The organism is Roseateles sp. 22389 (genome assembly GCF_052044995.1).
Lineage (GTDB): Bacteria > Pseudomonadota > Gammaproteobacteria > Burkholderiales > Burkholderiaceae_C > Roseateles.
The window spans coordinates 6,056-63,726 of sequence record NZ_JBQEOF010000002.1 but is presented as its reverse complement, the minus strand read 5'-3'; the positions used below and the strand labels follow the sequence as shown (position 1 = coordinate 63,726).

Sequence of the window (57,671 nt, the reverse complement as noted above, 5' to 3'; positions counted from 1 at the left end):
TCGCGATGCGCCGCGCCAGCGCGAGGAAGGTCGCCATCGGGCCGTCCTGGTCGTGGGTCCGGTAGGCCAGCGTCAGCGGGGCCTCGAGCCGCGCCTGCTTCTCCATCGGCCGATACACGATGGAATGCGCATGCACGCCCCGCATCGAGGCCGGGACCACCGTGATCCCGGCGCCTGCGGCGACCAGGTTGAGGTTCATCATCATCCGGTCGACCTCGACGAAGCTGCGCGGCCGTACGCCGTCGCGCTCGCACAGCGCCAGCAGGTTGGCGTACAGGCCGGGCGCGCCGGGGCGCCGCACCAGGATCAGGTCCTCGTCCTCCAGCTCGGCCAGCGGCACCGGCGTCGTGGCCGCGCGCGGCACCGCCGCGAGCCGGTGGTCCAGCGGCACGGCCAGCAATGCGGGCTCCGTCAGCAGCGTCTCGAAGCTGACGCCCTCCGGTCGCGCCACCGGCACGCGCAGGAAGCCGCCATGCAGCCGCGTCTTCACGATCGCGTCGATCAGGCCGGCGGCATTGTTCTCGGTCATCGACAGCGCGATGCCGGGATGCTCGCCCCGGCAGGCGCGCAGCACCGCCGGCGTGTAGGCATGCGCCGCCGCGGAGCTGGTGAAGCCGATCGCCAGCAGCCCGTGCTGGCCGCTGGCCAGGCGCTCCATGCGGTCGCGCATGTCGTGGTAGTCGCGCAGCAGGCGCCGGGCTTCGTCGAGGAACTGCCGGCCGCCATCGGTCAGGCTTACGCCCTTGGGATGGCGATGGAGCAGGGCGATGCCCAGTTCCTGCTCCAGCGTCTTGATCTGCTGGCTCAGCGGCGGCTGCTGCATCCCGAGCAGCGCCGCGGCGCGTGTCATGTGGCCGGTCTCGGCGACCGTCACGAAATAGCGCAGGTGTCGCAGGTCCATGGCTGCGTGTCTCCGGGGCTGCGGGCGCTACGTAGGCCTCATATTCAAAACGTCTCGGATCTCGCGAATCAGTGTATTTGACGCTATGGAGCACCGTCACTAAGGTCCGCCCCGGATACCGACGCAGCGACAGCGAGACAGCGATCCAAGCACCGTCCGAGGACGGTCCGGCGGTCAGTACGACGAACGGTCCCGACGAGGACACGACAACAACGACACGAGACGGAGACAACGTTGAAGGCAACGACCACGCATTCGAGGGGAGCGCCCGCCCGGGCCCTCGCCACCACCACCATCGCCCAGGCCGCGGCGATCGGCCTGGGCCTGCTGGCCGCCGCCGGCGCGCAGGCGCAGGCCGCCTCCAGCGTGCAGTTGTTCGGCCTGATGGACATCGGCGTGCAGGCGCTGAAGGCCAGTGGGACCGACACGCGCCATCTGGTCAACAGCGACGGCAACACCTCCAGCCGCTTCGGCGTGCGCGGCACCGAGGACCTGGGCGGCGGGCTCAAGGTGGGCTTCTGGCTGGAGTCGGCGGTGTCCGTCGACGACGGCACCAGCGGCGCCACCAGCACCAACAACAAGGACTCGGTCAGCGGCGGCCTGACCTGGGGGCGACGCGCCACGGTGCAGGTCTCGGGCCCGTGGGGCGAGCTGCGGCTGGGCCGCGACTACGTGCCGTCGTTCGGCAACCTGACCACCTCCATGCATCCGTTCGGCACGAACGGGGTGGGCAGCTCGGGGATCCTGTTCTACCCGGTCCCCGCCAACGGCACGACGGCCCGCACCAATGTGCGCGCCTCCAATTCGATCGGCTACTTCACGCCCTCGGGCATCAACGGCTTCTACGGCCACGCGATGCTGGCGCTGGGCGAGCAGGGCGCCGGGCCCACGCGCAAGGACGGCCAGCTCACCGGCATCCGCATCGGCTGGCGCAACGAGACCTTCAACACCTCGGCGGCGATCTCCAAGACCCGCTACGCCACCGGGGACTACACGCAGAGCAACGTCGGCCTGTCCTACCAGTGGGGGCCGGCCAGGCTGATGGCGCTGTGGGGCCGCAACGAGGTCGGCATCTCCCGCACCACGGCGACGATGCTGGGCACGCAGTGGCAGCTGTGGCCGCAGGGCGAGCTCCGCTTCGCCTACACCTGGCTCAAGGCCAGGAACGTCGCGAGCGACGCCACGCACATCGCCGTCGGCTATGTGCACGACCTGTCCAAGCGCACCGCGCTGTACACCAACCTGGCGAAGGTCGACAACAAGGGCCGCGGCACGCGCTTCAACGTCGGCCTGGCCACGACGCAGCTTGGCGGCGACAGCGGCGGCTTCGAGGCCGGCGTCCGCCACAGCTTCTGACGCGCGCTTCAATCCCCAGCAACGAAGGAGCACGACCATGCCGTCCACCATGACGAAGTTTTCCTGCCGCCTGGCCGGCGCGGTCGCGCTCGCGGCCGCCGGCATCGCGACGCCCGACATGTATGCGCCGACCGCGACGAGCGACGGCTTGCTGCCGGAGCCCGGCGCCTTCGCGCTGGCCGCGCTGGGCGTGGCGCTGGTGGGGATGCTGCGGTGGCGCCGGCGCTGGTCGACCACGCCGATGATGACGGTGGTCGTGCTCGGCCTGGCGGCCGCGGCGCCGGTGGCCGTCGCGAAGGACGCCAAGGCGGCGCAGGATGCGCAGGACAGAGCCTTCGACATGGCGGCCGAGTCCGTGCCGGCGCCGGCGACCTGTCCGTCCGGAGTCGGCGAGGGCGCGCGCTGCCTGGCGGGCCAGGACAGCGCGGGCGCGTTCTACATGATCGTGATGCCCAAGGCCTGGAACGGCGACCTGGTGGTGCACGCGCACGGTGGACCTTTCCTCGGCGCGCCGACGGCCAAGCGGGTCGTCGAGGACATCGAGCGCTGGTCGATCATGCCGAGGCTGGGCTATGCGCTCGCCGCGTCGAGCTACCGGCAGGGCGGTGTCGCGGTGACGGCCGCGGCGCAGGACAACGAACGGCTGCGACGCCTGTTCATCGACAAGGTGGCCAAGCCGAAACATGTCTACCTGCACGGCCAGTCCTGGGGCGCCAGCGTCGCGGCCAAGGGCGCGGAGCGCTTCGTCGACGGCAAGCCCTATGACGCGGTGCTGCTGAGCTCGGGCGTGCTGGGTGGTGGCACTCGCAGCTACGACTTCCGGCTCGACCTGCGCGTTGTCTACCAATACCTCTGTCACAACCATCCGCTGCCGAGCGAGCCGCAGTACCCGCTGAATATCGGGCTGCCGCTTGCCTCGACGATGAAGCAGGCCGACCTCGCCAATCGCGTGAACGACTGCCTGGGCCTGAACAAGCCCGCGGCGGAGCGCTCGCCCGAGCAGGCCGCGAAGATCAAGACCCTCGTGGACGTGGTCCACATCCCGGAGCGCAGCATCCTGTCGCACTTGAACTGGGCCACCTGGCACTTCCAGGACATCACGTTCAAGCGCACCGGCGGTGCCAGTCCCTTCGGCAACGTGGGCGCGGTGTACGCCGGATCGAGCGACGACGCGGCGCTCAACGCGGGCGTGCAGCGCTACGCGGCGGATCCGAAGGCGGTGGCGATGCTGGCGGCGGACGCGGACCTCGACGGGAAGATCCCGGTGCCGGTGCTGACGGTGCATGCCATCCACGACCCCACGGCGATGGTCGAGCTGCAAGAGAGTTTCGGCCGCACGATGGCGGCGGCGGGGCGCGGCGATGCGCTGGTGCAGACCTTCACCGGCGACAAGGACCACAGCTACCTGAGCGATCCGACCTACGCGGCGCTGATGGAGGCGCTGTCGAACTGGGCGACGCAAGGCCGCAAGCCGACGCCCGCATCGATCGCCGCCGGTTGCGAGAAGGCACGCGTGACGCTGGGATCGACCTGCCGCTTCGAGCCGGACTACCAGGTCCGGCCGCTGGAGACGCGGGTGGCGCCGCGCGAACGGCCCTGATACCCGGACGACAGCGACGACACCGACGACACCGGCCGCAAGCCGGTGTCCCCACTTTGGGAGAAGCCGGATCCGGCATTCGGGCGAAGAATCGGCGGGTTGATTCGACAGGAGCCGCCATGTTCACCGACCTGATCCGCACCGGCCGCGAGGACGCGCCGCAGGGCAATCGCCGCGACTTCATGGAGGCCGCCGCCGCGCTGGGCCTGAGCGTGATGGCCGGGCCGGTGCTCGCGCAATCCGGCTCGGGCGGGGCGCCGGAGCTGATCCTGCGCAACGGCCGCATCACGACGATGGACCCGGCGCGGCCCGAGGCGAGCGCGATCGCGCTGCGCGACGGCGTGGTGATGGCGGTGGGCGGCGACGCGGAGATCGCCAAGCTCGCCGGCCCCAGGACCCGGGTGGTCGACGTGGAGAAGCGCCGCGTGATCCCGGGGCTGACCGACTCGCACATGCACATCATCCGCGGCGGCCTCAACTTCAACATGGAGCTGCGCTGGGACGGCGTGCGCTCGCTGGGCGCGGCGCTGCAGATGCTCAAGGACCAGGCGGCGCGCACGCCCGCGCCGCAGTGGGTGCGGGTGGTCGGCGGCTGGAACGAATTCCAGTTCGACGAGAAGCGCATGCCGACGCTGGCGGAGCTCAATGCCGCGGCGCCGGACACGCCGGTGTTCGTGCTCAACCTCTACAACATGGCCTTCCTGAACCGCGCGGCGCTGCGCGCGGTCGGCTACACCAAGGACACGCCGCAGCCCGCGGGCGCGATCATCGAGCGCGACGCGCGCGGCGATCCCACCGGACTGCTGCTGGCCGAGCCCAACGCCTTCATCCTCTACAACACGCTGAACCTCGGGCCCAAGCTCGATCCGGAGCAGCAGCTCAACTCGACGCTGCACTTCATGCGCGAGGAGAACCGGCTGGGCGTGACCTCGGTGGGCGACGCCGGCGGCGGCTTCCAGAACTATCCCGATGACTACGGGATCATCGACCGGCTCGCCAAGGAGGGCCGGCTGACGGTGCGCATCGCCTACAACCTGTTCCCGCAGAAGGCGAAGCAGGAGCTGGCCGACTTCCAGCGCTGGGCGAAGACCGGCCGGCCCGGCGACGGCAGCGACTTCTACAAGCTCAACGGCGCGGGCGAGATGCTCGCCTTCAGCGCGGCGGACTTCGAGGACTTCCTCGTGCCGCGGCCCGAGATGCCGGCGGCGATGGAGAGCGACCTCGAGGGCGTGGTGCGTTTCCTCGCGGGCAACGGCTGGCCCTGGCGCATGCATGCGACCTACGACGAGACGGTGTCGCGCGCGCTGGATGTCTTCGAGAAGGTCCATCGCGATCATCCGATCGACCAGCTCGGCTGGTTCTTCGACCACTGCGAGACGGTGACGCCGCGCAACCTGGAGCGGATCCGCAAGCTGGGCGGCGGCATCGCGGTGCAGAACCGGATGTCGATGCAGGGCGAGTACTTCATCCGCCGCTACGGGCTGAAGGCGACGGCGGAGACGCCGCCGGTCAAGCGCATGCTGGAGATGGGTCTGCCGGTGTCGCTGGGCACCGACGCGACGCGGGTGAACAGCTACAACCCGTGGCAGGCGCTGTACTGGCTGGTGTCGGGTCGCACCATCGGCGGCACGGTGCTCTATCCGGAGGAACGGCGGCTGGAGCGCATCGCCGCGCTGCGGCTGATGACGGCGGACGGGGCGTGGTTCTCGCGCGAGACGGGGAAGAAGGGCGTGCTGAAGGCGGGCGCCTTCGGCGACCTGGCGGTGCTGGACCGCGATTTCCTCACCGTGCCGGAGGACCAGATCCAGGACATCACCTCGGTGCTGACGGTGGTGGCGGGCAAGCCGGTGCATGGCAGCGGCGCTTACGCGTCGCTGGCTCCGCCCTTGCCGCCGGCGATGCCGGACTGGTCGCCGGTGCGCCGCTACGGCGGCTACCAGGCGCGCAAGTCGTCGACGTCCGCGATGAGCGATGCCGAGCGCCGCTACCAGTACGCCGCGATGTGCGGCTGCGCCAGCCAGTGCGGCGTCCATGGCCACGACCACACGGCGGTCGCGAGCGCGGCCAGCGATGCCGCGGCGGCGCAGGCGTTCTGGGGCGCGCTGGGCTGCAGCTGCTACGTGTGACGGAGCGGCAGCAAGGGAGCGAGGGCGGTGAGAGCGCGCTGAAGCGACGATGACGCGGCGCCGGGGCGCTGGAGCGCCGCTCAGAGCGGCAACCCGAACAACCTGGCCGCGTTTCCCCAGGCGACGCGCCGTGCGACGTCGGCGGGCAGATCGCCGAGCCAGGCGCGGTAGCCCTGCATGGTGGCGTCGTAGTGCTGCCAGCGCTGGTTGACCCAGGTGTCGGAGCCGACCAGGAAGCGATCGGGATGGCGCTCGATCAGCGCGCGCCAGTCGGGGCAGAGCTTGCCGTCGTCGCAGGTGAGGCCGGGGCGGTAGGACAGCTCGCCCATCAGCCGCGGGTACTTCGCGAGCAGGGCCTGGACGCGCTCGATCGGGGTGCCGTTGATGCCGGTGTGAGCCCAGATCAGGCGGAGCTCGCGTCCCTGGCTAGGCGTGGCGGCCATCAGCAGCTCGATCGCCTCGTCGTCCACATGGGCGAGCACCACGAGCGACTTCTCTTCGGCCAGCGCCATCAGCTGGCGCGCGACGGTACCGCGCGCGTTGGCGCTGTCGTAGAGGTGGAACTCGCCGAGGCCGCGATACGGCCCGGCCGCGGTGCCGCGCGCGAGTTCCTCCTGGACCATGCGGTAGATGCTGGGATCGCGGAACCAGTTGTCGTAGTCAGCGCGCGTGCGATAGAGCCGGATGAAGGGCACGACGGTCACGCCGGCGGCGCGGGTCTCCGGCAGCGCGGCGAGGGCGCGCGTGCCGTCGTTCGGACGCGAGTTGGAGAGGATGGCCTTCACGCCGTTGCGCTGCATCCGCGCGAGCACGTCGGCCGGCGGATGCGGACCGTCGCGACCGTTCCAGGCTTCCTCGTTGTAGTGGAGGTGCGCGTCGAAGAGCGGGCCGGTGTAGTCGGCCGCGAGGGCGCCGCCGGACCACGCCGGCGACAGCGCCAGCACGACGAGCAAGGGCAGCAGGGCAGGCGGCACACGGCGCATGGGCAGGCTCCAGGGCGATGAGGTCGCGGTGGATTCTGCGCCTGCGAGGCGCCTATCGACGATCGGGGAAGGTCCCGGGCAGCGGCGTCAGCGAAGAGGCCCCAGGTCCGATGGGCGCGAGCAGGAGGCAGCGATCCGGTGACGGATCGCAGAAGCTGACATCGATGAGGTCGGTGGGTGGACGCCGTGGGCGCAGGATCAACTGCGGCACGCGCGGCCAGCGTGCCAGGAGCACGCGCTCGATGACGGCGCGAGGCAGGGTGGGCAGCCGGACGAACAGCCACTCGACGTCCTTGAAGCGGGTCATCTCCAGGCCTTCCCAGTCGATGAACGCGGGCGGATCCTGAAGGATCAGCGTGGCTTGCGGGTGAAGGCCGGTCGACCGCGCCGTGAGCGCGAGGTGGGCGCAGGCCGCCTCGCAGAGGCCATGCACCTCCACGCGCCTGAACACGAATGCCGCATGCAGGGCGAGCCGGGTCCTGATGGGCCGGCCGCCGCGCAGGTCCTTCAGATGGATCGCGTCGATGCCGGGGCGGCGCCGCAAGGCGTCGTCGATCCGCTCGACGGCCGCGTCATCGAGCACGCCGTCACGTATCCAGAGCTCGGAGCCATCCCGCTCAATGCTGATCGCCAGCGCATCCGACGCGGCACCGATCGCCGCGGCGAATCCCAGCCGTCTTATGAGGTTCATCCACATGGGCGCGTCGGTCACGCCCGCGGCCGCATCGGTTCGATGACGTCCCGGAGTGCCTCTGCGGACGCGCGCCGGGTGCAATTCTGACCACCCGGCATGCCGCCAGGGCCGCTCGACGCGGGAGCCCGCCTTGCCCGCCCAGGGCCACACCCGTCCCAGCCGCTTGCCGGAGAGCCCCATGCACCATTTCTCGCCTCGCAGCCTTCGCACCACCGATCTCATCCGCGAATCGCTGATCGCCGGACTTGCTTCCGGCTTGCTCTCCGCCGCGGCGGTGGCCTGGGGCAGCCGCGCCGGCGGCCATCGCGCGGTGGCAGGCCTCAACGCGCCCAGCCATTGGCTCTGGGGCGACGAGGCGCTCGAGTCCGAGGCCTGCAACCTCCGCCATACCGGCGTCGGCGTCGCGACGCACGTCGCCTCGGCCCTGTTCTGGGGCGGGATCTACGCCCTGATGCGCGGCTGGCATCGGCGACCGACGCCGCTCAATGCGGCGACCGACGCGGTCATCCTGACCGGCGCCGCCGTGGTCACCGACTACCTGCTCGTGCCCCGGCGCCTGACGCCGGGCTTCGAGGCTCGGCTCACGCCGCGCCGGCTGGGCATCGTCTACCTGGCGCTTGCCGGTGGACTGGTGCTCGGCGCGCTGTGCAGTGAGCGGGACTGAACCCGTCCGCTGGCGATGTCGGGCGCGGCGTGCCGCGCCCGACCGCGGTCACTCGATCGACAGCAACGTCACCGACCGCGCCGGCAGGCTGAGCGACGCGCCCAGCGTTGCCTTCTGCCCGGTCATGACGTCGGTGGCGGTCTCGCCGCCGCGCAGCATCTCGGTGAAGCGCGTCAGGTCCAGCTCCCGCGCCTCGCGCGCCTTGTTCAGCACCAGCATCAGCCGCTTGCCGCCCAGGCCCTTCGCCGCGTCGTAGCGGAACAGCACATAGGCCTCGTTCAGCGGCGCGTACTGCATCAGCGCGCCCTCGTGGACCAGCCGCTCCGATTTGCGCCAGTTCAGCAGCCGCTTCAGCCAGGCCTGCGCGCCGGCCTGGCGCTCGCTCAGGCCCGCGCCGGTGAAGGCGTTGACCGCGTCGCCGGCCCAGCCGCCGGGGAAGTCCGCGCGGGCCGCGCCGTCGTCGCGGTGGCGCGGGCTGGTCATCAGGATCTCGGTGCCGTAATAGAACTGCGGAATGCGGCGCACCACGCTCAGGAAGGCCCAGGCCATCTTCGTCAGGTCCAGGTCCTCGTGCAGCATGCTGTACAGGCGCGGCGTGTCGTGGTTGCCCTCGAAGAGCACCAGGTTGGCCGGGTCCGGATAGACGAAATCGTGCGCCAGGCCCTCGTACAGCCGCGTGAAGCCGCCATCGTGCGAGTCGGCCTGGTTCAGGCCGGCCAGGATGGCCTCCTGCATCGGGAAGTCCATCAGGCTCGGCAGCGACGACACGTAGCCATCGTGGTTGCGCTTACCGGCTTGCCAGTACGACACCACCGCGGGATGCGGGCTCCATTCCTCGCCGACGATGTTGAGCTTCGGATACTCGTCCTTGAGGCGGCGCGACCAGGCGGCCAGGAAGTCCTTGTCCGAATAGCTGTAGGTGTCGGTGCGCACGCCCGCCAGCCCCGCGCTCTCGATCCACCACAGGCTCATCTGCGTGAGGTAGGTCGCCACCAGCGGCTGGCGCTGGTTGAGGTCGGGCATGTCCGGCGTGAACCAGCCGTCGCTGAAGCGCTTGCGGTCGCTCGGCGCCGCGTAGGGATCCTGCAGCGACATGCGCGCGTGATGCGTCTCGGTGTAGCGGGGCCAGACGTTGACCCAGTCCGCCGTCGGCAGGTCGGCCATCCACCAGTGGTGCACGCCGATGTGGTTCAGCACGATGTCCTGGATCAGCCCCAGGCCGTGGCGCTTCGCTTCCGTCGCCAGGCGCATGAAGTCGGCATTGGTGCCGAAGCGCGGATCCACCTTGTAGAAGTCGGTCGCCGCATAACCGTGGTAGCTCCACTTCGGGCTGTTGTTCTCGGACAGCGGCGTCGGCCACAGCATCGTGAAGCCCATGCCCGCGATGTAGTCGAGGTGCGCGGTCAGCCCGGCGAGGTCCCCGCCGTGGCGGCCGCCCGGATCGTCGCGCCGCAGGCCTTCGGCCATGCCGGGCACCTCGTCGTTGCGCGGGTCGCCGTTGGCGAAGCGGTCCGGCACCACCAGGTAGATCGCATCCTTCGGGCCGAAGCTCTCGCGCTGCGCCGAACCGGCCGCGCGGGCGCGCAGCGGGTAGCGGTGCTCCAGGACGGTCCGACCCTCATGCTGGAGCTGCAGCGTCAGCGTGCCCGGCTGCGCGCTGGGCGCGATGCGCAGGTCGACGAACAGGTAGTTGGGGCTGTCGCCCCGCCGCGTGCCGACCAGCGTCACGCCGGGCGCCGGCACGAGCGCGACCTGCAGCGCACCGATGCCGGCGCCGTGCAGCATCACCTGCAGCTCGGGGGACTTCATGCCGACCCACCAGTCCGGCGGCTCGACGTGGTCGAGCGTGACGGTGGCGGGGAGGGAGACGGAAGCGGCCGTCGCGGCGGCGGCGGGAGTGTGCGTCATGGCAAGCAGGCTCAAGGCGAGGGGGAGGAGGAAAGGGGCGAGGAAGGCGGCAAGGGGTGAGGCGAGCGGCGCCGCGGGACGGGTCGGAGCGATCATCGTGCCCGTCCTTCAGCGCAGGCGAAAGACCTGCACCGACAGCGGTGCGGCGGTCAGCGTCAGGCGGCCGGTGGCGTCGACGCGTGGCGCTGGCATTGGCGCAAGCTCCGGCGTGGAGGCGGTCGGATGGAGCCGGCGCAGCGGGCGTTTGGCGCTCAGGCCGGCGAGCGTGACCTGGGCCGCCTCCTGGCCGTAGTTGATGACGACGAGCACGCGCTCGCCCCGGTACGCGCGCTGGAAGCTCAGCACGCGGCCCTGCGCCAGCGGCGCTTCGTAGCTGCCGCGCGCCAGCGCCGGCTGCGTGTTGCGCAGCGCCAGCATCGCCTTGTAGAAATTCAGCAGCGAGCCCGGATCGGCCGCCTGCGCCTGCGCGTTGTGCGTGGCGATGTTGGGCGCCGCCGGCCGGAAGGGCGTGCCGGAGGTGAAGCCGCGCACGTCGCCGGTCCAGCTCATGGGCGCGCGCAGCGGCGCGTCGCCCGGCAGGCCCGCGACACCGGCCTGGCCGATCTCCTCGCCGTAGTAGAGGAAGGGCGTGCCGGGCAGCAGCAGGTAGGTGGCGGCAGCGAGCTTGTAGCGCGCCTCGTCGCCCTGGAACTGGTCCCAGGGGCGACGGCCCGCGAAGATGTCGTGGTTGCTCAGCATCGTCGCCATCGACAGCGGCGACTCGGTGAAGAAACGCGCGACCCGGGCGACCGCCTCGTCGGCGCCATCGCCGCCCTTGGCCGCGTCGATCACCGCGCGCTCCAGCCCGAAGGCGAAGGCGCTGCCGCAGATCTCGGGCCGGGTGTAGACCTTGGGCTCGGCCGTCGCCTCGCAGACGACGAAGCGATGCGGATAGCGCTTGATCAGCCGCGCGAAGTCGCCGGTGAGCGCGCGGCTCTCCGGCTGGTCGTTCCAGTCCCTGGCGCTGTTCTCGATCAGGTGCGGCACCGCGTCGAGGCGGTAGCCGTCCAGGCCGCGGTTGAGCCAGAAGCGCAGGCTGTCCGCGTGGTACTTCACCACCGCCGGATTGCGCATGTTGAAGTCGGGCATGTCGGGACCGAAGGTCGCGAAGTAGCGCGGCGAGCCGGCCGGCGCCAGGGGCGTCGAGGTCGGCTTGGGGGGCGCGCTGGCGCCTTCGGGCAGCTCGGGCACCTGCTCGCCGGGCAGGTACCACGGCGTGTGGCCCCAGATGTCCCAGTCCGCCAGCTCCGCCAGCGGCTGGGGGCTCCACACGAACCAGTCGCGCCACGGACTGGCCGGATCGGCGGCCGCGGCCTGGAACAGCGGATGCTCCCGCGCGCCGTGGTTGATCACGTAGTCCATGACCACGCCGATGCCGCGCCGGTGGGCCTCGCGGATCAGCTCGTCGAAGTCGGCCAGCGTGCCGTACTGCGGCTCGATCGCGCGGTAGTCCGTGGTGGCGTAGCCGTGGTCGTGGTCGGCGCTGGCGGTGATCGGCATCAGCCAGAGGCCCTTGACGCCCAGGTCCTTCAGGTAGTCCAGCCGCTGCGTCACGCCGCGCAGGTCACCGATGCCGTCGCCGTCGCTGTCCTGGAAGCCACGCACGAAGATCTCGATGAACGGCCCGTGCTGCCAGCCCTGCGGCAGCGCGCTGCGGCCCGGCCGCTCCGGCACCGGCGACAGGTCCACCGGCGCGGCGGGCGCGGCGCCGGCGCCGGTCGCCGTGAGCAAGGCCAGCGTCGCCACGGCGGCGGCGAAGGCGAGGGGGCGAGGCGTCATCTCGCGGTCTCCTGATCTTTGGGCTTGTAGCAAAAGTACAAATCTCGGTGAGGCGGTTGTGAGTTCTTTGAATACCGCCGCGGCGCAGCATAGAAGGATTGAGTAGTGATGGGAAGTCCTGATCCTCCTGATATGTAGTTTTGCTACCATCCAAAACCGAACCCGCTGCCAGCCCTCGGGATGGCCTCGGATCAAAAAACAACAGTTCGATGGAGATCCGATGGGCGTTCGTCCGACCCCGTGCCTTCCGTGGTGCCGTCCCTGTTCCCGTCCTCGGTCCGGTTTCCGCTCCGGTCTCCGGTCGCGTATGGCGGCCGTGATCCTGAGCGGCCTGGCGACGCTGCCCGCTTGGGCGTCTCCGATGGGATCGCCCGACGCGGCGTCGGGCCCGGCGCTCGCCGCCTGCGATGCCGGACCGGTGACCACGCTGCGCGCGCAAGCGCCCGCGCTCAAGGTGACGACGGACGCCCCGCAGCCGGTCTGGCTCGATGACCGCCGGATGCGTTGGCCGGCGCTGACGCTGGGCGCGGGGCAGGTCGTGCGCTTCCATCACTCGGCCGAAGGCGCGCTCGATGTGGTCGACGGGCGCCTCACTGGCAGCGATCTCAGCGGCGCCCTCGAACCGGCGAAGGACGCGCCGGACGCCGAGATCACCGCGCAGAGCGCCTACCTGGGCGCGGGCCTGGACTTCACCATCGATCCCGCCATCGACCGGCGCGCGCTGCATCGCGGCCAGACGCTGATCACCGTGGAGGACGACCAGGGCCGCGTGCTGCGCTGGAGCCCGGCGCAGACGGCCCGGGCGCTCGACGTGCTCCATGCCGCCGCGGAGGACGAGCGCGCGCTCGGTGTCTCGCTGACGCCGGCCGGCGCCAGCTTCAAGCTGTGGGCGCCGACCGCCGATCGCGTCGAGCTCTGCCTCCACGACGGCCCCGACAGCGCCGCCCGCGCTCGCCTGCCGATGGCGCGCGACGAGCTCACCGGCATCTGGTCCGCTGCCCGGACCGGCGTGCGCAGCGGCGCGTACTACCGCTACCTCGTCGAGGTCTTCGTGCCCGGCGTCGGCCGGGTCCGCAACCTGGTGACCGATCCCTATGCGGTCAGCCTCTCGGCCGACTCGGCGCGGGCCTATGTCGCCGACCTGTCCGAGCCCCGGCTGCAGCCGCGCGGCTGGGCGGCCAGCCGCATCCCCGACCGGGTGAAAGCGACGACCGACATGGTCGTCTACGAGCTGCATGTGCGCGACTTCTCGCGCGACGACCCGACCGTCCCCGCGGCGCAGCGCGGCAAGTACCTCGCGTTCACGCGGAGCGACTCGGCCGGCATGCGCCATCTGCGCGCGCTGAGCCGCGCCGGCCTGACCGACGTGCACCTGCTGCCGGTCTTCGACCTGGCCACCGTGCCCGAGCGTGGCTGCGCGGTCCCGCGCGTGCCGGCGGCCGCACCCGACAGCGATGCGCAGCAGGCCGCCGTCATGGCGGTCGCCGACACCGACTGCTTCAACTGGGGCTACGACCCCTACCACTACAGCGCGCCGGAAGGCAGCTTCGCCAGCGACGCGAACGACGGCGCGGTCCGCGTGCGCGAGCTGCGCGCGATGGTGATGGGCCTGCATGCGGCCGGCCTGCGCGTGGGCATGGACGTCGTCTACAACCACACGACGGCCGCGGGGCAGCAGCCGCATTCGGTGCTGGACCGCATCGTCCCCGGCTACTACCAGCGGCTGGATGCGCGGGGGCGCGTCGAGCGCTCGACCTGCTGCGACAACACCGCCACCGAGCACCGGATGATGGGCAAGCTGCTCATCGACTCGGTGCTGCTGTGGGCGCGCGAGTACAAGATCGCGTCCTTCCGCTTCGACCTGATGGGCCACCAGCCGCGCGCCGTGATGGAGCGCCTGCAGGCGCGGCTCAAGCGCGAGCTCGGCCGGGAGGTGCAGCTGATCGGCGAGGGCTGGAACTTCGGCGAGGTCGCCAACGGCGCGCGCTTCGTGCAGGCTTCGCAGTTGTCGCTGAACGGCACCGGCATCGGCACCTTCAGCGACCGCGGCCGCGACGCAGTGCGCGGCGGTGCGGCCGGCGACGACGCGGCGACCTCGATGCGCCGGCCGGGGTTCCTCGTGCCCGCGCCCGCCGACGACGCCGCGCGCCGCGAGGAACTGCTGCGCCAGGGCGACCTGCTGAAGCTGGCGATGGCGGGCACACTGCGCGGCTTCCCGCTAGCGACCGCCGACGGCCGGCTCGTCACCGGCGAGCGCCTGCCCTACGGCGACCAGCCGGCCGGTTATGCGTCGGTGCCGGCCGAGGTCGTCAACTACGTCGAGAACCACGACAACCAGACGCTGTTCGACGCCCTGGTGCTGAAGCTGCCGCGCGCCACCAGCGCCGAGGACCGCGCCCGCACCCAGGCCGTCGCCCTGGGCATCAACGCGCTGAGCCAGGGGGTGGCGTATTTCCATGCCGGCGGGGAGTTGCTGCGGTCCAAGTCGATGGACCGCAACAGCTACGACTCGGGGGACTGGTTCAACCGGCTCGACTGGACCGGCCGGGACAACGGCTTCGGCGCCGGCCTGCCGCCCGCGCGGGACAACGGCGCGGACTTCGCGCTGCTGCGTCCGCTGCTGGCCGATCCCGCGATCAAGCCGGGGCCGGCGGTGATCGACTGGACGCGCCGCGTGTTCCTCGACCAGTTGCGCCTGCGCGCCAGCACCCCGCTGTTCCGGCTGAACGAGCCGAGTGAGATCGCGCGGCGGCTGGTCTTCCACAACACCGGGCCGGCGCAGCAGCCGGGCGTGATCGTCGGGCGGCTGGACGGCGCCGGCCGCGCGGACGCGGTCTTCGACCGGGTGCTGTACGTGGTCAATGCCACCGCGGCGCCGGCCGCGCTGACGATCGCTGCCGAGGCGGGGTTCCCATGGCGGCTGCATCCGGTGCAGCGCGCCGCCGGCGCCGCCGACCTGCGGATCCGCCGCGAGGCCTCGGCCGATGCGCGCGGCGCCTTCCGCGTGCCGGCGCGCAGCGTGACGGTCTTCGTGGTCGAGCGCCGCTGAGGGCCTCGTTCACGCCGCATATCCCCGTCTTCGTCGCACGGAGGTGCGCGCGCGGCGCGGCAGGACTAGCATGGTCGCCAGCGGCCCTGTCAGAGGCCGCGTCGGAGACGGTCATGGGAACGATCCACGCGATCCACGAAGTCCACCCCGAAGCATCCGGGATCTCCCGGGGAGCGGCGCATCCAGCGCATCCGGCGCGCGCGCCGGGGTGGCGGGCGACGCTGCTGGGCGCGCCGCGTCGCGCCGGCCCGGCGCTGATGGCGGCCCTGGCCCTGGGCTTGGTCCTGACCGGCTGCGCGTCGGTGGACGACGGATCGACGGCCGCCCGCGTCGACACCGCGCCGCTGATCCATGACGAGCTGTTCCCGCCCTCGCGCGACGTGATCGATCCGGCGCAGGTGATGACGATGTCGCCCAAGATGCGCGAGTTCCTGCGTGCCCGGCTGCCCAACGCCGGCAGCGGCACGCTGATGACGGAGACCCGCGACATGCGCCACATGTTGCTGGATGCGCTCTACACCCGCGGCGAGCTGCAACTCGAATACGACGCCGAGACGACGCGCACCGCCGCCGAGGCCTTCGACGCCAAGGCCGGCAACTGCCTGTCGCTGGCGATGATGACGGCGGTCTTCGCCCGCGAGGCCGGCATGCCCATCATGTTCCGGCAGATCTACGACGAGGAGCAGTGGAGCCGCGTCGGCGACCTGCAGGTCGTCTCGGGCCACGTCAACATCGCGCTGGGCCGGCGCAAGTCGGACTTCCGCGTGATCGGCAACGACGAGCCCTCGCTGGTGGTGGACTTCCTGCCCGGCGCGCAGATCGCGCGCCAGCGCGCCATGCCGCTGGAGGAGCGCACCATCGTCGCGATGTACTTCAACAACCGCGCCGCGGAGCTGATGGCGCAGGCCCAGCTCGACCGCGCCTACTGGTACGCGCGGGCCGCCTGGCTGCACGAGCCGCGGCTGCTGGCGGCGCTGAACACGCTGGGCGTGATCTACCGCCGCCATGGCGACACGGCGCTGGCCGAGCGCGCCTTCCGCGCGGTGCTGGCGCGCGAGCCGGCCAACGTGCAGGCGATGGCCAACCTGGCGCAGGCGCTGCGCCTGCAAGGCCGGCTGGCCGAGGCGGAGCAGCTCGAGACCCGCCTCGCGCAGATCCAGCCCTATCCGCCGTTCAAGTTCTTCGACCTCGGCGTCGCCGCGATGAAGGCCGGCGAGTACGCCCAGGCCCGCGACCTCTTCGCCAAGGAGATCGCGCGCTCCGCCTACTACCACGAGTTCCATTTCTGGATGGCGCTGGCCAATGTCGGCCTGGGCAAGTGGGACGTGGTGCGCGAGGAGCTCGCCAAGGCCGAGGAGTACAGCGTCACCCAGCCGCAGCGCCGCCTGTACGCGGCCAAGCTCGAGAGCCTGAAGGCGCGGATGGAGCGGACGTCGACGAAGTTGCGCTAGGTCGCGCCGTCCGCCGCGCTGCTCGTTGCGCCAGAGACATCCGGTCCCTCGCCAGGCGTATTTCTGTGGCCAACGGTCGCAGATCGCCCAGCCGTGATGAGAAATTCGTGATCCTGTGCACAATCCGCCGCCGTTTGACCAGCCTTGGGGAGGGCTCATGCAAATCGCGGTGGTGGACGACGACATTCATCTGCTAGAGCTGTTGTCGCGGACCGTGGCATCGATGGGCCATGTGCCCCACCGTTTCGCCGACGGCGCGAGCCTGCTGCAGGCGATGCGGCGCCAGACCTTCGACCTGCTGCTGGTGGACTGGGAACTGCCCGGCCTGTCCGGCGTGGAGGTCGTGCAGACGGTGCGCGCCGAGGGCGCCGGCATGCCCATCGTGATGGTCACGCATCGCGACGCGGAGCGGGACATCGTTCAGGGGCTGACCAAGGGCGCCGACGACTACGTCGTCAAGCCGGTGCGCGGCGCCGAACTCAAGGCGCGCCTGCTGGCCCTGCTGCGTCGCGCCTATCCCGAGCAGGGCGGCGTGCAGCGCCATGGCGCCTTTGAATGGCGCGCCGCCACGCGCGACTGGCTCAAGGACGGCGTGCCGGTCGAGCTCAAGCCGCGCGAATTCGACCTGGCCGCCTGCCTGTTCCGGCAGATCGGGCGGGTGCTGTCCCGCGGCTACCTGATGAACGCCGTCTGGGGACGGGACGACGAGGTGCCGACGCGGACCCTGGACACCCACATCTCGTCGATCCGGCTGAAGCTGGGCCTCCGGCCCGAGCAGGGCTATCGACTGGGCGCCGTGTACGGCCATGGCTACCGGCTGGAAGCGCTGGAGCACGCCGAGGCGCTCGCCACGCCGCCGGCCGCGTCGTCCCCCGATGCTGATGCCGATGCCGAAGCCCGCGCGACGCGGGACCTGCCGGTCCGCGAGTCCAGCGAATGAGCCACGCACCCTCGAGCGTGCTGTTCGCGGCCTTGCTGACCGCCGGCGTCCTGTCGACCGCCCGGGCGCAGGGCGCGGACACCGTCGCCCATGTCGTGCAGCGCGGCGAATCGCTCTATCGCATCGCCCAGGAGCAGCTGGAAGAGCCCTCGCGCTGGCCGGAGCTGGCGCGGCTCAACCGCATCACGCGTCCCTCGCGGCTGCAGCCCGGACAACGCCTGCTGTTGCCGCTCGCGCTGATGAAGGGCCAGGCGAGCCCGGCCACGGTGGCCTACGTCCGCGGCGGCGTGCTCGCGGACGGCGTCGCCTTGCGCATCGGCGACCGCATCGCGGAGGCCGCGACGCTGACCGTGCCGGCGCAGGGCTTCATCAGCGTGACGCTGGCCGATGGCTCGCTGCTGCAGCTGCAGTCGGGCTCCGTCGCGCGCCTGGTCCGCCTGCGCGAGCTGCCGCGCGAGACGCGCAACACCTTGATCGAGCTCGATCGCGGCCGCATCGACCTGCGGGTGTCGCCGCAGACGCCCGGGTCGCGCTTTCGCGTCCGCACGCCGCTGGCAACCGCCGGCGTGCGCGGGACCCGTTTCGGCGTGACGATGCCGGCGCAGGGCGGCTTGACGGCCGCCGACGTGATCGAAGGCCGGGTGGCGGTGGAGGCCGCGCGCGGGGCCGCGGCGGAGACGGCGGTCTCGATCGGCGAGGGCGCCGTGGTGCGCGCGGGGCGTTCGCCCGAGCTGCGGACCCTGCCGCCCGCGCCGCCGTGGGTGGACGAGCTGCGGCTGGAGAGCCTGCCCGGCGAGCTGCCCATCGGTGAACTGAGCGCCGGCCAGCAGGTGCGCGTGGAGATCGCCGATGACGACGCGTTCACGCGGGTCGTCGCCACCCTGCAGGGCCGGCCGCCGCTGTCGGTGCCGGTGCTGCCCGACGGCCGCTACCGGATCCGCGGCCGGCTGCTGGACGCGGACGGCCTGTTCGGTCGCGAAAGCACGGCGCGGCTGCGCATCAAGACCCTGCCGCATGCGCCGATCGCGCGCGAACCGGCCCAGGGGCAGGTCCTGCCGCCCGCGCCCGTGACGCTGCGATGCACCGAGGTGCCGGGCGCGCAGGGCTACCTCTTCCAGGTCTCGACCGATGCGCGCTTCGAGCGCCCGCTGCTGGAGCGGCAGGTCTCCGGCGCCGCCTGCGCCTTCGAGTGGGCCTCGGCGCCGATCGGCGTGCTCCACTGGCGCGTCGCCTCGCTGGCGCCCGAGCCGGACGGCACGCTGGAGCGCGGCCCGTTCGGCGACCCGAGCCGGCTGGAGATCCGTCCGCTGCCGGTGGCGCCCGCGGGCGCCGGGCTGTCGCTGCAGGGCGACCGCCTGCACTGGGCCGGCGCGGCGGGGGCCCGCTACCGCGTGCAGGTGGCGCAGGACACCGGCTTCGAGCGGATCCTGTCCGACGTCGAGGTCGACGCGCCCGAGGCGCGCCTGACCCTGCCCACCGGCTGCCGCTCGCTGGCGGTGCGCCTGCAGGTCATCGATGCGCTCGGACGCCGCTCCGCCTTCGGCGCGGCGCGGCTGATCAGCGGCGAAGGCGGCCTGTGCACCGAGGACGGGGCAGCCGTCGGCGCCACCGCCGGCGCGGTGCGCATCGGACGCTGATGCGCAGCGCCTGGCTCGCCGACGCCCGCTTCCGACGCCGGCTCCACGCGCTGGGGTGGGCCTGCTTCATCGGCGCCGTGGCTGGCGCCGGCGCGCTGGGGACCTCGGGGGTGGGGCGGCTGGATGCGCTCATCACGGACGCCTTCCTCCACTGGTCGCCGCGCGCCCTCCCGGACGACGTGGTCATCGTGGCCGTGGACGACGCCAGCCTGGCGGCGCTCGGGCGATGGCCCTGGCCGCGCGACGTCCATGCCCGCCTGCTGGACCGGCTGACGGCCGCGGGCAGCCGCGCGGTCGGCCTGGACCTGATCCTCTCCGAGCCCGACCCGGCGCACGACGCGGCGCTCGCCGCGGCCCTGCGTCGTCATGGACACGTGGTGCTGCCGCTGCACTTCACGCCGGGCGAGACGCCGGGCGGCATGGTGTCCCTGCCGGTGCCGGCGCTGGCCGGCGCGGCGGCCGGTCTGGGCCAGCTGCATGTCGACCGGGATGCCGACGGCCTGGTGCGGGCCCTGTTCCTGAGGGAGGGCTTCGGCAGCGTGAGCTGGGACCATTTCGCCGTGGCGCTGCTGCGGCAGGCGCGCCCCGGCATCGACCTCGCGGAGCCGGCGCCCGACCCGGCGGATGGGATGGGAGCGGCGGGAACGGCCGGACGGGCGGAGGCCGGTCGCTGGAACCGGTCGGCGCGTTTCCTCATCCCGTTCGCCGGACCGCCCGGTAGCGTCCGGCGCGTGTCCTACGTGGACGTGCTGCGCGGCCGGGTGGACGCCGCCACCTTCAAGGAGGCGACCGTGCTGGTCGGGGCCACCGCGCCGGGTCTGACCGATGCCTATCCCACCCCGGTGTCGCGCACCGAGGCGCTCATGCCGGGCGTGGAGATCGCCGCGCAGGCCCTGGTCGCGCTGCGCGAGGGACGGACCCTGCGTCCGCCGACCTGGTGGCAGGGCGCCTTGCTGGCGGTGACGCCGCTGCTGCTGGCGCTCGCGGTGCTGCGCCGGACGCGGCCGCGCGTCGGGCTCGGCGTGGCGCTCGGCCTGATGCCGGCGATCGTGGTGCTCGCCTGGGCGCTGCACCATCTGGCCGGCGTGGTGTGGGCGCCGTCGGCGGCGCTGGCGGGCCTGGCGCTCGTGATCCCGCTCTGGAGCTGGCAACGCCTGGAGACCGCGCTCGCCTACCTCGAGCGCGAGTTCCACCGCGTGCGGGAGCGGCTGCCGCCACGCGACGGCCTGGCCGTCTCCGCGTCCGGGGGCGATCCGCTGGACCGCCGCATGGCCGCGCTGACCGCGGCGGCGAGCCGGCTGCGCCAGCTCGAGGGCCAGCGCCGGGAGGCGATGGATTTCCTCTCCCATGACCTGCGCGCGCCCTTGTCCGCGACGCTGGCCCTGATCGAGCTGGCCGACGCCGACGCCGACGCCAACGGACCGACCCTGGCGGCGATCGAGGTCCAGACCCGGCGCGCGCTGGCGCTGGCCGAAGGTTTCGTCGAACTGGCCCGGGCGGAAGCGCCGGAGGCGCTGCGGACGGCGCCGCTGGACCTGCGCGACGTGATCGTCGAAGCGGTGGACGGCGCCTGGTCCGAGGCGCGCCAGCGCGGCGTCGCGATCGAGACGCGCGCGCCGGACGAGGATGCCGTCTGCGACGGCGATGTGGCGCTGCTGGTGCGCGCCGTGGGCAACCTGGTCGACAACGCGTTGAAGTACGGCCGTGCCGGCGGCGTCGTGCGCTGCGAGCTGTCCCGGACCGCGACGGGCTGGCGCATCGACGTGGCCAGCCAGGGCGAGCCGCTGGCGCCGACCGAGGCCGCGCCGCTGTTCGACCGCTTCGCCCGCGCCGCGGGGGGCGCCGCGCGCGTCACCGCCGGCGCCGGCCTCGGGCTGGCCATCGTCCGATCGGTGGCCCGGCGGCATGGCGGTGACGCCGGCTGGCGACCGGCCGACGACGGCAACCTGTTCTTCATCGAGCTGCCCCGCGCCGCCGGCTGACGGACCAAACGTCAACAATCGTCAGCGACGCTGGTCCCTCCCGCTGGCCCTTCCTACAGTCCGCCCGCCGCTGTTCCTGCGGCACGAACTGGGAGAAGGATCTTGAAAGCGCTCATCGCCGAATTCATCGGCACGTTCTGGCTGGTCCTGGGCGGCTGCGGCAGCGCCGTGCTGTCGGCCGCCTTTCCGGAATCGGGCATCGGACTGCTCGGTGTCTCGCTGGCCTTCGGCCTGTCGGTGCTGACGATGGCGCATGCGGTGGGGCCGCTGTCGGGCGGCCACTTCAATCCGGCGGTGACGGTCGGGCTGTGCGTGGCGGGGCGCTTCCCGGCGCGCGGCGTGCTGCCCTACGTCGCCGTGCAGGTGCTGGGGGCGGTGGCCGCGGCCGCGGTGCTCGCCGTGATCGCCAGCGGCAAGCCTGGCGTCGACCTGGCCGCCGGCGGCTTCGCCGCCAACGGCTACGGCGCGCACTCGCCGGGCGGCTACTCGCTGGCGGCGGCCGCGCTGACGGAAGTCGTGCTCACCGCCTGCTTCCTGCTGGTCATCCTGGGCGCGACCTCGCGCCAGGCGGCGCCCGGCTTCGCGCCGCTGGCGATCGGCCTGGCGCTCACGCTCATCCACCTGATCAGCATCCCGGTCACCAACACCTCGGTGAACCCCGCGCGCAGCGCCGGCGTGGCGCTGTTCGCCGGCGACTGGGCGCTGGGACAGCTCTGGCTGTTCTGGCTCGCACCCATCGCCGGTGGCGTCATTGGCGCCGCGGCCGGGCGGGTCCTGTTCGACGCGCCGCTGGCGCCGGCCGGGGCGCCGCGATGAAGCGCCTGTCGCGCCGACACATCATGAAGCGGCAGAAATACCGGCCCGGCGTGGCCTGCATCGCGCCCGTGATGAACGAGTGAAGACTTGTCGCGGCCGAGCCGCGACCGTACGCCCCGCGCGTCGCGCCATGCGCTTGTTGCCGTCCGCGACAAGCCGGGATCGATGGCCCCTGGCGGCCTCGTCCCCTCGTGCAGCGCCGTGCACCCCTTTCTTCGATTTCCCTGTCTCAGCACGGGCGGCTTGCCGCTGCCCGGAGAACCACGATGACGTTTGACCGCGTGTTGGATTCCCTTGCCCGCAGCCGGGCCCTTCTTTGTCGGACCGCCACCGCCGTCGGCCTGGCCCTGGGCCTGGCCGGCGCCGCGCAGGCGCAACTGGTGGTGACGGGCATGCCGGACACGCCGGACCCGGTCGCGGCGGGCGGTGTCGTCACCTACAACGTCGGCATCGGCGACGCCCTGGGCGTGGCGCGCTCCGGCGTGACGGTCAACTTCGACGTGCCCGCCACCGGCCGCTACGCCGGCACCGGCGCGCTGCCGGCGGGCGTGAGCTGCGGCGGCATGGCGGTCGGACAGGCCGGACCCGGCACGGTGAGCTGCACCGGCGTCAGCGTGCCCACGCAGGACGTGGTGCACCTGCCGATGCGGGTCCGCTCGATCACGGCCGGCACGATGACGGTCACGGCCAGCGTCGTCGGTGGCAGCTCGCAGAGCGAGACCACCACGGTGAACGCGGGCGCCGACCTGGCGCTGTCGATCAACGCGCCGGCGACGGCGGCGGCCGGCAGCACGCAGGTCGTGCAGCTGACGGTGACGAACGCGGGGCCGGACGCCTCGCCCGCGTCGGTGCTGAGCTACAGCGTGCCGCCGGGCTTCGCGCTGAGCGGCACGCCGGGCGGCTGCTCGCTGTCGGGCGCCACGCTGAGCTGCAACCTCGGCGCCATCGCCAGCGGTGGCAGCGCCGGCGTCACGGTGAGCGGCGTGATCGGCGCGGGCGGCGGGTCCACGCTGACGCACTCGGCGGATGTCGCGAGCGGCGGCGGGGTCGCGGACGGCGACACCACCAACAACGTCGCCAGCGCCACGACCGCGGTCACCGCCGGCAGCAGCCTGTCGGTGACGAAGAGCAAGTCCGTCGCCGACCCGGTCCAGACCGGCCAGGCCTTCAACTTCCAGTTCAACGTGCGCTACAGCGGGGACTTCCCCTCGGGCGCGCAACTGACCGACAACCTGCCCGCCAACTTCTGCGCCGTCGCGCCGGCCAGCTTCAGCAGCGGCGGCTGGACCTGCACCGCGTCCAGCACCTGCCCGTCCGCGGGCGGCACGCTGAGCTGCACGCGCAGCGGCAGCGGCAGCGCCGGCAGCAACGTCTCGCTGGGCACCATCAGCGCGCCGGTCCAGGCGCTGACCAGCGGCGTGGGCATCGTCAACACCGCCACGGCCAGCGCCACGGGCGTCAGCCCGGTCAACGGCGCGGTGAACACGACGGTGATCGATCCCTCCGCCGACCTGCGCGCCAACAAGGCCAAGAGCTGGCCGCAGGCCGCGGTGCCGGTGAACCAGGCGTTCAACTACACGATCTCGGCGACCAACCTCGGCCCCAGCGCGATCCCCGCCAGCGGCACCCTCACGCTCACCGACACGGTGCCCGCCAACCTGCGGGTCAACAGCATCTCGGCGCCGTCGGGCTTCAGCTGCGTGTCCTCGGGCGGCGGCACCTTCCCGCAGGCCGGTCCGGTGACCATCACCTGCACCAGCACCAACGTGGCGCTGGGGGTCAACGCCACCACCGCCAGCGTCACCATCAATGCGCAGGCCACGGCCGCGGGCGGCACGCTGACCAACCAGGTGTGCGTGAACGCCGCCAACGCGCCGGCCGACAACGTGCCCGCCAACGACTGCACCGGCGTGGGCGTGAACCCGCAGGCCAACGCCGCGCAGGCCGACGTGTCGGTGCTCAAGCGCGTGCTGGGCCCGGGCGATGCGGCGGGCAACCGTCAGGAGGCGGGCTCGCCGATCGTCTGGGAAATCGAGGTGGTCAACGCCGGCCCGCAGGCCGCGACCAACGTCGCCGTCACCGACACCCTCAACAACGTCTTCAACGCCAACGCGGGCCAGTACTCGCTGAACACGGTGGCCGGCAGTGCCACGCTGGGCAGCTGCAGCCTCGCGCCGTCCGGATCGGCGGTGTCGCTGAGCAACTGCACGATCACCAGCCTGCCGGTCTGCACCGCGGGCGTCGACTGCCCGAGGTTCCAGGTGACGGTGCGCCACTTCGGCGACGGCACGTCCTCGGACCAGCAGTTCACGGTCAACAACACAGCCTTCGCGCTGGCCCAGAACGAGGCCGATCCCGACCTCCTCAACAACAACGCCAACAACAACACGCCGGCCACGGCCTACTTCATCGCCCGCACCGATGTGGCGGTGACCAAGACCGACAACCCGGACCCGGTGTCCGCCGGCCAACTGCTCACCTACACGATCACGGCCAGCAATCCGGCCGCGACCAGCGCGAGCCGCGCCTTCAACGTGAGCATCGACGACACGCTGCCGGCGGGCCTGGTGTTCCTGTCGGCGACCGCCAACGGCGGCGGCAGTTGCACCACCGCGCCGGTCGCCGGCAGCACCACCGGTCCGGGCAATGACACGCTGATCTGCGGCTGGAGCTCGATCGCCCGCGGTGCGCAGCAGACCGTCGTCGTGCGGGTGCGCGCCAGCGCCGCGCTGGCCACGGCGCTGGGCGGCAGCGGCAGCATCTCCAACACGGTGACGATCGCCACCACCACGCCCGAGATCGCCGGCGGCGCCGCCAACAACACCGCGACGCAGGCCACCGCCGTCATCTCGCCGGCCTACGACCTGATCGTCAACAAGGCCGACGACGTGGACCCGGTCAACGTCGGCGACAACGTCACCTACACCCTCACGGTCACCAACAACGGCGCCTCGACGGCCGAGAACGTCGTCCTCACCGACACCCTGCCGTCGACGGCGGGCGCACCGACCTTCGTGGGCCTGGTGACGCCGCTGCCCGCGGGCGTGAGCTGCAACACCGCCGGCGTCACCGTCGGCGTGGCCGGCGGCAGCATCAGCTGCACCATCGCCAGCCTGGGCGGCACCGGCGGCGGCGCGACCGGGGAGGGCAGCTCCGTCCAGGTGCGCGTGCGGCTGCAGGGCGCCGAGAAGGGCACCTACACCAACGCGGCCTCGGTGCGCTTCGCCAACGCGGCGCAGGACGCCTTCGATCCGCAGGCCAACAACAGCGCGTCGGAGCCGACCACCTTCCGCTACAAGGCCGACGTGCAGGCCGTGGACAAGGCGGCCGTCATCAGCGGCACCACCACGCCGCTGACCACCATCGCGCAGGGCCAGGCCTTCGACTGGCTGGTCCATGTGCGCAACAACGGCCCGCAGGCGGCCGAGATCACGCAGGTCGCCGACACGCTGCCCGCGGGGCTGCAGCTCGCCGGCACGCCGGTGCTCACCGTCACCGCCGGCAGCTTCACCCCCGCGGCGCCGACCTGCACCGGCAGCGCCGGCGGCACCAGCACGAGCTGCGCGATCGCGAGCATGCCCTCCGGCGGCGCGGCGACGCTGCGCATCCCGGTGCTGGTGGTCGGCACGCCGGCCAACGGCACGGTGCTGAGCAACACCGCCACCATCGTGACGACGGGCTCGGGCGATACCGACGGCGGCGCCGTGCCCAACGCCGGCAACAACTTCGCCACCGGCACGATCACCGTGCAGACTGCGACCCTGTCGGGCCGCGTCTATGACGACCTGAATGGCAACGGCCAGGCCGATGCGGGCGAGCCCGGCATCGCCGGTGTCACGCTGACGCTCGGCGGCACCGATGGCACCGGCACGCCGGTCAGCCGCACGGTCACGACCGATGCGACGGGCGCCTGGAGCTTCTCCGTCCCGTCCGGCACCTACACCGTCACCGAGACGCAGCCCGCGTCCCACCTGCCGGGCATCACGCGCGCCGGCGGCGCCAGTGGCGCGGGCAGCAGCGCCGGCAGCGTGCCGGCCAGCGGCGCCGGTGTCACCAGCGGCCCCAGCGGCTCCAACGCCAACGTGATCCAGAACGTCGTGCTCGGCGCGGGCGGCAGCTCCACCGGCAACCTGTTCGGCGAAGTGCGCGCCGCCTCGGTGGCGGGCCGCGTCTATCAGGACCGCGACTACAACGGCGCCTTCGGCGCGAGCGAACCCGGCATCGCCGGCGTGACGCTGCAGCTCAGCGGCACCGACCTGTTCGGCAATGCCGTGAACGCGAGCACCACCACCGCGGCCGATGGCAGCTACAGCTTCGCCACGCTGAGGCCCGGCAGCTACACGGTGACCGAGCCCACGCAGCCCGACGGCTTCGCCGACGGCAGCGAGACCGCGGGCACGGCCGGCGGCAGCACCGCCGTCAACGATCTCATCTCCGGCATCACGCTGGGCAGCGGCACCGCCGCCACTGGCTATCACTTCGGCGAGCGTCTGCCGCGCGTGACGGTCCGCGTCTTCGAGGACGCCGACAACGACGGCCTGCCCGCCGCGGGCGATGCCGGTATCACCGGCGTGACGCTGCACCTGACGGGCACGTCCAGCACCGGCGCGGCGGTCGACATCGTCGCCACGCCGATCGCCGGCCAGCCGGGACGCTATGAGTTCCTCAACGTGCCGCCGTCGGCGGCGGGTGGCTACACGGTCACCGAGACGCAGCCCGCGACCTACGCGCCGGGCCAGGCCAATCCGAACGGTCATGCCGGCACGGCGCAGCCGGGCGGCAACGTGATCCAGGGCGTGGTCATCCCGCTGACCGGCACGCCGGCGAGCGTGGGCGACTACCTGTTCGGCGAGCTCACCAGCAGCCAGCTGCGCGGCCGCAGCTTCTACGACCGCGACGGTGATGGCAGCCAGGGCGCCACGTCGAGCGAACCCGGTCTCCCCGGCGTGACCATCGCGCTGACCGGCACCGATGCCAACGGCAACGCCGTGTCGATCACCACCGTCACCGATGCCCATGGCGACTACGTCTTCGACAAGGTCGCGCCCGGCACCTACACGGTGACCGAGACGCGTCCGGCCGGCTACCTGCCGGGCCTGACCCGCGCGGGCACGGTCACCGGCGCCGGTTCGGCGCCGGGCAGCGTGCCCGCCAGCGGCACGGGCGTCGACGCGGGCCCGTCGGGTTCCAACGCGCCGCTGATCCAGCAGATCCGCCTGGGCGCGCCGGGATCGAGCTCGAGCGGCAACAACTTCGCCTCGGTGCGCGCGGCCTCGCTGTCGGGCCACGTCTATGCCGACATCGCACCCGCCAACGGCCAGCGCGACGCGGGCGAGCCGCCCATGCCCGGCGTGACGGTGACGCTGAGCGGCACCGACTTCCTCGGACGCAGCGTGACCAGGACGCTGACGACGGCGGCCGATGGCGGCTTCTCCGCCAGCGGTCTGCTGCCGGGGCGCTATCAGCTCGACGAGACGCAGCCCGCGGGCACCGGCGATGGCCCCGAGCATCTGGGCCTGGTGGGTGGCGCCGCGCGCGGCACCGCCAACCCGGGCGGCGTGAACGACCGGTTCGGCGACATCGCGCTGGCCTCGGAAGAGGTCGGCACGGACTACGACTTCGGAGAGCGCGGCGGCCAGATCTCCGGCCACGTGTACGTCGACAGCAATGGCAACGGCCGCCGTGACGCGGGCGAGCTGCCGATCACGGGCGTGACGCTGACCCTCAGCGGTACCAGCGCCGGTGGGCTGCCCGTGACCATCACCGCGGTCACCGGCGCCGATGGGCAGTACCTCTTCGACGGCGTGCTGCCGTCCGACGCGACGGGCTACGTGATCACCGAAACGCAGCCGGCGACCTACGCCGATGGCGCCGAGACCGTGGGCCGCCTCAACGGCACGGCGGCGGGCGCGCTCGCGGGCAACGATCGCATCGGCGGCCTGGTCTACACCGGCGGCTCGGGCGATGGCTACGACTTCGGCGAGCAGGGCGCCTCGATCGCGGGCACCGTGTTCAACGACGTCAACGGGAACGGCAAGCGTGAGCCGGGCGACCTGCCGCTGGCCGGCGTGACGCTGACGCTGACCGGCACCGATGCCTCGGGCCAGCCGGTCACGCGCAGCACCGTCACGGCGCGCGATGGCGGCTACCGCTTCGTCGACCTGCCGCTGGACAACGGCGCGGGCTACACGATCGTGCAATCGCCGGTGCCGGGTTCCACCCATGCCGGCGAGACCCCGGGCTCGCTGGGCGGCAGCGTGCCGGCCCCGGGCCGTCTCAACGTCAAGCTGCCCGCCGTGGCGGCGAACGGCACCGGCTACGACTTCTTCGAGAAGTCGACCTCGCCGGCGGCGGTGAGCGGCCGCGCCTGGCGCGACACCGACCACGACCGCCTGGCCGGCAACGGCGAACCCGCCGTCGCGGGCTGGACGGTGGAGTTGGTGGCCTGCCTCGACGGTGGCACCACCTGCGCCAACACCGGCGCGCAGGTGCTCGACACCCGCGTCACCGCGGCCGATGGCAGCTACCGCTTCGACAACGTCGTGCCGGGCTCGTACCAGCTGCGCTTCCGCGATCCGCAAGGGCGCCTGGTGGGCGGCGTCTGGCCGACCGACCCGACGCTGAACGGCCCCGGCGGCGCGTTCCCGACCGTCGCCGGCATGGCGCCGCGCGGCTGGATCCCGCTGGCCATCGGCGCGGGCGCGACGGTGGTCCAGCAAGACCTGCCGCTCGACCCGGGCGGCGTGGTGTACGACAGCCTGAGCGCCGAGCCGGTCCCCGGCGCGGTGGTCGCGCTGAATGGTCCGTCGGGCTTCGATCCGGCCCTCCACCTGCTCGGCGGCAACGCGTCGGTCACCACCGGTCCCGACGGCTCGTACCAGTTCTTCCTGCTGCCGGGCGCCCCGATGGGCAGCTACACCGTCACGGTCGCACCGCCGGCGGGTTACCTGCCGTCGGCGACCTACCCGGCTGCCGCGGGTCCGCTCGACGCCGTCAACTGCAGCGCGCCCAGCACCGCGGGCGCCCGCGACGCCGCCGGCCGCGGCGTCCGCCTGAGCGGCAGCGATGCCTGCGTCGTCAGCGCCGCGGCCGCTCCGGTGGCCGGCCCCGCGACGCCGTACTTCCTGAACTGGCAATCGGGCGGCGCGGCGCACCAGGTGGTCAACAACCACCTGCCGCTGGACCGCGAGGGGAACGGCACGGCCATCGAGCTGCGCAAGTCGACCTCCAAGCTGACGGTGAAGAAGGGCGAGCCCGTGCCTTACGTGATCACCGCGCGCAACGCGAGCAGCGGCCCGATCGGCAATGTCGCGCTGCTGGACACGCTGCCCCCGGGCTTCAAGTACCTGGACGGCTCGCTGACGGTGCAGACGCTGCCCAATGGCCCGGTCGTGGCCGTGAAGCCCACGATCGTGGGCCGGCAACTGACGCTGGCCGACCAGTCCTTCCTCACCGGCGAGACCAAGCGCGTGTCGATGGTGCTGGCGGTGGGCATCGGCGTCGGCGAAGGCCAGTACGTCAACAGCGTGGTCGCCACGCAGGGCCCCGGCGGCCGCGCGCTGTCCAACACGGCCACCGCGTCGGTGCGGGTCGTGCCGGATGCGCTGTTCGACTGCACCGACGTCATCGGCAAGGTCTACGACGACCGCAATGCCAACGGCGTGCAGGACGAGGGCGAGCCCGGCATCCCCAACGTGCGCATCGCCACCGTCAACGGCCTGCTGGTGAGCACCGATGCCGAGGGTCGGTATCACATCGCCTGCGCGGCGGTGCCCAAGGAGGGCACGGGCAGCAACCTGGTGCTCAAGGTCGATGAACGCACGCTGCCCTCGGGCTACCGCGTGACGACCGAGAACCCGGCGTCCGAGCGCGCGACGCGCGGCAAGGCGATCAAGGTGAACTTCGGCGCCACCGTGCACCGTGTCGTGCGCCTGGACCTGAAGGCGGCCGCCTTCGCCGACGGGCAGCTCGCGCTGCTGCCGGCGCACGAGGCGCGTCTGGACCAGGCCGTGGCCGCGCTGACCGAGCGGCCCTCGATCCTGCGCCTGGCCTACCAGCCGGCGGCGGACGAGCCGCGCGCGCTCGGCGACGAGCGCATCGCGGCGCTCAAGGCCGGACTGCTGGCGCGCTGGAAGGCGCTCGGCCAGTCCCAGGGCCGCAGCCTGTTCAACCTGGACATCGAGGTCGAGCGCGTGCCGGTCTCGCTGAACCGCTGACCGGGAGCGCGCATGAACCGCTCCCCGTCTTCTTCCTCTTTCCGTGCCATTCGCATGACCCGATCCACCTTCCCCCGCGCGGCGCTGGCCAGCGCCGCGGCCGCCGCCTGCCTGGCCATCGGGCTGCCGGCCACCGCCCAGGAGGCAGCCTCCGGCGCCGCCTCCGGTGCGGCCCGCGATGCGGCGCAGGACGCGACCCGCGAGGGCGGCGCCTGCCGCGCCGACGCACGCGGACGCTTCAGCGATCGCTGCGCGGCCGACGTGCGCGCCGTCGAGATCGATGGCCGCGATCATCTGCCGGCTTCGAGCGAGCGCGAACTGCCCAAGCTCACCGTGATCCTCGGCGACCCGCGCGCGCTGCAGCAGCGGCGCGAAGAGACGACGCGCACCGTGCCCGGCACCGAGCAGCCGCGCGAGGAGTCGCACACGCCGCACTTCGACTCGGGCGAGGACCTGCTCAAACCCGAGGACAAGGCGCGGCTGGACGCGATCGTCGCGCAGGTGCGCGGCCGTGAGGGCCTGCATTTCGAGATCGTCGGCCACACCGACGTGCAGCGCATCAAGCCGGAGCTGCGTCCGCGCTTTCCCGACAACCATGCGCTCGGCCTGGCGCGCGCGCAGCAGGTGGGCCGCTATCTGACGCAGCAGCTGGGACTGCCGGCAAACGCCTACGTGGCGGATTCGCGCGGCCCCGACGAGCCGCTGGCCTCGCCGCGGGAGGACCGGGCGAACTGGTCCGCCAACCGGCGCGTCGAGGTGCGCGTCTACTGGAAGGACACGGTGCCCGCGAAGGTGGAGACCGTGTCCAGCGTGACGCTGGTCGACCCGAGCGCCTGCGGCATGCTGACGCCGTATGCGCCCGACGACGCGGCGCTGCGCCTGACGATCGACGGCCAGCCGGTGGTGGGCGCGGACAGCTCCAGCGCCGATCGCCAGCGCTGCATCGACGTGCGGCTCGAGCGCGACCGGCTGCGCCTGCAGTACGACAACCTCGTGCAGCTGCGCCGCCTGAACGGGACCGCCTGGCCCGCCACCGCGGTGCCTGGCGACACGGTGCGCTTCAACGGCTACAGCAACTACCGGTTGTTCCTGACGCGCGGCGAGCTGCGCGTGTTCAGCGCCGATGGCGACATGCGGCCGCAGCTGCTGGCCACCGTGCCGCTGGACAGCGAGCTGCGCGCGGCCTGGACCGTGCCCGCCGAGTGGGCGCAAGGACCCATGGCGCGCCGCAAGCTGTACTGGCGCGTGCGGGTCTATGACCGCGATGGCCGCTTCGACGAGACCGACGACATCCCGCTGGCGCTGGCCGATCGGCATGCGCCAGGCTTCGAGCAGGAGCCGACCGAGGCGCAGCGCCTGCTGGCGGGTTATGGCGAGAGCCGGCTGTCCATCGCCAACATCCCGATCACCGGCGGCACGGTGACGGCCAGCGGCGAAGGCATCGCGGCCGGCGAGCAGGTGAGGGCGCTCGGACTGGCGGTGCCGGTCGACGCGCAGGGCCGCTTCGTGATGCAGCAGCTGGTGCCGCGCCGCGTGCAGACCGGCGAGATCGTCGTGCGCGGCGCCGAGGGCCAGGAGCGGATCTATCGCCGCGACTTCGAGCTGCCGCCGCGGGACTTCTTCTTCGTCGGTCAGGCGGATCTCACCATCGGCCATGACCGCACGACCGGCCCCGCCGCGCTGATGACGCAGGAGCGCAACCGCTACAACAACGACACCTGGACCGAAGGGCGCCTGGCCTTCTACGGCAAGGGCATGCTCGATGAGCGCTGGACCTTGACGGCGAGCGTCGACACCGAGGAACGCCCGTTGGGTGAGCTCCTGCGCAACCTCGACCGCAAGGATCCAACCTCGCTGTTCCGCCGCATGGACCCGGTGGACAGCTGGGGCACCTTCGGCGACGACTCGACCAGCGTCGAGGACGCGCCCACGCAGGGACGCATGTACCTGCGCGTGGACGATGGCCGCTCGCATGCGATGTGGGGCAACTTCAAGATCAACCTGGGCGCCGACAACACGCTGGCGCAGATCAATCGCGGGTTGTATGGCTTGAAGGGGCACCTCGTCGGCGAAGAGGCGACCAGCTTCGGCGACGCCCGCTTCACCGCCGACCTGTACGCGGCCGAACCGGGCACGCTGGCCGCGCGCGAGGAGTTCCGCGGCACGGGCGGCTCGCTGTACTACCTGCGTCATCAGGACGTGAGCCGCGGCGCCGAGAAGGTGTGGCTGGAAATCCGCGACCGCGATTCCGGCTTCGTGCTGCAGCGCCGCGCGCTGATCCCGGGCAGCGACTACGACGTCGACTACCTGCAGGGACGGGTGCTGCTGACCTCGCCACTGCCCAGCCTGGCCGACAACGGCCAGCTGGTGCGGGCGGGCGGTCTCAGCGGCCAGCCGGCCTTCCTGGTCGTGGACTACGAGTACACGCCGCTGTCGGGCGATCTGGACACGCTGGCGGTGGGCGGACGGACGGCCTGGTGGGTGACGGACGCGGTGCGCGTCGGCGTCACCGCCGCGAAGCAGCAGCAGACCGGCGGCGATCAGCGCCTGGGCGGCGTGGATTTGCTGCTGCGCAAGAGCGAGAACACCACGCTGAAGATCGAGGCCGCGCGCAGCGATGGCCCCGGCATCGGCACGACCAGCTCGCTCGATGGCGGCTTCGGGTTCTCTCAGAACACGCTGGCCACCGACACCCGCGGCGCGAATGCGTGGCGCGTCGAAGGGCAGGCGGATCTGACCGATCTCGGCGTGGCCAAGAGCGGGCATGTCGGCGCCTATGCGCAGCTGCGCGAGGCGGGCTTCTCGACGCCTGGACAGGTCGCGTCCAACGAGACGAGGCAGGCCGGCGTCAGCCTCACCGCGCCGGTGGCCGAGCAGGTCGAGCTGCGACTCAAGGGCGATCACAAGGACGAGCTCAACGGCTACAACACCGACGCCGGCGAGGCGCAGGTGGCCTGGCGCGTCGATGAGCGCTGGACGGTCAGCGGCGGACTGCGGGCCGACCGCAAGTCCACCGATGCGGTGAACACCTCGCCGCTGCTGCCCAGCTCGGGCGTGGTCAGCGGCGAGCGCACCGACGCGGCCGTGCAGCTCGACTACGAGAGCGGGGAGGGCTGGGGCGTGTATGGCTTCGGCCAGAAGACGGTGGACCGCACCGGCACGCGGCAGGACAACGACCGGCTCGGCGCGGGCGTGCGCTATCGCGTCAACGACAAGCTGTCGCTGCGCGGCGAGGCCTCGGGCGGCAATGGCGGCTCGGCGGGCAAGGCGGGCGTCGACTACCAGTACAACGACCGCTCCAACGTCTACGTCACCTACGCGCTGGACACCGGCCGCACCGACGAGACCTTGAACGCGCGCGGCGGCACGCTGGTCGGCGGCATCAAGTCGCGCCTGGCCGATGGCCTGAGCGCCTACACCGAGCACAAGCAGACGACCGGCGTGCTGAGCGGCCTGACGCATGCCTACGGCGTGCAGTACGCGCCGGATGATCGCTGGACGCTGGCGGTGAGCGCGGAAAACGGGCGGCTGGAGGCGGAAAACGCCGGGGAGACCGATCGGGAGGCGCTCGGCTTCTCGGTGGGCTTCAGCGACGCGAGCCTGAAGTACGCCGGCGGCGTCGAGTACCGGCGCGATCGCACGGGGCTGGACACGCGGCGCAGCTGGCTGCTGAAGAACTCGGTCAGCGTGCAGGACGGCCCGAACGCGCGCTGGCTGGGCAAGCTGAACTGGGCGGACAGCGACAGCGCGGCGAGCGCGCTGGCCGCGGCCAAGTACACCGAGGCGGTGCTGGGCTACGCCTTCCGGCCGGTGAGCAACGACAAGCTGAACGTGCTGCTGAAGTACACCTACCTGTACGACCTGTCGTCGCCGGGGCAGGTGGTGGCGACGGACGTGACGCAGACGGCGGTCAGCACGACCGGCATCGACTACCAGCAGCGCAGCCAGGTGGCGGCGGTGGATGCGACCTACGACGTCAGCGCGCGCTGGACCATCGGCGGCAAGCTGGCGTGGCGCGTCGGCGAGCTGCGGCCCAGCCGCGACGACAGCGCGCCGTGGTTCAAGAGCAGCGCGCAGCTGGCGATCGCGCGGGTGGACTGGAAGGTGGTGCGTCGCTACGACTGGCTGCTGGAGCTGCGCATGCTGCGGGCCGGCGAGCTGAGCGAGCGCAAGACCGGTCTGCTGACGGCGGGCTACTACCACGTCAACGAGAACTTCAAGGTGGGGCTGGGCTACAACTTCACCGACTTCTCGGACGACCTGACGGACCTGAGCTACCGCAGCCGCGGGGTCTTCCTCAACATGCTGGGGAAGTTCTAGCCGTCCAGCGGCGGCAGGCCATGGNAGGCCTCGTCGCCCAGGCCCAGCGGCGCGCGCATGCCGAATTCCCGGCACGGCGACGGGCGCCACTCGTAGATGCCGCAGCCGGCGCGCTCGCCGACCTGGCCCTGCAGCGCCGCGCAGCGCGGGCGCGCGTGGTCGGTGCCGCGCATCCGGCAGCTCGAGTCGGTGACCTCCACCGCCAGGCCGTCCGGCACGCTGCCGCCCTCGCTCTGCAGCTCATGGCGCGAGAAGTCGACGCGGAAGCTCGCGCAGCAGGCGCCGCAGCGGGTGCAGGGATTGTCGGAAAAGTCGGACATGGCGGACGGACGCCCCCAGGCTGAGGCTCAGTTCGACGCCGACGGGCTGATCAAGGGGCTGTCGGGCGGCGGCGGGTCGTCGGGCAGCGCGGGTTCGCGCACGACGGTGACGGTGCAGGCGCACTGGGTGACGACCTGCGCCGACACGCTCCCCAGGTAGCGCCGCATCATCGAGCTGGCGCGGGCGCCCATCACGACGTGGTCGACGCCGGTCCGGGCGGCGAATTCGATCAGCGCGTCGGCGGCGTCGGGCGCCTCCAGCACGTGGAAGGTGAGCCGCCCGTCCTCGAGCGCGAGCTCGCGCGTCATCGGATGCGCCCAGTTCTTCAGCGCGATCAGCTGCTGCACATGGTGGCTGCGGCCATGCGCGTCGGTGAGCTCGTCCATGCCGATGCGGTTGGTCTTCATCACGCCGACGCAGGCCAGGCGCGCGCCGGGCTCGGTCTGCATCAGGCGGCGCACGACCTCGCGCAGTTCCTCCAGCAGGGCCGGGGTGGCGCCCTGGACGTCGACGGCGGCCATGATCACCGGGCTGCGCGCCACCTGCGCGCCGACCGAGGCCGGCGCGCGCGGCTCCTCGCCCATCGCCAGGAACCAGCGCTTGAAGCGCCGCACCAGCCCGCTGCGCTGCAGCTTGTGCGCGCGCGCCGTCAGCGGCACCGCGTCGGGCCGCTGCAGGTCCAGCGCGAGCTGCGCGGCGCTCTGGTAGCGGCGCTCAGCGCGCACCTCCAGGCAGTGCAGCACGATCTCCTGGAACCACGGCGGCAGTTCGGGCCGGATCGCGCGCGGCGGGATCGGGTCGACATAGAGCCGGCGCCGCAGCTGGCGCACCGAGTTCGGTTGACCGAAGGGCCGCTCGCCGGTGGACAGGTGGTAGAGCATCACGCCCAGCGCGAACAGGTCGCTGCGCGGATCGTTGCGCACGAACTGCACCTGCTCCGGCGACATGTAGGGCCCGGTGCCCATCGGCAGCGAGAACTCCTCCTCCAGCAGGTCGGGCAGGAAGTCGTGGCGCGACAGGCCGAAGTCGACCAGCACCACGGTGCCGTCGGGCCGCAGCAGGATGTTGCTGGGCTTGATGTCGAGGTGGACCAGGTGCTGGCGGTGCAGGTCGGTCAGCGCATGCGCGACCTGGATGCCGATTTCCACGACCTCCACCAGCGGCAGCGGCGCCTGGTCCAGGCGCGGGCGCAGGCTCTCGGCCTCGATGCGCTCCATGACGATGTAGGCCTGCCGGCGCCAGTCGCCGCGCGCGACGAAACGCGGCACGTGCGGCCCCTTGAGCGCCGGCATGATCATCTGCTCGACCTCGAAGCCGACGATGCTGGCCGGGTCCTCGCCGCCCTTGATGCGGGGGACCTTCATGATCAGCGGAAAGTCCTCGCCGGGAGGCGCGTCCGCGGGGGACTGCCGCCGCACCTGCCAGAGGTTGGCCATGCCGCCCTGGTGCAGCCGGGCCTCGAGCACGAAGCCGTCCAGCACCTGGCCGGGCTGCAGCGGCGCGGTGATGGGCGGAACCGGGGACGGGGCAGGCGACGGGGCGGGCGGCAAGGTGGCGTCGTTCATCGATTCAGCGGCCGGCGACGAGGCGCTGGGCGAGGCGGTCCGCGAGGCCGGCGGGCAGGCCGGGCGCGGCGCGCAGCGCGGCCGCGGCGGCTTCGACATCGTAGGGGACGCGCTGGAAGCTGAGCTCCTCGCTGTCGTGGTCGAACAGCGCGTAGGCCGCGGCCGGGTTGCCGTCGCGCGGCTGGCCGCAGGCGCCGGGGATGACCAGCCACTGCCGGTTGGGCAGCAGCGGGATCGGCACGCCCGGCTGGGGCCGGAAATCGCCCGCCTTGCCGGTGCCCGACAGGTGGTAGAGCATCGGCTCGTGCATGTGGCCGCAGAAGGTGTAGCGGCACTCGGTCGCGTGCAGGCTGCGCATCGCCTCCAGCCGCCCTTGCACATAGGCGAAGCCAGCCGGGTCGAAGGCGTTGGCGTGCACGTAGAGGCAGTCGTCCTCTTCCTCGGCCATCGGCAGGCTGGCAAGGAAGGCCAGCTGGTCCTCGGCCAGCCGCGCGCGCGTCCAGGCGATGGCGGCGCGCGCGTCCTCGTTCATCGTCGGACGCGGTCCCTGGGTGACGCCCAGGTCATGGTTGCCCGCGACGACGACCGCGCCCGCGGCGCGCAGCGCGCGGACCTGGTCCACCACCCAGCCGGGATCGCTGCCGTAGCCGACGTAATCGCCCAGGAGGGCGAAATGCCCCGCGCCCTGCCGCCGGGCGTGCTCGAGGACGGCCTCGAAAGCCTGGCGGTTGGCGTGCAGGTCGGAGATCAGAGCGGTTTTCATGAGCAGGCACAGGATGCCACGGACGGCTGACGCCAAGCTTCGCATGTTGGCGAGGACTGGGCGAGGACCGGGCGAGGGCCACCCTCATTGGAGCGCAAGGCACGGGCCGGGGCTCCCCCGAACCGGAGGGCCGCCCCCAGACCGGAGGGGGTGCTCCCCCTTCGGATGGGCGATGAACAGCGGGAGGCGCGGGTTTCACGCGTTGTGGCGCGCCAGCGCTTTGCTACCCTGGACGGCGACATGGCGCGCTGCGGGGGCGGACGGCTCCGCCGCCAGCGGCAGCGTCGGCACGGGAGAAGACAAAGATGACGACGTGGGGATTCGGGCGGCCGGACCGGCCCGCGCGCGGGCGCGTGGCGGCGGCGATCGATCGCTGGACGCGTGCGTCCTGGCGCGCTGCGTCCTGGCTGCTCTGCGCACTGGGCCTGGTCGCCGGGACGGCGCGGGCCGACTGCACACGTCCGATCCGGGTGCCGGTGGCGCCCATCGGCATGAGCGTGGTGACCTCGGGCGGCGAGGTCAGCGGCGTCTTCCCGGAGCTGATGCGCAAGGTGGCCGCGGAGACCGGCTGCCAGTTCGAATTCACCGTCGTGCCGCGGGCGCGCGTCGAGGCGATGTTCGCCGCCAACGGCGCCGACGTCCTGGTGCCGGCGACCCGGACCTCCAAGCGCGACCTGCACGGCGACTTCATTCCGGTGATGAAGGCCCGGGCGCTGCTGATCTCGCTGGCGTCGGACCGCGCGCCGATCGAGAGCCTGGCCGAGCTCGCCCAGCGCCGCGAACTGCGCGTGGCGGTGGTGCGCGGTTTCGACTATGGCGAGCCCTACCTGGAGCTGCTCAGGACGCTCAAGGCGCAGCGCCGCCTGGTGGTCGAGGCCGATCCGGCGGCGGTCGTGCGTGCGCTGGAGCGCAGCCTGGCCGACGTCACGGTGATGGCGCCGTCGATCCTGGCGGGAACGCTGCTGCAGGACTCGCGCACGCGGCCGCTGCTGGAACGGCTGCGGCTGGAGCCGGTGACCGAGCTCACCTGGACCGACAGCGGGATCTACCTGTCGCGCCACCTGGTGGCGAAGGACCGCGAACTGCTCGCCGACGCGCTCGAGCGCAGCGCGCGTTCGGGCGCGGCCTGGAAGACCGTGCAGAAGCACTACCCGGCGGGCTCCTACGAGGAAGGGCTCAAGCCGCTCGCTGTCGCGAAGTAGCGCGGCCACGCCGCACGGAAAAAGGCCCGCGCGAGGTGGGCCTGGTCGTGCCGGTGGGGCCTTTCACCGCTCAGCCGATCCGGCCCAGCAGCAGGTACTCCATCAGCGCCTTCTGCACGTGCATGCGGTTCTCGGCCTCGTCCCAGACCACCGATTGCGGGCCGTCGATCACCTCGGCGGCGACCTCCTCGCCACGGTGCGCCGGCAGGCAGTGCATGAACAGCGCGTCGGGCTTGGCCACGGCCATCATGTCCGCGTCGACGCACCAGTCCGCGAAGGCGGCGCGGCGCGCCTCGTTCTCGGCCTCGTAGCCCATGCTGGTCCAGACGTCCGTGGTCACCAGGTCCGCGCCGCGGCAGGCTTCCTTGGGGTCCTGGAAGACCTTGTAGCAGCGGGTGTCCTTGATGCCGGCGACCGCGGGATCGATCTCGTAGCCGCTGGGCGTGCTCACGTGCACCGTGAAGCCCAGGATCTCCGCCGCCTGCAGCCAGGTGTTGGCCATGTTGTTGCCGTCGCCGACCCAGGCCACCACGCGCCCCTTGAGGCAGTCCATGTCGATCGCGCCGCGGCGGTCCATGCCGCGCTGCTCGATGAAGGTGAACAGGTCCGCCAGGATCTGGCAGGGGTGGTACTCGTTGGTCAGGCCGTTGATCACCGGCACCCGCGAGTGCGCCGCGAAGCGCTCCAGCTTGGTCTGCTCGTAGGTGCGGATCATCACGATGTCGACCATGCGGCTGATCACGCGGGCGCTGTCCTCGATCGGCTCGGCGCGGCCCAGCTGGCTGTCGCCGGTGGTCAGGTGCACCACCGAGCCACCCATCTGGTACATGCCCGCCTCGAAGCTGACGCGGGTCCGCGTCGAGGCCTTCTCGAAGATCATCGCCAGGGTGCGATCCTGCAGCGGCTGGTACTTCTCGTAGTTCTTGAAACGCCGCTTGATGATCGCGGCGCGATCGAACAGGTGGGCGTACTCTTCCGCGCGCAGGTCCTTGAACTGCAGGTAGTGACGCATGAGGCGGTCTCCCGGCTTCATGGCGTCGTCGCCGGCGCGGCCAGGAAGGCCTTCACCAGCGGCACCAGGCGCGCCGCGATCTCCGCGGCCTCGGCGCTGGACAGGATCAGCGGCGGCACCAGGCGGATGACCTTGTCGGCCGTCACGCTCAGCAGCAGGCCCGCGTCCATCGCCTGCGTCAGCAACACGCCGCAGGGGCGGTCCAGCTCGATGCCCAGCATCAGGCCCTGGCCGCGCACCTCGACGACGCCGGGCAGGCCCGCCAGGCCGTGCTCGATCGCCGCCTTCAGCTCGGCGCCGACGGTCGCGGCGTTGGCCAGCAGGCCGTCGGCCTCCATCACCGCCAGCGTCTCGACGCCGGCGCGCATCGCCAGCGGATTGCCGCCGAAGGTGGTGCCGTGGTTGCCCGGTCCGAAGACCTTGGCGGCCTTGTCGCCGCACACCACCGCGCCGATCGGCACGCCCGAGCCCAGGCCCTTGGCCAGCGGCATCACGTCCGGCACGATGCCGGCCCACTGGTGCGCGAACCACTTGCCGGTGCGGCCGATGCCGCACTGCACCTCGTCCAGCATCAGCAGCAGGTCGTGCTCGTCGCAGAGCTTGCGCAGGTCCTTCAGGAAGTCGACGCGCGCGGCGTTGATGCCGCCTTCGCCCTGGATGGTCTCCAGGAAGATCGCGGTCACGCCGGGATGGGCGGCGAGCGCCTGGCGCAGCGCCTCGATGTCGTTCAGCGGCACGCGGACGAAGCCCGGCACCAGCGGGCCGAAGCCGGCCTGGACCTTGGGATTGCCGGTCGCGGACAGCGTCGCGATCGAGCGGCCATGGAAGGCCTTCTCGAACACGATCACCTCGGGATTGGCGTTGCCGCGGTCATGGCCGTACTTGCGCGCGATCTTCAGCGCCGCCTCGTTGGCCTCCAGGCCCGAGTTGCAGAAGAACACGTTGGTCAGGCCCGACAGCGCGCAGAGCCTGGCGGCGAGCTGCTCCTGCAGCGGGACGTGGTAGTAGTTGCTGGTGTGGATCAGCTTGCCCACCTGGTCCCGCAGCGCCGCCACCAGCCTCGGATGGTTGTGTCCGAGCGTGTTGACGGCGATCCCGCCCAGGCCGTCCAGGTATCGTCGGCCGGCCGTGTCCCACACCCAGGCGCCTTCGCCGTGCGACAGGGCGATCGGCAGGCGGCCGTAGGTTTGCATCACATGGGGTTCGGTCGGGGCGGCGAACGAGGAGTCCGGGGCGTTCATCAAGTCTCCAGGAAGTAGGAGGGGCAGGGGAAAGCGGCCGATTCTACGGGTCGACCCTGGCGGGTGAGGAGATTCCTCCTGGACAGCGTCGGCAGGCCGGCTGACCAATGGGCGAGCAGAAGGCCATGTGTGCTGCGGCGCAACACATCCGAGGCACAATAGCGGTTTTGCCTGCCGCGGTTGACCCTCGTCAAAGGAGTGCCGCAGCCGCCGCGGGCCGGGACGCAGACCGAGTAGCCAATGACTGAGCAGCCCAAGCCGCGAGAAGTGTTCATCCAGGGGATCACCACGGATGGTCGCACCTTCCGCCCGAGCGACTGGGCCGAACGTCTGGCTGGCGCCATGTCCTGCTTTCGGCCCGGCGGCACCCGCAGCGGCCGAGACGCCTACCTCGGTTATTCCCCCTACTGCGTGCCGCGCGTCGTCAACGGTGTGAAGTGCGTGATCGTCAACGAGGCGCTGAAGTCGGTCGAGCCGATGGCCTGGGACTTCGTCATGAACTTCGCCCGCGACAACAAGCTGCAGGTCGTCGACGCCTGCCTGCTGCCCGACGGGCGCGAGTCCGGCAAGGCCTGAGCGACGGCCCCTCCCCGGGAGGGTGAAGGCCCGGCCCGATCGGGCCATCGTCAGCGCGCCCCTCCTCGCCTACGCTGCCGGGTTCCCCGCGACCCTTAGCCCGAGCGCCCGGACATGGCCGTCCTTCCCACCGACGCGGCCCCGCGGGCCGCGGCCGCCCTGCCGGAACTGCAGGAGTTGCTGCGCCTGATCGATCAGGGGGGATCGATGCTGCAGGCCCGCGAGTTGGCGAGCGTCGCCACCTCCGCCGGCGCGCTGCCGGTGATCGGCGTGACCCTGGGCAACCCCGATCCGTCGGTTCCTGCGCTCGGCTTCATCGGCGGCGTCCATGGGCTGGAGCGCATCGGCGCGCAGGTGGTGCTGGCCTACCTCGGCAGCCTGGTGCGGCGGCTGCGCTGGGATCTGAGCCTGCACCAGCAGCTCGAGTCGCTGCGGCTGGTGTTCCTCCCCGTGGTCAATCCGGGCGGCGTCCAGGCCGGCACGCGCGCGAACCCGCGAGGCGTGGACCTGATGCGCAACGCGCCCCAGGATGCCGACCGCGGCGTGCCCTTCCTGATCGGCGGGCATCGCCTGACCCGGCAGCTGCCGTACTTCCGTGGCCCGGGCGGTGGGCCGATGGAGGTGGAGAGCGAGGCCCTGTGCCGCTTCGTCCGCGAGGAGCTGCTGGGGCGACCGGTCGCGGTGTCCATCGACTTCCACAGCGGCTTCGGCCTGCGCGACCGCATCTGGTTCCCGTACGCGCGCACGCGCCGGCCGATGCGCCACCTCGCGGAGATCCATGCGCTGTGCGAGGTGCTCGATCAATGCCTGTCCCCGCATCCCTACGTGATGGAGCCGCAGAGCCGGCATTACCTGACCCATGGCGACCTGTGGGACCACCTGTACGACGAGGCGCTCTCCCTTGATCGAGGGATCTTCCTGCCGATGACGCTCGAAATGGGGTCATGGCTGTGGGTCAAGAAAAATCCGCGCCAGCTACTCTCCCGGCACGGCATGTTCAACCCGCTGATCGAACATCGACAGCAACGGGTCTTGCGCCGGCACATGGCTTGGATGGATTTCATGACTCGCGCGACGCAGAGCGCGTTCCGGTGGCTGCCGGGGCCGGACACACGAATCGATCACGGGGAGCAGGCGTTGATCCGCTGGTATCGGAGGACGGTCCGATGAGCATGCACACCTGGGTGCTGCTGCGTGGCCTGACACGCGAGAGCGGCCATTGGGGCGACTTTCCGGCGCGCCTGCAGCGTGCGTTGCTGGTGCAGCAGCCCGATGCGCGACTGGAGTTGCTGGACCTGCCCGGCAATGGCGACAAGCACCGGCAGAGCAGTCCCACCCATGTGGACGCGATGATGGAGGCCTGCCGCGCGGAGCTGCGCCGGCGCGGCGTGCCGCCGCCGTACCAGGTGCTGGCGATGTCGTTGGGCGCGATGGTCGCCAGCGAGTGGGCGGCGCGGCATCCGGGCGAGCTCGACGGCGTCGTGCTGATCAACACGAGCCTGCGGCCGTTCAGCGCCTTCTTCCGGCGGCTGCGGCCGTCGAACTACTGGTCCTTGCTGATGCTGAGCCTGACGCGGCTGAGCCTGCGCCGGCGCGAGGCCAAGGTGCTGCAGATGACGACGCGGCTGCAGCGCCAGCCCGACCAGGTGATTGATGACTGGGTCTCGATCCAGCGANCAATGCGCTGCGCCAGCTGCTGGCGGCAGCGCGCTACAGAGCCAGCCTGGCCAAGCCCGAGCCGCCGATGCTGCTGCTGTGCAGCCAGGGTGATTCGCTGGTGGACTGGCGCTGTTCGCAGGCCATCAGCCGCGCCTGGGGGGCGCCGCTGCGGCTGCACAAGCACGCCGGCCACGACCTGCCGCTGGATGATGGTGACTGGGTGGCGCGCAACGTCGTGGACTGGCTCCACGTGCGCGAGGTGGTCGGCCAGATCACCACCCCCATGCCGCTCTGATGCGGGAATGAAAAAGCCCGCCGGGTGGCGGGCTCTTCGTGCACCAGAGCTGGAACTTGGTTATCAGGCGGCCAGCGCCTTGATCTTGGCGGACAGGCGGCTCTTATGACGAGCAGCCTTGTTCTTGTGGAAGATGCCCTTGTCGGCGACCGAATCGATCACGGGCTGGGCGGTCTTGAACAGGTCGGCGGCCTTGGCCTTGTCGCCAGTGACGATCGCCTTTTGCACGTTCTTGATGACCGTGCGGAACTTCGAACGCAGCGCCGAGTTGGCGGCGTTCAGCTTGACGTCTTGACGTGCGCGCTTGCGGCCCGAGGCCAGACGCACGGTTTTCTTCTTGGCTTTGGAAGAGCTTGCCATTGTCTTATGGGTCCAGTTGGTGCAAAGACGGCGAGTATAGCAGCCAGGAATGGAAAAACCAAATCCGCGGCATTGCGCCTGAGCAGGACACCCATAATGCGCGGTCGCCCGCCGGGCACCCCCGCGCCTTTGCACTCCGCCGCGCCGCTCCCCGCATGAATCTGCTCCGCACCGCCTCCGTCGTCTCGATCTTCACGCTGTTGTCCCGCATCACCGGGCTGGTCCGCGAGCAGATGGTGGCCGGCCTGTTCGGCGCGAACGCGATGACCGACGCCTACAACGTCGCCTTCCGCATTCCCAACATGCTGCGGCGGCTGTTCGCCGAAGGCGCGTTCGCGCAGGCCTTCGTGCCGGCGCTGGCCGCGGCCCGCGCCAGGGACGGCGATGACGCTACCCGGCACCTGATCGACGCCGTCGCGACGGTGCTGCTGTGGGCGCTGCTGGCGACCTGCGTGCTGGGCGTCGTCGGCGCGCCGGTGCTGGTGTGGGCGCTCGGCGCGGGCCTGTCCGCGCCCGCCCACGAGGCGGCCGTTGTGATGACGCGCTGGATGTTCCCCTACATCGGCTTCATGTCGCTGGTGGCGCTGTCGGCAGGCATCCTGAACACATGGAAGCGCTTCGTCGTGCCCGCGGTAACGCCGGTGCTGCTGAACCTGGCCTCGCTCGCCTGCGGCTACGGGCTGGCGCCGATGCTCGAGCGCCATGGCTACGCGCCGATCTATTCGCTGGCGGTGGGCGTGATGGTGGGCGGGCTGCTGCAGCTCGCGCTGCAGGTGCCGGCGCTGACGAAGATCGGACTGATGCCGCGTTTCGCGCTGGGCCTGTCCGGCCTGCGCCGCGCCGCCGCCGACGAGGGCGTGCGCCAGGTCTTGCGCAAGATGGGGCCGGCGCTGCTGGGCGTCGGCGTGGCGCAGCTGTCGCTGCTGATCAACACGCAGATCGCGATCGCGGTGGGCGAGGGTGCCGCGTCCTGGCTGACCTACGCGGACCGGCTGATGGAATTCCCGATCGCGCTGCTCGGCGTCGCGCTGGGCGTGGTGCTGACGCCGCAGCTGGCCGCCAGCACCGCCAAGGGCGAGACCGAGAAGTACTCGGGCCTGCTCGACTGGGGCCTGCGCCTGACGCTGCTGCTGGCGCTGCCCTGCGCGGTCGCGCTGGTGGTCTTCGCCGAGCCGCTGGTGGCGGTGCTCTATCAGCGCGGCGCCTTCCGGGCCGCCGACGTCACCAGCACCGCCCACGCGGTCATGGGCTACGGGCTCGGGCTGATGGGGCTGGTGTCGATCAAGGTGCTGGCGCCCGGCTTCTACGCGCGCCAGGACATGCGCACGCCGGTGCGCATCGCCGTCGGCGTGCTGGTGCTGACGCAGCTCTTCAACGCGATCTTCGTCTTCGGCTTGCAGATCGGCGTCGCCGGCCTGTCGCTGTCCATCGGCCTGGGGGCGGTGGTCAACGCGCTGCTGCTGCTGCGCGGGCTGCGCCGGCTGGGCACCTACACGCCGGAAGCCGGCTGGGCGCTGTTCCTGCTGCGCGTGCTGATCGCCAGCGCGGCGATGGGCGCGCTGCAGTGGTGGCTGGCCGGGCACTTCGCCTGGGTCGGCGGCAAGGGCTTCCACTTCGAGCTGGCGCGCGCCGGGTGGATGGCGTTGAGCCTCGGGGCGTCGGCCTTGCTGTATTTCGGCGTGCTGCTGTTGCTGGGCGTGAAGCTGCGCCACTTCGCGCGGCGGGCCTGATCGCCGGGCGCGAGTTTCCGGACCCGGGAACCGCGCCGACGACGCCGCCAGGCCAGGGCGTAGACTCGGGCGCATGAGTTCGCCCCTGCAGTGGACGGTGCCGTCGGCGCTGGACTATTTCTCGACGCTGGTTGCCGACGACGACACGCTGAACCTGGCCGAAGCCGCCGCCGCGATCGCGCTGGACGATGTCCCCCGGCTGGACGTGCAGCAGGTGATGGCGGAGCTGGACCGGCTCGGCGAGCGGCTGCGCCAGCGCCTGCCGGCCGACGCGCCGCCGAGCCATCGGCTCCGGATGCTCAACCAGTACTTCCATGGCGAGCTCGGCTTCGCGGGCAACGTCAACGACTACTACGCGATCGGCAACAGCTACCTGCACCAGGTGCTGGCGACGCGGCGCGGCATCCCGATCACGCTGGCGATCATCTACATGGAGCTGGCGGCCCATGTCGGCCTGCGGGTCAAGGGCGTCAGCTTCCCGGGGCACTTCCTGATGAAGCTGCGGCTGCCGCAGGGCGAGGTCGTGCTGGACCCGTTCAGCGGGCGCTCGCTGGGGCGCGGCGAGCTCGACGAGTTCCTCAGCCCCTGGCGCGAGCGCGCCGGGCTGATGCCGCAGGAGCCGATGTCGCTGGATGCCTTCCTGGGGACCGCGTCGCCGCGCCAGATCCTGGCGCGCATGCTGCGCAACCTCAAGCAGATCCACATGGACCGGCAGGACCTGCCCCGGCTGCTGGCCGTGCAGCGCAAGCTGGTGGCGCTGCTGCCGGGGGACCGCGTCGAGCAGGTCGAGCTGGAGCAGTGCCTGCAGCAGATCCGCGACGGCGAAGGCGGGCCGGCGACCTTCCACTGAGGCCCGGTTTCCCTGCCCGTCCTTCGCCGTCCCCCACCTCCGGGTGGTCAGCGGGGCGGGAGGGTGGGAGGCGCCGCTTAGAATCGCGCTCCTTGAGGGCCGGGGCCTGGCATCGCCGCCGGGTCTCCCTCCATCCAACGCTGAAGTGGTTTGAAGCAGATCCCGCTGTCGCTCGGTCCCGAGCCCGACTACACCTTTGACACGCTCCTCACCGGCGCCAACACTGCGGCCCTCACGCACGTGCTGGGGCTGGGCGCGGGTTCGCCGCCGGTCTTCCTGTGGGGGCCGCCGGGCAGCGGCAAGACGCACCTGCTGCGCGCGCTCGCCCAGCACTGGCAACACGCCGGTGCCCAGGTCGGCTGGTACGACGCCGACACGCCGCTGCCCTGGGAACTGCCCACCCACCCCAGCCTGCTGCTGCTCGACGACACGCAGCGCTTCGACGACGGCCGGCAGCATGCGGCCTTCGCGCTGTTCGTCGAGGCCGCGACGCTGGGGCTGGCGGTCGTCTCGACCGGCACCGCGCCGCCGGTGGATCTCGCGCTGCGCGAGGACCTGCGCACGCGCCTGGGCTGGGGCCCGACCTTCGCGCTGGTGCCGCTGTCCGAGGCCGAGGTGCGCGCCGTGCTGCGCCGCGAGGCCGACCGCCGCGGCATCGCGCTGACCGACGACGTCATCGACTACCTGCTCACCCGCTACGCCCGCGACCTCAAGCACCTGATGACGCTGCTCGACGGGCTGGACGAATTCGCCCTGGCCAGCAAGCGGGCCGTCACCGTGCCGCTGCTGCGCCAGATGCTCGCCGACCAGGGCGCGCCCGCCTGAGGCGCGTCGTGCCGCCGGTTGCAACGATTTCAAGGTTTTTCAAGGACATCACGTGGACCTGACCCTGTTCGACCTGGACGGCACCCTGATCCCGCAGGACTCGGATCACGCCTTCGGCGCCTACATGGTGGAGATCGGCTGGGCCGACGGCGCCGCCTGGGCGGCCCGCAACGACGAGTTCTACGCGCAGTACCAGCGCGGCGAGCTCGACCTGGACGAATACGTCGAGTTCGCCACCTCTGTCTGGCGCGCCCGTCCGCTGGCCGAGGCCGAGGCTGCCCGCGCCGAATTCATGAGCCGGGTCGTCGCGCCGATGTTGCGCGACAATGCGCGCGCACTGGTGCAGCGCCACCTGGATGCCGGGGATCTCGTGGTCGTGGTGACCGCGACCAATGAATTCGTGACCGCGCCGATCGCCCAGGCCTTCGGCATCGACCACCTGATCGCCGTGCAACTGGAACGCGACGCGGCCGGCGCGTTCACCGGTCGCGTGCGCGGCACCCCGTCCTTCCAGGCGGGCAAGATCGTGCGCGTGAACGAGTGGCTGGCCGCGCAGGGCCGGCGCTGGGAGGATTTCGAGCGCGTGCATTTCTACAGCGACTCGATGAACGACCTGCCGCTGCTGGAGCGGGTCAGCCATCCGGTGGCGACCAATCCCACCGCGGCCCTCGAGACGCTGGCGCGCGAGCGCGGCTGGCCGATATTGAAGCTGTTCGAATGATTAAAAAACTGATCAACAAGCTGTTGGGCAAGCCCGAGGGGACCGCCACGCCGCTGGGCAAGCGGGTGGAAATCGCCGCCGAGGAGCACCGCATCGATCCGGCGCTGCTGGACGAGCGCGGCGTCAAGGTCGTCAAGGGGCTGACCGACGCGGGCTTCGAGGCCTACATCGTCGGCGGCGCCGTGCGCGACCTGCTGCTGGGACGCCGGCCCAAGGACTTCGACGTCGCCACCGACGCCACGCCGGAACAGGTCAAGAACCAGTTCCGCCGCGCCTTCATCATCGGCCGGCGCTTCCGCATCGTCCACGTGGTCTACGGCCGCGGCCGCGAGCACGAGGTCATCGAGGTCTCGACCTTCCGGGCGCTGCTCAAGGAGGACGATGCCGAGCAGGTGCAGGGCAACGAGAAGACGTCCAAGAGCGCGCTGGACGGCAAGTCGCACGTCGTCGACGCGTCCGGCCGGGTGCTGCGCGACAACGTCTGGGGCCCGCAGATCGAGGACGCCGCGCGCCGCGACTTCACCGTCAACGCGATGTACTACGACCCGCAGCGCGAGCTGGTGGTCGACTACCACGGCGGCCTGGCCGATGCGCGCAAGAAGGTGCTGCGCATGATCGGCGACCCCGAGACCCGCTACCGCGAGGACCCGGTGCGCATCCTGCGCGCGGTGCGCTTCGCCGCCAAGCTGGGGTTCACGATCGAGCCCAAGACGCGCGCGCCGATCGTGGCGATGGGGCCGCTGCTCGCGAACGTGCCGCTGTCGCGGATGTTCGACGAAATGATCAAGCTGCTGCAGACCGGCCACGCGCTGGCCAGCATCGAGGAACTGCGCAAGCAGGGCCTGGCGCGCGGCGTGTTCCCGATCCTGGACGCGGTGCTGGACAAGGACGGCGCGCTGCCCGACAACGTGCACGGCAAGTTCGTCCGGCTGGCGCTGGAGGACACCGACAAGCGGGTGGCCGAAGGCCGCTCGGTGGCGCCGAGCTTCATGCTCGCCTGCATGCTGTGGGGCGAGGTCCAGCAGCGCTGGCAGCGCCTGATCGACGGCGGCGAAGGCGCGGTGCCCGCGCTGCAGCAGGCCATCGACCTGGTCTTCGACGCGCGCGTGGGCGACATCTCCGGCCGCGGCAAGCTGGCCGCGGACATGCGCGAGATCTGGATGATGCAGCCGCGCTTCGAGCGCCGCACCGGCAGCGGCCCGCACCGCCTGATCGAACAGCCGCGCTACCGCGCCGGCTTCGACTTCCTGGCGCTGCGCGCCGAGGCGGGCGAGATTGATCCGGCGCTGGCCGACTGGTGGGAGGACTTCGCGCTGGGCAGCGAGGACGACCGCCGCGCGCTGCTCGACCAGGCGCGCGAGACGCAGCGCCAGACCGGTCCGCGCAGCAAGCCCAAGGCGGGCGGCGGACGGGTGCATTCGGTGCCGCGTGGTTCGGTGGCGGCCGGCAACGTGCCGGCGGTGCCGGTGGCCGGCGAATCGGCCGCGGCCTTGCCCATCGATCCCGAGGCGATGGACGGGGAGGGTGGCACGGCCCATCCGGCCAAGAAGCGCCGCCGTCGTCGCAAGCCGAAGTCGGCGGGTGCCGGCGAAGCGTCGAGCGCCCCGCCGGCGTCCTCCGCCGACGAATGATCACGGCCTACGTCGGCCTGGGCGCCAACCTCGGCGACCTGCGGCGCACGCTGGAGGCGGCGCTGGCCGACCTCGCCGACCTGAAGGACGTGAGCGTCGAGGCCGTCTCCGGCGCCTGGCGCAGCGCGCCGGTCGGCTGCGAGGGGCCCGACTATCTCAATGCGGTCGCGCGCGTGCGCACCGGCCTGGCCCCGCTGGCCCTGCTCGAGGCGCTTCAGGCCATCGAGCAGCGCCACGGGCGCGAGCGGCCCTATGTCAACGCGCCGCGCACGCTCGACCTCGACCTGCTCCTCTACGGCGACGAGACCCTCGCCCTCGAACGCCTGACCGTGCCTCATCCGCGGCTGCATCAGCGCGCCTTCGTCCTCAGGCCCTTGCTGGAACTCGATCCGGCGTTGACCGCGCCGGGACTGGGCGCCCTGCGGAGCCATCTGCCCGGCGTCGCCGCCCAGGCGATCGAACGCGAGGACGAGCCGTTGCGCCGGCCCCATGGCCCGTTCGGGCCCCAGGCCGCTACACTTGCCGGTTTTCCGTGACACGGAAATGAACCATTTGTGACGATCCGGCGTGGATCGCACCGCGCGGAGCCTCCCCATGTTTTTCGGCAAGCTGCTGCCCCGTGAGGGCAATTTTTTTGAACTGTTTAATGAGCACGGCACGCAGATCGTGGAAGGCGCCCGCGCCTTCATGCTCATGATCCAGAACTACAACGACCTGACGCTGCGCGAGAAGTACGCCGCCGAGGTCGACAAGGCCGAGCACCACGCCGACCGCATCACCGCCGAGGTGAACCGGCTGCTGCACCGGACCTTCATCACGCCGATCGACCGCGAGCAGATCCACGGCCTGATCAACGCGATGGACGACATCCTGGACCTGCTGCAGGACTCCAGCGAAACCATGCAGCTCTACGACGTGCGCTCCATCCCCGACGAGGTGCTGCGCCTGGGCGAGCTGTCGGCCAAGTGCTGCGAACGCGTCAAGCATGCCGTCACGCTGCTGCCCAAGCTCAGCGAGCCGCACACCGCCGAAGCCGCCATCAAGGCCTGCGAGGAGATCGACAAGCTCGAGTCCGATGCCGACCGCGTGATGCGCGCCGCGATGTCCAAGCTGTTCCGCGAGCAGGAGGACGTGCGTGAGCTGATCAAGCTCAAGGCCATCTACGAGCAGCTGGAGTCGATCTCCGACCGCTGCGAGGACGTGGCCAACCTGATCGAGGGCATCGTCCTCGAGAACTCCTGATCCGATAGCGGAGCGTCTGCTATGGGAACGATGCAGGTGGCCTTCTGGGTCGTGGCCATGCTGGTGGTGCTGGCCATCGCCTTCGACTTCATGAACGGCTTCCATGATGCGGCCAACTCGATCGCGACGGTCGTGTCGACCGGCGTGCTCAAGCCGCAGCAGGCCGTGCTGTTCGCGGCCTTCTTCAACGTGATCGCGGTGCTGTTCTTCGAGCTGAAGGTGGCGGCGACGATCGGCAAGGGCTCGATCGACGCGGGCATCGTCGATCACCATGTGATCTTCGGCGCCTTGATCGGCGCGATCGCATGGAACGTGATCACCTGGTTCTACGGCATCCCGTCGAGCTCGTCGCACGCGCTGATCGGCGGCCTGGTGGGCGCGGCGATCGCCAAGGCGGGCACCAAGGGCCTGATCATGAGCGGCATCGGCAAGACGGTGCTGTTCATCTTCGTGTCGCCGCTGCTGGGCTTCCTGCTCGGCTCCTTGCTGATGGTGGCGGTGGCCTGGCTGTTCCGGCGCAGCTCGCCGCTGCGCGTGGACAACTGGTTCAGACGGCTGCAGCTGGTTTCGGCCGGCCTGTACAGCCTGGGCCACGGCGGCAACGACGCGCAAAAGACGATCGGCCTGATCTGGATGCTGCTGATCGCGTCGGGCTACGCGAGTGCCGGCGAGCACTCGCCGCCGACCTGGGTGATCGTCGTCTGCTACCTGGCCATCGGCCTGGGGACCATGTTCGGGGGCTGGCGCATCGTCCGCACGATGGGGCAGAAGATCACCAAGCTCAAGCCGGTGGGCGGCTTCTGCGCGGAAACCGGCGGAGCGATCACGCTGTTCCTGGCCACCGCGTTGGGGATCCCGGTGTCGACGACGCACACCATCACCGGCGCCATCGTCGGCGTGGGCTCGACGCAGCGCGCGTCGTCGGTGCGCTGGGGCGTGGCCGGCAACATCGTCTGGGCCTGGATCTTCACGATCCCGGCGTCGGCCTTCATCGGCGGGCTGTTCTACTGGATCAGCTTCACGCTGTTCTGAGCGGGCTGGGGCGGGCTGCGCTCGCGGGCGGCTACTGGCTGATCTCGCGGGCGGCTTCGACCTGGGATTCGAAATAGCGCTGCGCCGAGAACGCGATCGTCGCCATCAGGCAGGCGCCGCCCACCATCAGGCAGGCGATGACGCCGAGGATCGGCAACCAGCCGGTCTTGCGCACCGGCTGGCCCGGATTGAAGCGCTCGGCCCAGCGTTCGTCCGGCATCAGGCCGTAGACGATGCCGGCCAGCATGCTCTGCGCCAGCATCAGCCCCAGCAGCGGAATCAGGAACCAGGCCGCGACGTCGTCCTGGCCCAGGGTGTCCATCCGGTGGACGCCATACAGCCCCAGCAGCGTCGGCAGCGGGTGCAACCAGCCCAGCCGGTCGCCGAAGCCGTGGAGATAGAAGCGGTGCGCCCCGAGGCTGCCGAGCGCGAAGCTCAGCCAAGTGGCCACGGTCTTGGACTTGGCGTCCGCACCGCCGCCGTCGGTCGGGGCGAGGGCGCTCATGCGGCGGGCGTCGGGTCCGGGGTGGCCGGCGCGGTCGCCGGGACGGCGCCGGTGGGCGAGCTGGTGTCGCCCTGGCCCAGCTGGCGCTGCATCAGCACCACGTCCAGCCACTTGCCGAACTTCCATCCGGCGGCCTTCATGATGCCGACGTCCTCGAAGCCGTGGCTGCGGTGGACACCGATGGAGCCCAGGTTCTGCGAATCGCCGATGACGGCGATCATCTGCCGCGCGCCGGCGGCTTCGCAGCGCGCGATCAACTCCGCCAGCAGCAGGCGGCCGACGCCTTGTCCCTGCGCCTGCGGCGCGAGGTAGATCGAGTCCTCGACGAAATAGCGATAGGCCAGCCGCGGGCGGAAATAGTTGGCATACGCGTAGCCGAGCACCTGTCCGTCACGCTCCGCGACCAGGTAGGGCAGGCTGCGGCTGAGCACCTCGGTCCGGCGGCGGGCCATCTCGGCGCGATCGGGGACGTCGGTCTCGAAAGTGCCGGTGCCGTGCAGCACCGCGTGTTCGTAGATCTGCTGGATCGCGGCGATGTCGCCTTCCAGGCTGGGGCGGATCAGGAGCGGGGAGGAACTGCTGGTGGTTGTCGTCATTGGGGGAGGAGGACAAAGCGTCAAGAGCGAGTTTATAATGCCGGGTTTTGGCGCTGGCCCCTGGGTGTGGCTGTCACGCTTCGAAGCTTCCTGATCCGGGGCTGAGGGGGCGAAGGACGGACCGGGGGCGTATCTACGGTGCCAGCTGCCGACCTGTCCCGGGGACTCGATGCGCGACACACGCGCTCCCCGCACGGAACGGTCGGTTCATTGTCTGCTTGCCCCTGTGTGTCTCCCTGGTGCGGTGGAACGCTCAAAACCTGAAGGATAGATCATGGTCGTGATTCGACTCTCCCGCGGTGGCTCCAAGAAGCGTCCGTTCTACAACATCGTCGTGACCGACAGCCGCAACCGCCGCGACGGCCGCTTCATCGAGCGCGTTGGCTTCTACAACCCGGTCGCCTCCGGCAATGCCGAAGGCCTGCGCGTCTCGCAAGACCGCGTGTCGTACTGGGTCGGCGTGGGCGCCCAGCTGTCGCCGGCCGTCGCCCGCCTGGTCGACGTGTCCAAGAAGGCTGCCGCTCCGGCCGCCGCCGCTGCCTGATCCTCGGATCGCAGTGATGAAGCAGGCGCCTGACGACGTGATCGAGTCCTCCCCGGCCTTTCCGGAAGACGCCATCGAAGTCGGGCGCGTGCTGGACGCCTGGGGCATCAAGGGCTGGTTGAAGATCCTCAGCCACTCCGCCGATGCCCAGGCGCTCTTCGCCTCTCGCCGCTGGTTCCTGAAGCCCAGCGAGAAGGCCCTGCCGGGCAAGCCGCATGTCGTGCCCCCCGTGCTCAAGATCCTGGCTGTCCGCGACCATGCGGACGGCATCGTCGCCCAGGTGGAGGGCGTGGCCGACCGCAACGGCGCCGAAGCGCTCAAGGGCGCCCGCATCTTCGTCTCGCGCAGCGTGTTCCCCGAGACGGACGACGGCGAGTTCTACTGGGTCGACCTGATCGGCATGTCGGTCGTCAACAAGGACGGCACGACGCTGGGCGAGGTGATCGACCTGATCGACACCGGCCCCCACTGCGTGCTGCGCATCCTGCCCGCCGGCAAGACCGCGCCGGTCAAGCCCGATGAAGAGATCCTGATCCCGTTCGTGAACGCCTATGTCGGCGACGTCGACAAGGCCGCGCGGGTCATCCCGGTCGACTGGGATCTCGACTACTGAAGCCGCGGGCCTGACTGCCCATGCGCTTCGACGTTCTCACCCTGTTCCCCGAACTCTTCGACCCCTTCCTGCGGGTCGGCGTGACGCGTCGCGCCTATGAGAGCCGGCAGGTCGACGTGCGTCTGTGGCAGATGCGCGATTACGCCGAGGACAACTACCGCCGCGTCGACGACCGCCCCTTCGGCGGTGGACCCGGCATGGTGATGCTGGCCGCGCCGCTGGAGCGCGCACTGGCTGCCGTGAAGGCCGACCGCGCCACCACCCATCCGGGTGCCCCCGCCGTGATCCATTTCAGCCCGACCGGCCGCCGGCTCGACCAGGCGCTGGCGCGCGAGTTGGCCGTGGGCGAGGGCGCCATCCTGCTGTGCGGCCGCTACGAGGGCATCGACCAGCGCGTGCTGGACCGCCACGTGACGATGGAGATCAGCCTGGGCGACTTCGTGCTGTCGGGCGGCGAACTGCCGGCGATCGCGATGCTGGATGCCATCGCCCGCTTGCAGGACGGCGTGCTCAACGATGCCGCCTCGCACCAGCAGGACAGCTTCTCCGACGGCCTGCTGGACTGCCCGCACTTCAGCCGCCCCGAGGTCCTGGAAACGCCCGAAGGCCCGTTGCCGGTGCCGCCGGTGCTGCTGTCCGGCCACCATGCCGAGATCGCGCGCTGGCGCCGCGAGCAGTCGCTGGCGCTGACCCTGGCGCGTCGCCCGGAGCTGATCGAGGCCGCGCGCCGCGACGGCCGGCTCGACAAGAAGGACGAGAAATTCCTCGCCTCGCTCGCCGGTGGGACGGCTGTCAGGCCGCACAAAGTTTGACGGTCGCCCGTCCACGTCTATAATCGCCGGTTTTGCCGATCCTCTACCGGGCTGATGGGGCAAGGGCAGTACAGGACCACGGGAAACCAGGGTCCAGGGTGCTGTTGGTTGAATCCCCACGCGGGCGGCGCCGAAGAAGTCTTTCGATGGCGGCCAGTCCTGGAATCATCCTGATTCGCGCCGGCACGATCACCAGGAGATCCTCGTGAATCTGATCCAGACCCTCGAGCAAGAAGAAATTGCTCGCCTGAACAAGACCATCCCCGCGTTCGCCCCCGGCGACACCGTGATCGTCAACGTGAACGTCGTCGAAGGCACCCGCAAGCGCGTGCAGGCCTACGAAGGCGTGGTCATCGCCCGCCGCAACCGCGGTCTGAACTCCAACTTCATCGTCCGCAAGATCTCGAGCGGCGAAGGCGTGGAGCGTACCTTCCAGCTGTACAGCCCCCTGATCGCCTCGATCGAGGTGAAGCGCCGCGGCGACGTCCGTCGCGCCAAGCTGTACTACCTGCGTGAGCGTTCGGGCAAGTCGGCGCGCATCAAGGAAAAGCTGTCCTTCAAGGCAGCCGAATAATCCTTCGGCGCACGCCCCCTCAAAGCCGCTCCAAGGCCCTGCCCGGAGCGGCTTTGTCGTTTCTGGCGTCCAATCGGGGCTTCGCGCCCCGGGCGCCCACGAACAAGTCCGGCTCACCGGACGATCCCGCCGCATGCCGACGCCTTCCCCCAGCCGTCCCGCCATCAAGGATCCCCGCATCGTTCCCGTCGCCGGCACCGATGCCCACCTGCCGGCCGTTCCGCCGGAGCGCCTGACCCCCGCCTGGCTGCGCCAGCGCTTCCTCCACCCGCCCGACATCGATCCGGAGATTCCCGGCGACGGCGGCATCTTCCCCGGCCGCACCACGACCCAGGCGGCGGTGCTGGTGCCGCTGGTCCAGCGGGCGTCCGGCCTGCAGGTGCTGCTGACGCAGCGCACCGCGCACCTGCGCGACCACGCCGGCCAGGTGAGCTTCCCCGGCGGCCGCGCCGAGCCCGAGGACGGCTCGCCCGAGCGCACCGCGCTGCGCGAGGCGCAGGAGGAGATCGGCCTGGACGAGCACCACGTCGACCTGATCGGCCAGTTGCCGGTCTATCGCACGGTGACCGCCTACGAGGTCACCCCGGTGGTCGCGCTGGTGCGGCCGGACTTCTCGCTGCGGCTGGACGCGTTCGAGGTGGCCGAGGCCTTCGAGGTGCCGCTGGCCTTCCTGATGAACCCGGCCCATCACCAGCGCCACAGCTTCGAGTACGAGGTCCCCGGCACGGAGGGCCCGCTGATGGGACGACGCCAGTTCCTCTCCATGCCGTGGACGGGGCCAGGTCTTGCGGTCTCGAACGCGGACCCCGACGTCGCCCTCACCGCGGCCAGTCCGAAGGAGTTCTTCATCTGGGGCGCGACGGCGGCGATGTTGCGCAATCTCTACCGCTTCCTGCAGGTCTGACGCCCGCTATCATCCCGGGCCATGAACTTCTTCGCGGTCTTGCTGGCGCTGGTGTGCGAGCAGCTCAAGCCTCTGCCGCACGGGAACCCGGTCCACCAGGGCATGATCGCCTGGGTGCGCTGGACCGGGCGCAACTTCGACGCGGGACGGTCGCATCACGCGGCCGTCGTGTGGACGATCACCGTCGTCGGCCCGGCGCTGCTGGTCGGCACGATCTACGCGCTGGTGCGCCCCTACAGCCTGCTGCTGTCGCTGGCGCTGGACGTGCTGGTGCTCTACCTGACGCTGGGCTTCCGCCAGTTCAGCCACTACTTCACCGACATCCGCGACGCGCTCGAGCGCGGTGACGAGCTCGAGGCCCGTCGCCTGCTGGCCGAGTGGCGCCACCTGGATGCCAGCGAGCTGCCGCGCACCGAGCTGCTGCGGCATGTGCTGGAGCACTCGCTGCTGGCGGCGCACCGGCATGTCTTCGGCGTCTTCTTCTGGTTCGTGCTGTTCTCGACGCTGGGCCTGGGGCCGGCCGGCGCAGTGCTGTACCGGATGGCCGAATTCGCCGGCCGCTACTGGGCCTTCAAGAGCCGCACGCTGGACGCGCCGACCAACGAGCGCCTGATGGCGCTGTCGCGCAAGCTGTTCGGCATGATCGACCACATCCCGGCGCGCCTGACGGCGACTGGTTTCGCCATCGTCGGCAACTTCGAGGAGGCGGTGAACGCCTGGCGTCGGGACGCGGCGCTCTGGGCGCATGACAACGAGGGCATCATCCTGGCCTCCGCGGCCGGCGCCGTCGGCGTGCAGCTGGGCGGCAGCGCCGCGCCGGGCGTGACCCCCGACCGCAGCAAGACCTTCGAGTCCGGCGGCGACATGGACGCCACCCGCGCCGAGGGCTCGACCGGCGGCGTGCCGCCGCAGCTGGGCCACCTGCAGAGTGTCGTCGGCCTGGTCTGGCGCTCGGTGGTGCTGTGGATGATGCTGCTGGCGCTGCTGACGCTGGCGAACCTGGTCGGCTGAACAACCGGTCAGGCGTCGCGCACGTCGGCGAGCACCTGCTGGCCGAAGTCGTCGCGCGCCAGGAAACGCAGCACGCGCGTCGCGGTGTCCTCGGCGCTGACGAGCTGGCCCTCGGCCTTGAACGCGGCGAAGCGGTCGCGGTCCGGGAACTTCGACGCATCGCCGCCGCGCAGCTGCGCCTGCATGTCGGTGTCGATGATGCCCGGCGCCAGTGACACGACACGCGCCGCCCGCTCGCCCTGCGCGGCCTTGTGTTCCTCGTCCAGCGCCATCGCGCGGCTGAGGTTGTCCATGCCGGCCTTGGCCGCGCAGTACAGCGCGCTGCCGGCCATCGCCCGGCGACCCAGCCCGGACGAGATGTTCAGCACCTTGCGCGCCGCCGGCCAATCGCGCGTGGCGTCGAGGAAGGCGGCGCTGAGCAGCACGGTGGCCTCCAGGCCGACGCGCAGCGCGGCGGACAGCACCTCCAGCGATTCCCCGTCGATCGGTCCCGGCGGCGTGACGACACCGGCGTTGTTGATCAGCGTGGCCGAGCGCCAGTCGCGCGGCTGCGTGCGCAGCCAGTCGGCCAGGTGCCGCGCGATCGTGAGCGGCGCGGACAGGTCGGCCTGCCACTGCTGCAGCGG

At 71.3% G+C, this 57,671-nt stretch carries 44 protein-coding genes (1 of these 44 cut by a window edge); 30 read left to right on the top strand and 14 right to left on the bottom strand.

Translation table 11 applies throughout. From position 1 onward, the window contains the following. A protein-coding gene (locus ACTJKJ_RS03325; RefSeq protein WP_091723411.1) for a LysR family transcriptional regulator crosses the window boundary here: on the bottom strand, positions 1-901 show its 5' portion. The gene continues 20 nt to the left of window position 1, outside the view; only the first 901 of its 921 coding nucleotides appear in the window; the start codon lies at positions 899-901; its stop codon lies beyond the left edge, outside the window. A 234-nt stretch (positions 902-1,135) separates the two neighbouring features. Here ACTJKJ_RS03325 and ACTJKJ_RS03320 point away from each other — a divergent pair, with 234 nt between their 5' ends. From ACTJKJ_RS03320 to ACTJKJ_RS03310, 3 genes are all read left to right on the top strand, one after another. Then, the gene (locus ACTJKJ_RS03320; protein ID WP_440819592.1) at positions 1,136-2,257 is read left to right on the top strand and encodes a porin; all 1,122 of its coding nucleotides are present in this window, start codon (positions 1,136-1,138) and stop codon (positions 2,255-2,257) included. Between the two features lie 37 nt (positions 2,258-2,294). After that, positions 2,295-3,857 carry a hypothetical protein gene (locus ACTJKJ_RS03315; RefSeq protein WP_440819591.1) on the top strand — a complete coding sequence of 521 codons (1,563 nt, stop codon included), beginning with the start codon at positions 2,295-2,297 and terminating at the stop codon, positions 3,855-3,857. Positions 3,858-4,072: 215 nt separating this feature from the next. Continuing rightward, positions 4,073-5,983 carry an amidohydrolase gene (locus tag ACTJKJ_RS03310; RefSeq protein ID WP_440819756.1) on the top strand — a complete coding sequence of 637 codons (1,911 nt, stop codon included), beginning with the start codon at positions 4,073-4,075 and terminating at the stop codon, positions 5,981-5,983. 80 nt (positions 5,984-6,063) lie between these two features. Here the strand turns inward: ACTJKJ_RS03310 and ACTJKJ_RS03305 are convergent, their stop codons facing one another. Both ACTJKJ_RS03305 and ACTJKJ_RS03300 read right to left on the bottom strand, forming a co-directional pair. After that, positions 6,064-6,966 carry an amidohydrolase family protein gene (locus tag ACTJKJ_RS03305; protein ID WP_440819590.1) on the bottom strand — a complete coding sequence of 301 codons (903 nt, stop codon included), beginning with the start codon at positions 6,964-6,966 and terminating at the stop codon, positions 6,064-6,066. Positions 6,967-7,018: 52 nt separating this feature from the next. Next, on the bottom strand, positions 7,019-7,663 hold the full coding sequence (locus ACTJKJ_RS03300) for a hypothetical protein (RefSeq protein WP_440819589.1): 645 nt from the start codon (positions 7,661-7,663) through the stop codon (positions 7,019-7,021). 175 nt (positions 7,664-7,838) lie between these two features. Between ACTJKJ_RS03300 and ACTJKJ_RS03295 the strand changes: the two genes are divergently transcribed. Then, on the top strand, positions 7,839-8,324 hold the full coding sequence (locus ACTJKJ_RS03295; RefSeq protein ID WP_440819588.1) for a hypothetical protein: 486 nt from the start codon (positions 7,839-7,841) through the stop codon (positions 8,322-8,324). A 48-nt stretch (positions 8,325-8,372) separates the two neighbouring features. On the opposite strand, the gene ACTJKJ_RS03290 is transcribed toward ACTJKJ_RS03295, so the two are convergent. Further along, positions 8,373-10,232, bottom strand: coding sequence for a glycoside hydrolase family 13 protein (locus tag ACTJKJ_RS03290; RefSeq protein WP_343601644.1), 1,860 nt, complete (start codon positions 10,230-10,232; stop codon positions 8,373-8,375). Positions 10,233-10,340: 108 nt separating this feature from the next. Next, complete coding sequence (locus ACTJKJ_RS03285; RefSeq protein ID WP_440819587.1) at positions 10,341-12,050, bottom strand: alpha-amylase family glycosyl hydrolase; 1,710 nt, start codon at positions 12,048-12,050, stop codon at positions 10,341-10,343. 361 nt (positions 12,051-12,411) lie between these two features. Between ACTJKJ_RS03285 and ACTJKJ_RS03280 the strand changes: the two genes are divergently transcribed. From ACTJKJ_RS03280 to ACTJKJ_RS03245, 8 genes are all read left to right on the top strand, one after another. After that, positions 12,412-15,099, top strand: coding sequence for an alpha-1,6-glucosidase domain-containing protein (locus ACTJKJ_RS03280; protein ID WP_440819586.1), 2,688 nt, complete (start codon positions 12,412-12,414; stop codon positions 15,097-15,099). 113 nt (positions 15,100-15,212) lie between these two features. Then, entirely contained in the window at positions 15,213-16,550 is a 1,338-nt protein-coding gene (locus ACTJKJ_RS03275; RefSeq protein ID WP_440819585.1) for a tetratricopeptide repeat protein, read from the top strand. A 157-nt stretch (positions 16,551-16,707) separates the two neighbouring features. Next, complete coding sequence (locus ACTJKJ_RS03270) at positions 16,708-17,490, top strand: response regulator transcription factor (RefSeq protein WP_440819584.1); 783 nt, start codon at positions 16,708-16,710, stop codon at positions 17,488-17,490. Beyond that, positions 17,487-19,127 (top strand): FecR domain-containing protein, encoded by a 1,641-nt coding sequence (locus ACTJKJ_RS03265; protein WP_440819583.1) that lies wholly within the window; start codon positions 17,487-17,489, stop codon positions 19,125-19,127. Before ACTJKJ_RS03270 ends, ACTJKJ_RS03265 begins: the two co-directional genes overlap by 4 nt. Next, on the top strand, positions 19,127-21,109 hold the full coding sequence (locus tag ACTJKJ_RS03260) for a CHASE2 domain-containing protein (RefSeq protein WP_440819582.1): 1,983 nt from the start codon (positions 19,127-19,129) through the stop codon (positions 21,107-21,109). Before ACTJKJ_RS03265 ends, ACTJKJ_RS03260 begins: the two co-directional genes overlap by 1 nt. 102 nt (positions 21,110-21,211) lie before the next feature. Further along, positions 21,212-21,925: an aquaporin Z gene (gene aqpZ, locus ACTJKJ_RS03255; protein WP_440819581.1), complete on the top strand. Its 714-nt coding sequence runs from the start codon at positions 21,212-21,214 to the stop codon at positions 21,923-21,925. A 266-nt stretch (positions 21,926-22,191) separates the two neighbouring features. After that, entirely contained in the window at positions 22,192-30,141 is a 7,950-nt protein-coding gene (locus ACTJKJ_RS03250; protein WP_440819580.1) for an SdrD B-like domain-containing protein, read from the top strand. A gap of 54 nt (positions 30,142-30,195) precedes the next feature. Continuing rightward, a complete protein-coding gene (locus tag ACTJKJ_RS03245) occupies positions 30,196-34,461 on the top strand; it encodes an OmpA family protein (protein ID WP_440819579.1) in 4,266 nt (1,421 codons plus the stop codon). Here the strand turns inward: ACTJKJ_RS03245 and ACTJKJ_RS03240 are convergent. The 3 genes from ACTJKJ_RS03240 to ACTJKJ_RS03230 are packed head-to-tail and all read right to left on the bottom strand — an operon-like array spanning position 34,458 to position 37,110. After that, positions 34,458-34,781, bottom strand: coding sequence for a YkgJ family cysteine cluster protein (locus tag ACTJKJ_RS03240; RefSeq protein ID WP_440819578.1), 324 nt, complete (start codon positions 34,779-34,781; stop codon positions 34,458-34,460). The genes ACTJKJ_RS03245 and ACTJKJ_RS03240 overlap by 4 nt on opposite strands. A gap of 27 nt (positions 34,782-34,808) precedes the next feature. Further along, entirely contained in the window at positions 34,809-36,347 is a 1,539-nt protein-coding gene (locus ACTJKJ_RS03235; protein ID WP_440819577.1) for a serine/threonine protein kinase, read from the bottom strand. A 4-nt stretch (positions 36,348-36,351) separates the two neighbouring features. Next, the gene (locus ACTJKJ_RS03230; RefSeq protein WP_091723454.1) at positions 36,352-37,110 is read right to left on the bottom strand and encodes a metallophosphoesterase family protein; all 759 of its coding nucleotides are present in this window, start codon (positions 37,108-37,110) and stop codon (positions 36,352-36,354) included. A 305-nt stretch (positions 37,111-37,415) separates the two neighbouring features. Here ACTJKJ_RS03230 and ACTJKJ_RS03225 point away from each other — a divergent pair, with 305 nt between their 5' ends. After that, positions 37,416-38,312: a substrate-binding periplasmic protein gene (locus ACTJKJ_RS03225; RefSeq protein ID WP_440819576.1), complete on the top strand. Its 897-nt coding sequence runs from the start codon at positions 37,416-37,418 to the stop codon at positions 38,310-38,312. Positions 38,313-38,382: 70 nt separating this feature from the next. Here ACTJKJ_RS03225 and argF read toward each other — a convergent pair whose 3' ends face one another. Then, positions 38,383-39,345, bottom strand: coding sequence for an ornithine carbamoyltransferase (gene argF, locus ACTJKJ_RS03220; RefSeq protein WP_091723459.1), 963 nt, complete (start codon positions 39,343-39,345; stop codon positions 38,383-38,385). Next, positions 39,342-40,565, bottom strand: a complete 1,224-nt coding sequence (locus ACTJKJ_RS03215) for an aspartate aminotransferase family protein (RefSeq protein ID WP_091723463.1) — start codon at positions 40,563-40,565, stop codon at positions 39,342-39,344. The genes argF and ACTJKJ_RS03215 overlap by 4 nt, the downstream gene beginning before the upstream one ends. Positions 40,566-40,805: 240 nt before the next feature. On the opposite strand from ACTJKJ_RS03215, the gene ACTJKJ_RS03210 reads away from it, so the two are divergent. From ACTJKJ_RS03210 to ACTJKJ_RS03200, 3 genes are all read left to right on the top strand, one after another. Continuing rightward, positions 40,806-41,141: a DUF3579 domain-containing protein gene (locus tag ACTJKJ_RS03210; RefSeq protein WP_091723465.1), complete on the top strand. Its 336-nt coding sequence runs from the start codon at positions 40,806-40,808 to the stop codon at positions 41,139-41,141. A 114-nt stretch (positions 41,142-41,255) separates the two neighbouring features. After that, positions 41,256-42,311 carry a M14 family zinc carboxypeptidase gene (locus ACTJKJ_RS03205; protein ID WP_147241561.1) on the top strand — a complete coding sequence of 352 codons (1,056 nt, stop codon included), beginning with the start codon at positions 41,256-41,258 and terminating at the stop codon, positions 42,309-42,311. Continuing rightward, the gene (locus ACTJKJ_RS03200; protein WP_440819575.1) at positions 42,308-43,204 is read left to right on the top strand and encodes an alpha/beta fold hydrolase; all 897 of its coding nucleotides are present in this window, start codon (positions 42,308-42,310) and stop codon (positions 43,202-43,204) included. Before ACTJKJ_RS03205 ends, ACTJKJ_RS03200 begins: the two co-directional genes overlap by 4 nt. Here ACTJKJ_RS03200 and rpsT read toward each other — a convergent pair. Then, on the bottom strand, positions 43,159-43,455 hold the full coding sequence (gene rpsT / locus ACTJKJ_RS03195; RefSeq protein WP_067066702.1) for a 30S ribosomal protein S20: 297 nt from the start codon (positions 43,453-43,455) through the stop codon (positions 43,159-43,161). The genes ACTJKJ_RS03200 and rpsT overlap by 46 nt on opposite strands. Before the next feature lie 155 nt (positions 43,456-43,610). On the opposite strand from rpsT, the gene murJ reads away from it, so the two are divergent. The 8 genes from murJ (at position 43,611) to ACTJKJ_RS03155 (ending at position 51,486) form a co-directional block, all read left to right on the top strand. Continuing rightward, on the top strand, positions 43,611-45,185 hold the full coding sequence (murJ, locus tag ACTJKJ_RS03190) for a murein biosynthesis integral membrane protein MurJ (protein ID WP_440819574.1): 1,575 nt from the start codon (positions 43,611-43,613) through the stop codon (positions 45,183-45,185). A 73-nt stretch (positions 45,186-45,258) separates the two neighbouring features. Beyond that, entirely contained in the window at positions 45,259-46,035 is a 777-nt protein-coding gene (locus ACTJKJ_RS03185; RefSeq protein ID WP_091723472.1) for a SirB1 family protein, read from the top strand. A 150-nt stretch (positions 46,036-46,185) separates the two neighbouring features. Beyond that, positions 46,186-46,860: an HdaA/DnaA family protein gene (locus ACTJKJ_RS03180; RefSeq protein WP_091723475.1), complete on the top strand. Its 675-nt coding sequence runs from the start codon at positions 46,186-46,188 to the stop codon at positions 46,858-46,860. 52 nt (positions 46,861-46,912) lie between these two features. Then, positions 46,913-47,581: an HAD family hydrolase gene (locus ACTJKJ_RS03175; protein WP_091723477.1), complete on the top strand. Its 669-nt coding sequence runs from the start codon at positions 46,913-46,915 to the stop codon at positions 47,579-47,581. Continuing rightward, positions 47,578-49,212 carry a polynucleotide adenylyltransferase PcnB gene (gene pcnB / locus ACTJKJ_RS03170; RefSeq protein ID WP_440819573.1) on the top strand — a complete coding sequence of 545 codons (1,635 nt, stop codon included), beginning with the start codon at positions 47,578-47,580 and terminating at the stop codon, positions 49,210-49,212. The genes ACTJKJ_RS03175 and pcnB overlap by 4 nt, the downstream gene beginning before the upstream one ends. After that, positions 49,209-49,748 (top strand): 2-amino-4-hydroxy-6-hydroxymethyldihydropteridine diphosphokinase, encoded by a 540-nt coding sequence (gene folK / locus ACTJKJ_RS03165; protein ID WP_297387398.1) that lies wholly within the window; start codon positions 49,209-49,211, stop codon positions 49,746-49,748. The genes pcnB and folK overlap by 4 nt, the downstream gene beginning before the upstream one ends. A 58-nt stretch (positions 49,749-49,806) precedes the next feature. After that, entirely contained in the window at positions 49,807-50,454 is a 648-nt protein-coding gene (locus tag ACTJKJ_RS03160; RefSeq protein ID WP_091723483.1) for a DUF47 domain-containing protein, read from the top strand. A 21-nt stretch (positions 50,455-50,475) separates the two neighbouring features. Next, positions 50,476-51,486: an inorganic phosphate transporter gene (locus ACTJKJ_RS03155; RefSeq protein WP_297387395.1), complete on the top strand. Its 1,011-nt coding sequence runs from the start codon at positions 50,476-50,478 to the stop codon at positions 51,484-51,486. A gap of 31 nt (positions 51,487-51,517) precedes the next feature. Here ACTJKJ_RS03155 and ACTJKJ_RS03150 read toward each other — a convergent pair whose 3' ends face one another. Together ACTJKJ_RS03150 and ACTJKJ_RS03145 are read right to left on the bottom strand one after the other, a co-directional pair. Continuing rightward, complete coding sequence (locus tag ACTJKJ_RS03150; protein WP_440819572.1) at positions 51,518-51,991, bottom strand: NINE protein; 474 nt, start codon at positions 51,989-51,991, stop codon at positions 51,518-51,520. After that, positions 51,988-52,587: an N-acetyltransferase family protein gene (locus tag ACTJKJ_RS03145; RefSeq protein WP_440819571.1), complete on the bottom strand. Its 600-nt coding sequence runs from the start codon at positions 52,585-52,587 to the stop codon at positions 51,988-51,990. The genes ACTJKJ_RS03150 and ACTJKJ_RS03145 overlap by 4 nt, the downstream gene beginning before the upstream one ends. A gap of 274 nt (positions 52,588-52,861) precedes the next feature. Here ACTJKJ_RS03145 and rpsP point away from each other — a divergent pair, with 274 nt between their 5' ends. The 6 genes from rpsP to ACTJKJ_RS03115 all read left to right on the top strand — a co-directional run bounded on the left by rpsP (position 52,862) and on the right by ACTJKJ_RS03115 (position 57,045). Beyond that, complete coding sequence (gene rpsP / locus ACTJKJ_RS03140; RefSeq protein WP_091723493.1) at positions 52,862-53,131, top strand: 30S ribosomal protein S16; 270 nt, start codon at positions 52,862-52,864, stop codon at positions 53,129-53,131. Positions 53,132-53,147: 16 nt separating this feature from the next. Then, positions 53,148-53,744 carry a ribosome maturation factor RimM gene (gene rimM / locus ACTJKJ_RS03135; RefSeq protein ID WP_183478652.1) on the top strand — a complete coding sequence of 199 codons (597 nt, stop codon included), beginning with the start codon at positions 53,148-53,150 and terminating at the stop codon, positions 53,742-53,744. Between the two features lie 20 nt (positions 53,745-53,764). Continuing rightward, positions 53,765-54,556, top strand: a complete 792-nt coding sequence (trmD, locus tag ACTJKJ_RS03130; protein WP_440819570.1) for a tRNA (guanosine(37)-N1)-methyltransferase TrmD — start codon at positions 53,765-53,767, stop codon at positions 54,554-54,556. A gap of 205 nt (positions 54,557-54,761) precedes the next feature. Continuing rightward, positions 54,762-55,130 carry a 50S ribosomal protein L19 gene (gene rplS / locus ACTJKJ_RS03125; protein ID WP_091723501.1) on the top strand — a complete coding sequence of 123 codons (369 nt, stop codon included), beginning with the start codon at positions 54,762-54,764 and terminating at the stop codon, positions 55,128-55,130. Between the two features lie 133 nt (positions 55,131-55,263). Then, on the top strand, positions 55,264-56,034 hold the full coding sequence (locus ACTJKJ_RS03120; RefSeq protein ID WP_440819569.1) for an NUDIX hydrolase: 771 nt from the start codon (positions 55,264-55,266) through the stop codon (positions 56,032-56,034). A 21-nt stretch (positions 56,035-56,055) separates the two neighbouring features. After that, positions 56,056-57,045: a CobD/CbiB family protein gene (locus tag ACTJKJ_RS03115; RefSeq protein ID WP_440819568.1), complete on the top strand. Its 990-nt coding sequence runs from the start codon at positions 56,056-56,058 to the stop codon at positions 57,043-57,045. A gap of 8 nt (positions 57,046-57,053) precedes the next feature. Here the strand turns inward: ACTJKJ_RS03115 and ACTJKJ_RS03110 are convergent. Further along, on the bottom strand, positions 57,054-57,671 hold a 618-nt coding region (locus ACTJKJ_RS03110; RefSeq protein ID WP_440819567.1), incomplete at its 5' end, for an SDR family NAD(P)-dependent oxidoreductase.

Excerpts from the sequence above, each read along its gene's own strand:
- ACTJKJ_RS03305 (WP_440819590.1), bottom strand. The coding sequence starts at position 6,966 with ATGCGCCGTGTGCCGCCTGCCCTGCTGCCCTTGCTCGTCGTGCTGGCG.
- ACTJKJ_RS03205 (WP_147241561.1), top strand. The coding sequence starts at position 41,256 with ATGGCCGTCCTTCCCACCGACGCGGCCCCGCGGGCCGCGGCCGCCCTG.
- rpsT (WP_067066702.1), bottom strand. The coding sequence starts at position 43,455 with ATGGCAAGCTCTTCCAAAGCCAAGAAGAAAACCGTGCGTCTGGCCTCG.
- murJ (WP_440819574.1), top strand. The coding sequence starts at position 43,611 with ATGAATCTGCTCCGCACCGCCTCCGTCGTCTCGATCTTCACGCTGTTG.
- ACTJKJ_RS03150 (WP_440819572.1), bottom strand. The coding sequence starts at position 51,991 with ATGAGCGCCCTCGCCCCGACCGACGGCGGCGGTGCGGACGCCAAGTCC.
- ACTJKJ_RS03235 (WP_440819577.1), bottom strand. The coding sequence starts at position 36,347 with ATGAACGACGCCACCTTGCCGCCCGCCCCGTCGCCTGCCCCGTCCCCG.
- ACTJKJ_RS03250 (WP_440819580.1), top strand. The coding sequence starts at position 22,192 with ATGACGTTTGACCGCGTGTTGGATTCCCTTGCCCGCAGCCGGGCCCTT.
- ACTJKJ_RS03215 (WP_091723463.1), bottom strand. The coding sequence starts at position 40,565 with ATGAACGCCCCGGACTCCTCGTTCGCCGCCCCGACCGAACCCCATGTG.
- ACTJKJ_RS03115 (WP_440819568.1), top strand. The coding sequence starts at position 56,056 with ATGAACTTCTTCGCGGTCTTGCTGGCGCTGGTGTGCGAGCAGCTCAAG.
- ACTJKJ_RS03245 (WP_440819579.1), top strand. The coding sequence starts at position 30,196 with ATGACCCGATCCACCTTCCCCCGCGCGGCGCTGGCCAGCGCCGCGGCC.
- rimM (WP_183478652.1), top strand. The coding sequence starts at position 53,148 with ATGAAGCAGGCGCCTGACGACGTGATCGAGTCCTCCCCGGCCTTTCCG.
- ACTJKJ_RS03290 (WP_343601644.1), bottom strand. The coding sequence starts at position 10,232 with ATGACGCACACTCCCGCCGCCGCCGCGACGGCCGCTTCCGTCTCCCTC.
- ACTJKJ_RS03265 (WP_440819583.1), top strand. The coding sequence starts at position 17,487 with ATGAGCCACGCACCCTCGAGCGTGCTGTTCGCGGCCTTGCTGACCGCC.
- ACTJKJ_RS03145 (WP_440819571.1), bottom strand. The coding sequence starts at position 52,587 with ATGACGACAACCACCAGCAGTTCCTCCCCGCTCCTGATCCGCCCCAGC.
- ACTJKJ_RS03270 (WP_440819584.1), top strand. The coding sequence starts at position 16,708 with ATGCAAATCGCGGTGGTGGACGACGACATTCATCTGCTAGAGCTGTTG.
- ACTJKJ_RS03210 (WP_091723465.1), top strand. The coding sequence starts at position 40,806 with ATGACTGAGCAGCCCAAGCCGCGAGAAGTGTTCATCCAGGGGATCACC.
- ACTJKJ_RS03185 (WP_091723472.1), top strand. The coding sequence starts at position 45,259 with ATGAGTTCGCCCCTGCAGTGGACGGTGCCGTCGGCGCTGGACTATTTC.
- argF (WP_091723459.1), bottom strand. The coding sequence starts at position 39,345 with ATGAAGCCGGGAGACCGCCTCATGCGTCACTACCTGCAGTTCAAGGAC.
- ACTJKJ_RS03300 (WP_440819589.1), bottom strand. The coding sequence starts at position 7,663 with ATGTGGATGAACCTCATAAGACGGCTGGGATTCGCCGCGGCGATCGGT.
- ACTJKJ_RS03225 (WP_440819576.1), top strand. The coding sequence starts at position 37,416 with ATGACGACGTGGGGATTCGGGCGGCCGGACCGGCCCGCGCGCGGGCGC.
- ACTJKJ_RS03230 (WP_091723454.1), bottom strand. The coding sequence starts at position 37,110 with ATGAAAACCGCTCTGATCTCCGACCTGCACGCCAACCGCCAGGCTTTC.
- ACTJKJ_RS03155 (WP_297387395.1), top strand. The coding sequence starts at position 50,476 with ATGGGAACGATGCAGGTGGCCTTCTGGGTCGTGGCCATGCTGGTGGTG.
- ACTJKJ_RS03160 (WP_091723483.1), top strand. The coding sequence starts at position 49,807 with ATGTTTTTCGGCAAGCTGCTGCCCCGTGAGGGCAATTTTTTTGAACTG.
- rpsP (WP_091723493.1), top strand. The coding sequence starts at position 52,862 with ATGGTCGTGATTCGACTCTCCCGCGGTGGCTCCAAGAAGCGTCCGTTC.
- ACTJKJ_RS03120 (WP_440819569.1), top strand. The coding sequence starts at position 55,264 with ATGCCGACGCCTTCCCCCAGCCGTCCCGCCATCAAGGATCCCCGCATC.
- ACTJKJ_RS03280 (WP_440819586.1), top strand. The coding sequence starts at position 12,412 with ATGGGATCGCCCGACGCGGCGTCGGGCCCGGCGCTCGCCGCCTGCGAT.
- ACTJKJ_RS03295 (WP_440819588.1), top strand. The coding sequence starts at position 7,839 with ATGCACCATTTCTCGCCTCGCAGCCTTCGCACCACCGATCTCATCCGC.
- ACTJKJ_RS03260 (WP_440819582.1), top strand. The coding sequence starts at position 19,127 with ATGCGCAGCGCCTGGCTCGCCGACGCCCGCTTCCGACGCCGGCTCCAC.
- ACTJKJ_RS03310 (WP_440819756.1), top strand. The coding sequence starts at position 4,073 with ATGGCCGGGCCGGTGCTCGCGCAATCCGGCTCGGGCGGGGCGCCGGAG.
- pcnB (WP_440819573.1), top strand. The coding sequence starts at position 47,578 with ATGATTAAAAAACTGATCAACAAGCTGTTGGGCAAGCCCGAGGGGACC.
- ACTJKJ_RS03275 (WP_440819585.1), top strand. The coding sequence starts at position 15,213 with ATGGGAACGATCCACGCGATCCACGAAGTCCACCCCGAAGCATCCGGG.
- trmD (WP_440819570.1), top strand. The coding sequence starts at position 53,765 with ATGCGCTTCGACGTTCTCACCCTGTTCCCCGAACTCTTCGACCCCTTC.
- folK (WP_297387398.1), top strand. The coding sequence starts at position 49,209 with ATGATCACGGCCTACGTCGGCCTGGGCGCCAACCTCGGCGACCTGCGG.
- ACTJKJ_RS03285 (WP_440819587.1), bottom strand. The coding sequence starts at position 12,050 with ATGACGCCTCGCCCCCTCGCCTTCGCCGCCGCCGTGGCGACGCTGGCC.
- ACTJKJ_RS03315 (WP_440819591.1), top strand. The coding sequence starts at position 2,295 with ATGCCGTCCACCATGACGAAGTTTTCCTGCCGCCTGGCCGGCGCGGTC.